At 72.7% G+C, this 55,179-nt stretch carries 41 protein-coding genes; 19 read left to right on the top strand and 22 right to left on the bottom strand.

The annotated features are described in order from the left end of the window. Nucleotides 1–65: 65 nt before the first annotated feature. Both ACFQ6N_RS29150 and ACFQ6N_RS29145 read right to left on the bottom strand, forming a co-directional pair. A complete protein-coding gene (locus tag ACFQ6N_RS29150; RefSeq protein ID WP_380655248.1) occupies nucleotides 66–287 on the bottom strand; it encodes a hypothetical protein in 222 nt (73 codons plus the stop codon). Nucleotides 288–652: 365 nt separating this feature from the next. Further along, nucleotides 653–847, bottom strand: coding sequence for a helix-turn-helix transcriptional regulator (locus tag ACFQ6N_RS29145; RefSeq protein ID WP_380655246.1), 195 nt, complete (start codon nucleotides 845–847; stop codon nucleotides 653–655). A 267-nt stretch (nucleotides 848–1,114) separates the two neighbouring features. Here ACFQ6N_RS29145 and ACFQ6N_RS29140 point away from each other — a divergent pair, with 267 nt between their 5' ends. The 4 genes from ACFQ6N_RS29140 (at nucleotide 1,115) to ACFQ6N_RS29125 (ending at nucleotide 6,302) form a co-directional block, all read left to right on the top strand. Beyond that, entirely contained in the window at nucleotides 1,115–1,732 is a 618-nt protein-coding gene (locus ACFQ6N_RS29140) for a helix-turn-helix domain-containing protein (protein ID WP_380655243.1), read from the top strand. A gap of 276 nt (nucleotides 1,733–2,008) precedes the next feature. Then, the gene (locus tag ACFQ6N_RS29135) at nucleotides 2,009–2,392 is read left to right on the top strand and encodes a hypothetical protein (protein WP_380655242.1); all 384 of its coding nucleotides are present in this window, start codon (nucleotides 2,009–2,011) and stop codon (nucleotides 2,390–2,392) included. 179 nt (nucleotides 2,393–2,571) lie between these two features. Continuing rightward, nucleotides 2,572–3,849, top strand: a complete 1,278-nt coding sequence (locus tag ACFQ6N_RS29130; protein WP_380655239.1) for a tyrosine-type recombinase/integrase — start codon at nucleotides 2,572–2,574, stop codon at nucleotides 3,847–3,849. Between the two features lie 611 nt (nucleotides 3,850–4,460). After that, nucleotides 4,461–6,302 (top strand): ricin-type beta-trefoil lectin domain protein, encoded by a 1,842-nt coding sequence (locus tag ACFQ6N_RS29125; RefSeq protein WP_380655237.1) that lies wholly within the window; start codon nucleotides 4,461–4,463, stop codon nucleotides 6,300–6,302. Nucleotides 6,303–6,367: 65 nt separating this feature from the next. Here the strand turns inward: ACFQ6N_RS29125 and ACFQ6N_RS29120 are convergent, their stop codons facing one another. From ACFQ6N_RS29120 to ACFQ6N_RS29110, 3 genes are all read right to left on the bottom strand, one after another. Beyond that, nucleotides 6,368–7,417 (bottom strand): terpene synthase family protein, encoded by a 1,050-nt coding sequence (locus ACFQ6N_RS29120; RefSeq protein ID WP_380655235.1) that lies wholly within the window; start codon nucleotides 7,415–7,417, stop codon nucleotides 6,368–6,370. 414 nt (nucleotides 7,418–7,831) lie between these two features. Next, nucleotides 7,832–8,929 (bottom strand): PP2C family protein-serine/threonine phosphatase, encoded by a 1,098-nt coding sequence (locus ACFQ6N_RS29115; RefSeq protein WP_380655232.1) that lies wholly within the window; start codon nucleotides 8,927–8,929, stop codon nucleotides 7,832–7,834. A 192-nt stretch (nucleotides 8,930–9,121) separates the two neighbouring features. Continuing rightward, nucleotides 9,122–10,363 carry a cytochrome P450 gene (locus ACFQ6N_RS29110; RefSeq protein ID WP_380655229.1) on the bottom strand — a complete coding sequence of 414 codons (1,242 nt, stop codon included), beginning with the start codon at nucleotides 10,361–10,363 and terminating at the stop codon, nucleotides 9,122–9,124. A 110-nt stretch (nucleotides 10,364–10,473) separates the two neighbouring features. On the opposite strand from ACFQ6N_RS29110, the gene ACFQ6N_RS29105 reads away from it, so the two are divergent. Continuing rightward, nucleotides 10,474–10,830, top strand: a complete 357-nt coding sequence (locus tag ACFQ6N_RS29105; protein WP_380655227.1) for an arsenate reductase family protein — start codon at nucleotides 10,474–10,476, stop codon at nucleotides 10,828–10,830. A gap of 92 nt (nucleotides 10,831–10,922) precedes the next feature. Here ACFQ6N_RS29105 and ACFQ6N_RS29100 read toward each other — a convergent pair whose 3' ends face one another. After that, nucleotides 10,923–11,393 (bottom strand): pyridoxamine 5'-phosphate oxidase family protein, encoded by a 471-nt coding sequence (locus tag ACFQ6N_RS29100; protein ID WP_380655224.1) that lies wholly within the window; start codon nucleotides 11,391–11,393, stop codon nucleotides 10,923–10,925. Between the two features lie 138 nt (nucleotides 11,394–11,531). Here ACFQ6N_RS29100 and ACFQ6N_RS29095 point away from each other — a divergent pair, with 138 nt between their 5' ends. Beyond that, the gene (locus tag ACFQ6N_RS29095) at nucleotides 11,532–12,092 is read left to right on the top strand and encodes a DUF1697 domain-containing protein (protein ID WP_380655221.1); all 561 of its coding nucleotides are present in this window, start codon (nucleotides 11,532–11,534) and stop codon (nucleotides 12,090–12,092) included. 216 nt (nucleotides 12,093–12,308) lie between these two features. Further along, a complete protein-coding gene (locus ACFQ6N_RS29090) occupies nucleotides 12,309–12,854 on the top strand; it encodes an FHA domain-containing protein (RefSeq protein ID WP_380655219.1) in 546 nt (181 codons plus the stop codon). Between the two features lie 86 nt (nucleotides 12,855–12,940). On the opposite strand, the gene ACFQ6N_RS29085 is transcribed toward ACFQ6N_RS29090, so the two are convergent. Next, on the bottom strand, nucleotides 12,941–13,903 hold the full coding sequence (locus ACFQ6N_RS29085; RefSeq protein ID WP_380655216.1) for a DUF1152 domain-containing protein: 963 nt from the start codon (nucleotides 13,901–13,903) through the stop codon (nucleotides 12,941–12,943). Nucleotides 13,904–14,017: 114 nt separating this feature from the next. Between ACFQ6N_RS29085 and ACFQ6N_RS29080 the strand changes: the two genes are divergently transcribed. Further along, the gene (locus ACFQ6N_RS29080) at nucleotides 14,018–14,611 is read left to right on the top strand and encodes a DUF6891 domain-containing protein (RefSeq protein WP_380655214.1); all 594 of its coding nucleotides are present in this window, start codon (nucleotides 14,018–14,020) and stop codon (nucleotides 14,609–14,611) included. 122 nt (nucleotides 14,612–14,733) lie between these two features. Here ACFQ6N_RS29080 and ACFQ6N_RS29075 read toward each other — a convergent pair whose 3' ends face one another. Together ACFQ6N_RS29075 and ACFQ6N_RS29070 are read right to left on the bottom strand one after the other, a co-directional pair. Further along, nucleotides 14,734–15,135, bottom strand: coding sequence for a hypothetical protein (locus ACFQ6N_RS29075; protein ID WP_380655211.1), 402 nt, complete (start codon nucleotides 15,133–15,135; stop codon nucleotides 14,734–14,736). 261 nt (nucleotides 15,136–15,396) lie between these two features. After that, entirely contained in the window at nucleotides 15,397–16,242 is an 846-nt protein-coding gene (locus ACFQ6N_RS29070; protein WP_380655209.1) for a hemerythrin domain-containing protein, read from the bottom strand. A 225-nt stretch (nucleotides 16,243–16,467) separates the two neighbouring features. Between ACFQ6N_RS29070 and ACFQ6N_RS29065 the strand changes: the two genes are divergently transcribed. Continuing rightward, the gene (locus ACFQ6N_RS29065; protein WP_380655206.1) at nucleotides 16,468–16,989 is read left to right on the top strand and encodes a SigE family RNA polymerase sigma factor; all 522 of its coding nucleotides are present in this window, start codon (nucleotides 16,468–16,470) and stop codon (nucleotides 16,987–16,989) included. 203 nt (nucleotides 16,990–17,192) lie between these two features. Then, nucleotides 17,193–18,152, top strand: a complete 960-nt coding sequence (locus tag ACFQ6N_RS29060) for a hypothetical protein (RefSeq protein ID WP_380655203.1) — start codon at nucleotides 17,193–17,195, stop codon at nucleotides 18,150–18,152. Between the two features lie 70 nt (nucleotides 18,153–18,222). On the opposite strand, the gene ACFQ6N_RS29055 is transcribed toward ACFQ6N_RS29060, so the two are convergent. After that, nucleotides 18,223–19,278, bottom strand: a complete 1,056-nt coding sequence (locus tag ACFQ6N_RS29055; protein WP_380655201.1) for an alpha/beta hydrolase — start codon at nucleotides 19,276–19,278, stop codon at nucleotides 18,223–18,225. 437 nt (nucleotides 19,279–19,715) lie between these two features. On the opposite strand from ACFQ6N_RS29055, the gene ACFQ6N_RS29050 reads away from it, so the two are divergent. Next, nucleotides 19,716–20,459: an SDR family oxidoreductase gene (locus ACFQ6N_RS29050; RefSeq protein WP_380655198.1), complete on the top strand. Its 744-nt coding sequence runs from the start codon at nucleotides 19,716–19,718 to the stop codon at nucleotides 20,457–20,459. A 124-nt stretch (nucleotides 20,460–20,583) separates the two neighbouring features. Here the strand turns inward: ACFQ6N_RS29050 and ACFQ6N_RS29045 are convergent, their stop codons facing one another. From ACFQ6N_RS29045 to pulA, 3 genes are all read right to left on the bottom strand, one after another. Next, nucleotides 20,584–22,332, bottom strand: a complete 1,749-nt coding sequence (locus ACFQ6N_RS29045; protein ID WP_380655195.1) for a carbohydrate-binding module family 20 domain-containing protein — start codon at nucleotides 22,330–22,332, stop codon at nucleotides 20,584–20,586. Nucleotides 22,333–22,687: 355 nt separating this feature from the next. After that, on the bottom strand, nucleotides 22,688–25,024 hold the full coding sequence (locus ACFQ6N_RS29040) for a M4 family metallopeptidase (protein ID WP_380655192.1): 2,337 nt from the start codon (nucleotides 25,022–25,024) through the stop codon (nucleotides 22,688–22,690). Between the two features lie 541 nt (nucleotides 25,025–25,565). Continuing rightward, nucleotides 25,566–31,082, bottom strand: a complete 5,517-nt coding sequence (gene pulA / locus ACFQ6N_RS29035) for a pullulanase-type alpha-1,6-glucosidase (RefSeq protein WP_380655189.1) — start codon at nucleotides 31,080–31,082, stop codon at nucleotides 25,566–25,568. 317 nt (nucleotides 31,083–31,399) lie between these two features. Here pulA and ACFQ6N_RS29030 point away from each other — a divergent pair, with 317 nt between their 5' ends. After that, a complete protein-coding gene (locus tag ACFQ6N_RS29030; protein ID WP_380655186.1) occupies nucleotides 31,400–32,368 on the top strand; it encodes a phosphatase PAP2 family protein in 969 nt (322 codons plus the stop codon). 109 nt (nucleotides 32,369–32,477) lie between these two features. Here the strand turns inward: ACFQ6N_RS29030 and ACFQ6N_RS29025 are convergent, their stop codons facing one another. Continuing rightward, on the bottom strand, nucleotides 32,478–35,501 hold the full coding sequence (locus tag ACFQ6N_RS29025) for a bifunctional [glutamine synthetase] adenylyltransferase/[glutamine synthetase]-adenylyl-L-tyrosine phosphorylase (protein WP_380655183.1): 3,024 nt from the start codon (nucleotides 35,499–35,501) through the stop codon (nucleotides 32,478–32,480). Nucleotides 35,502–35,692: 191 nt separating this feature from the next. On the opposite strand from ACFQ6N_RS29025, the gene ACFQ6N_RS29020 reads away from it, so the two are divergent. Beyond that, nucleotides 35,693–36,859, top strand: coding sequence for an acyltransferase family protein (locus ACFQ6N_RS29020; RefSeq protein ID WP_380655180.1), 1,167 nt, complete (start codon nucleotides 35,693–35,695; stop codon nucleotides 36,857–36,859). Here the strand turns inward: ACFQ6N_RS29020 and ACFQ6N_RS29015 are convergent. Together ACFQ6N_RS29015 and glnA are read right to left on the bottom strand one after the other, a co-directional pair. Then, nucleotides 36,826–38,049, bottom strand: coding sequence for a hypothetical protein (locus tag ACFQ6N_RS29015; RefSeq protein ID WP_380655177.1), 1,224 nt, complete (start codon nucleotides 38,047–38,049; stop codon nucleotides 36,826–36,828). The two genes, ACFQ6N_RS29020 and ACFQ6N_RS29015, sit on opposite strands and share 34 nt — an antisense overlap. Before the next feature lie 178 nt (nucleotides 38,050–38,227). Continuing rightward, nucleotides 38,228–39,589 carry a type I glutamate--ammonia ligase gene (glnA, locus tag ACFQ6N_RS29010; protein WP_380655174.1) on the bottom strand — a complete coding sequence of 454 codons (1,362 nt, stop codon included), beginning with the start codon at nucleotides 39,587–39,589 and terminating at the stop codon, nucleotides 38,228–38,230. A 186-nt stretch (nucleotides 39,590–39,775) separates the two neighbouring features. Here glnA and ACFQ6N_RS29005 point away from each other — a divergent pair, with 186 nt between their 5' ends. Further along, entirely contained in the window at nucleotides 39,776–41,530 is a 1,755-nt protein-coding gene (locus tag ACFQ6N_RS29005; protein ID WP_380655171.1) for an NAD+ synthase, read from the top strand. A gap of 58 nt (nucleotides 41,531–41,588) precedes the next feature. Here ACFQ6N_RS29005 and ACFQ6N_RS29000 read toward each other — a convergent pair whose 3' ends face one another. From ACFQ6N_RS29000 to ACFQ6N_RS28990, 3 genes are all read right to left on the bottom strand, one after another. Continuing rightward, complete coding sequence (locus tag ACFQ6N_RS29000; RefSeq protein ID WP_380655169.1) at nucleotides 41,589–42,641, bottom strand: endonuclease/exonuclease/phosphatase family protein; 1,053 nt, start codon at nucleotides 42,639–42,641, stop codon at nucleotides 41,589–41,591. A 255-nt stretch (nucleotides 42,642–42,896) separates the two neighbouring features. Next, on the bottom strand, nucleotides 42,897–43,550 hold the full coding sequence (locus ACFQ6N_RS28995) for a TetR/AcrR family transcriptional regulator (protein ID WP_380655166.1): 654 nt from the start codon (nucleotides 43,548–43,550) through the stop codon (nucleotides 42,897–42,899). 187 nt (nucleotides 43,551–43,737) lie between these two features. Then, complete coding sequence (locus ACFQ6N_RS28990; RefSeq protein ID WP_380655162.1) at nucleotides 43,738–45,336, bottom strand: MFS transporter; 1,599 nt, start codon at nucleotides 45,334–45,336, stop codon at nucleotides 43,738–43,740. Between the two features lie 287 nt (nucleotides 45,337–45,623). On the opposite strand from ACFQ6N_RS28990, the gene panB reads away from it, so the two are divergent. From panB to ACFQ6N_RS28975, 3 genes are all read left to right on the top strand, one after another. Next, the gene (panB, locus tag ACFQ6N_RS28985; protein WP_380655159.1) at nucleotides 45,624–46,493 is read left to right on the top strand and encodes a 3-methyl-2-oxobutanoate hydroxymethyltransferase; all 870 of its coding nucleotides are present in this window, start codon (nucleotides 45,624–45,626) and stop codon (nucleotides 46,491–46,493) included. A 166-nt stretch (nucleotides 46,494–46,659) separates the two neighbouring features. Then, entirely contained in the window at nucleotides 46,660–47,679 is a 1,020-nt protein-coding gene (locus ACFQ6N_RS28980) for an ATP-binding cassette domain-containing protein (protein WP_380655157.1), read from the top strand. After that, entirely contained in the window at nucleotides 47,676–48,491 is an 816-nt protein-coding gene (locus tag ACFQ6N_RS28975; protein WP_380655154.1) for an ABC transporter permease, read from the top strand. Before ACFQ6N_RS28980 ends, ACFQ6N_RS28975 begins: the two co-directional genes overlap by 4 nt. A gap of 134 nt (nucleotides 48,492–48,625) precedes the next feature. On the opposite strand, the gene ACFQ6N_RS28970 is transcribed toward ACFQ6N_RS28975, so the two are convergent. After that, a complete protein-coding gene (locus ACFQ6N_RS28970; protein WP_380655151.1) occupies nucleotides 48,626–52,021 on the bottom strand; it encodes an ATP-binding protein in 3,396 nt (1,131 codons plus the stop codon). A gap of 272 nt (nucleotides 52,022–52,293) precedes the next feature. Between ACFQ6N_RS28970 and ACFQ6N_RS28965 the strand changes: the two genes are divergently transcribed. Continuing rightward, nucleotides 52,294–53,109 (top strand): site-2 protease family protein, encoded by an 816-nt coding sequence (locus ACFQ6N_RS28965; protein WP_380655148.1) that lies wholly within the window; start codon nucleotides 52,294–52,296, stop codon nucleotides 53,107–53,109. 53 nt (nucleotides 53,110–53,162) lie between these two features. On the opposite strand, the gene ACFQ6N_RS28960 is transcribed toward ACFQ6N_RS28965, so the two are convergent. Further along, nucleotides 53,163–53,354, bottom strand: coding sequence for a hypothetical protein (locus tag ACFQ6N_RS28960; protein WP_380655145.1), 192 nt, complete (start codon nucleotides 53,352–53,354; stop codon nucleotides 53,163–53,165). Between the two features lie 279 nt (nucleotides 53,355–53,633). Further along, nucleotides 53,634–54,326 carry an NADPH-dependent F420 reductase gene (gene npdG / locus ACFQ6N_RS28955; protein WP_380655142.1) on the bottom strand — a complete coding sequence of 231 codons (693 nt, stop codon included), beginning with the start codon at nucleotides 54,324–54,326 and terminating at the stop codon, nucleotides 53,634–53,636. A gap of 47 nt (nucleotides 54,327–54,373) precedes the next feature. Here npdG and ACFQ6N_RS28950 point away from each other — a divergent pair, with 47 nt between their 5' ends. Beyond that, entirely contained in the window at nucleotides 54,374–54,979 is a 606-nt protein-coding gene (locus tag ACFQ6N_RS28950; protein WP_380655139.1) for a hypothetical protein, read from the top strand. Nucleotides 54,980–55,179: the final 200 nt, after the last annotated feature.

Genomic DNA, 55,179 nt, shown 5'->3' with positions numbered 1-55,179 from the left:
ACCGCCGCAGAACGAGAGCGGGGTGGCGCGGGGGGGGGGCCCCCCCCCCGGCCCTCTGCCTTTCGTCACTCCCTGGCCAGCGTCCCCCTGTCGGTGGTGGTCCACTCGGCGTGTTCATCCTGGCCGTCCGAGGGCGGCCACTGGACGTGAACACCTCCGGGGCGCACGTCGATGATCAATCCGCGCAGGTACTGGCCGGAGCCGTCCTTGGTCGTCGCCATCCAGTGCCGGCCTATCCAGGTGGTGGGAGGCTGCGCGGCGTAGCGGTCGTGGGTGATGTTGTTCATGGTGACTCCTGCGGTGCTAGGGGTGGCTTCGGCGCCGGTCTGTCGGGAGGAGCAGTTCCGGTCACGGTGGGCGGGGCGGGCTCGGGCATCCCGCTGGGCTGGCCAGCCCACAAGCGGACGGGCGGGCACGCCATCTCGTCATCGGGCGTCCCTGTTCCATCCGCAGCTGTCGCGCACCAGGCCCGCCGAGGCCCAGAGCCTGACGTCGGACGGCCGGTAGCGCCGCAGGCCGTCAGTGCTCTCGGTGTACCTGGGGCCGGTACCGATAGCGGCCAGGTCCCGCAGATGCGTGCTCGTGATCCCGAGGTACATCGCCGCGTCATCCACAGACCACCACGGGTGACGGCTCGTGCAGTGCTGTCGCTTCATCGCTGGCTCCCCGCGTCGGAGGAGCGGTCTTCCAGCCACCGCCGCACGTCGTGCGGGTCGTACCGCCTGCACCGCCCGACCTTGTAGCTCCGCGGTCCGGTGCCCTTCCAGTTCATCTGGTAGATCGTCTGCGTCGGCACACCCAGGAACTCCGCCAGCTCCGGCAAGGTCCACAACCTGTCCGCACTCATGAGTACTCACATCCATCTCGTTCGCCGTTTCGGCGATTGGCTTCGCCGTTTCGAACTGCTGGGATGAGCATCATCCGCCTGCGACCAAGTTGTCAATACGGCGATCTAATTCGCCTAATCGGCGAACGAGGGGCGATAGCTGCACTATGGCGGGGGCCTCGGATGCGCTGTGCGCCGTATCGGCGAGCGACCGCCTGTTGTGAGGCGTCGATTGCGCGATCGAGAGACGATGGGTAGAGTCGCCGATACGACGAGCAAGGAGGCCAGATGTCCAGCGACCCGGCTCTACCGGCGATGTCGGTGAGCGACGCGGCGGCACTCCGGTTGAAGGCGGCCCGGACAAGGCGCGGATGGACCACGAAGCAGCTGGCGAACGCCTGCCAAGAGGCCGGGGTCCCGAAGCTGACGGCCATCGTGCTGAACAACATCGAAACCGGCAGGCGAGACGCAGACGGTACCCGGAAGCGCGACCTGACGATCGACGAACTCGCGGCCCTGGCAGTGGTGTTGGATATTTCACCGGCACACCTGATGGGCCTGCCCGATGACGTCGAGCCGGGGACCGCCCTCCAGCTGACCCCACAACTCGCGGAGAGCGACCCCAAGTTGCTCCTGGAGTGGTTCTGTGGACAGAAGGCGCTGCCTGGAAGCGACTCGCGGCAGTTCTACTCCGCAGCCCTCCAGCGGATGCCGGCCAACGACGGCCAGCAGACGGTCGCGGACCTCACCCGCGCGGTACTCCAAGACCGGGCCGCCGCCCTGACCGAGGACTTCAACTCGGGGATGGCGGAGGCCCTGGCGAAGATCAACGCCGCGGTCGAGTCGGGCGCAAGCCCGGAGGAGATCGCCACCCTGCTCAAGCCGGGCCAACCCGGCTCACGGTAGGGCCCCACCACCTAGCGTCCGGCCATGCCGGACGCCGAATCCAAGCGAACCCGATTGCGTGCCCGACCGGCCGCACCCCTGCGGGCAGAGAAAGAGGCAGATTCATGACATGTACTCACCAGAGATCGGCAGAACAGCATGTACCCCTCTCGAATCGAGGACCGCGCTAGGCACGCGGACTACCAGCAGGCCGTCGCACGCGCTCGCGCGGCCCACCGCACTCCTCCGGCCCGGTACCGCGTCCGCTGGCGCGACGAAGCCGGCAGTCTCCGCAGCATGAGCCTGCCGACGCGATCACTCGCGACGGCCGCACAAGCTGACATCGCCCGCGGCTGGACACCGCTGACGCTCAACCGTCTGGTTGAGCTCTGGTCGGCCGTGCCCGCAATGCCCGCCAAGTCCGGCCCGCCGCGGTTCCCCAACCGCAGGCCGCTCGACCTGCACGCCCTGCCGCACCTCGGCGCCCGGCTCGCCGTGACGATCAGCCGATCAGACGTCGAGCGACTGGTGGCCGCACTTCGCGCCGAGGGCCGGTTGAGCACCGCCACGATCAACGGAATCCTCGCGACGCTCAAGCGTGCACTGGAGTTCGGAGTCCGGCGCGGCTTCCTCCCAAGCAATCCAGCACTCGGCATTCGCCCCCTCCCACGGCCGGCCTGATCTCTGTCACGGCGCCCCAGCCTCTGGCCGCCCCTCGTCTGCATCGCAACCACCAGCGCCACATGCGGACTACAGATAAACCATGCAACCCGAAGTGCGGCAGAATCCGCACATTCGAACGGGCAGAAAGAAGGAGTTATCACCATGGACCAAATCGCAATGAAGCACGGTGAAAACACATGTCTGAACCTTACGATCGCTGGCACAAGTCGCGCCCGGCCGCCGGGGAAAAGAAGTGCACGGCCCACAAAAAGGTAGCGTCGAGCAGCCACGGCCAAGGCAAGCGCTGGCTAGCTCGATGGCGGGACCACGATGGGAAGCAGCTCAGCGAGAGTTTCGACAAGTACGACGATGCCAAGCAGCATTTGGCAAAGATCGAGACGAGTGTCACTGAGGGCACCTACATCTCCAAAGATAAGGGCGCTACTCTCATCAAAAGCCTGGCGGAGCAGTGGCTGACAGACCTTGTCTTTCGGAACCCTCGAACCGAGCCGCAGTACATCGCTCGCGTGAATCGCTACATCATCGAACCGCTGGGGCATATAAAGATCAAGGACCTGATTCCTTCGCGCATCGTCTCGTGGATCAAGGGGATGCTTCGGACCATCGGAGAGACGTACGCCGGCCTGATTTTTAGCCATTTCAACTCCATCATCACGATGGCAGTTGACGACGGCCTGATCCTCAAGAATCCCTGTGCCTCACGCTCGGTCCAGCGTGTCAAGCCGAGGCGTCAGCGCAAGACACCAAAGGAACTTCCGGTGGACTGGGAAGACTCCGAAGGTATCAAGCAAAACCTTCCGGACCGATACAAGGTCACGGTCGACTGCGGCCGCGGCATCGGGATGCGGCAGGGCGAGATATTCGCGTTCAGCCCCGACGATGTCAACTGGCTCCACAAGGAGAAGGTCGTTCACATCCGTCGCCAGATTGCACATGACCGCGGCGTGATGGTATTTGCCCCTCCGAAGGGCGGCGGCGAGGACGACCCGAAGGACCGGATGGTTCCAATCGGAGACGATCTGGCGTTCCTTCTTTCCGAGCATATCCGCTTGTTCCCTCCGGTTGAGATCACACTCCCATGGATCGAAAAGAATGGTCCGCCGGTAACGGTGAAGCTGTTCTTCACGTCTCGCGAGCACAAGCCAATCAATAAGAACTACTACAACTGGCTCTGGAAAGCGGCCCTTGAGGAGATCGGGCTAATTCAGGCCCTGAATGACAAGCCGGTCGGCCGCGGCCGGCTGTGGGAAAAGTGCCGGGACAAGATGATGCACTCACTCAGGCACCTGTTCGCATCTGAGGCCCTGAACGAGGGAGTCGACATCTACACATTGGCCGATCTCCTTGGCCACGAAGACCCTGCCTTCACCCTCCGCAGGTACGTCCACCGGGTGGCGCGGTCGTTCAGCAAGGCTCGCGAGGCGATCGGTCGGCGCTACAAGCACGCCGCGTAGGATCGGTATCTGCGACAGCCTGGCGATCGTCGCGCCTTCCAGATCAGTGGCGCTGCGTAGCGGCGGGTGCGGGCGGCCGACACGATGCGCTCATCGTTTCTCAGCGTCTCTCGACACGGCTCATCCGTTGAAGCCACCGAGTGTGCACTGGTTGTGAAATGATCTTCCGCAGAACCCCTATTTTCGCAGGTCAGAGGCATGTTCGAGCTCTACTACGACCTCTAAAGGGCGTTCTGACTGACGGTCGGGCGTGATGCGCGGGCCGTCGGCGGCGCAGTCCGATCCGTGAGCCCGGCACCGTGGTGGTGTCGGGCTCGCGCGGTTTCCGGGGCGGGGTGGCGTTCGGATGGCGTCAGGCGGGTGGATCTTGCCGTATGGATTGTGTCAGGGGGCGCGGGGCGGGGAAATTCGGACGCCTACCATCCAACTTCGCCGAGAAGAAAGATGGTTCCGAATTGCCACCCCTTTCCCGTCTGAAACGTGCCCTGGCCTGCGGGGTCACCGCGCTCGCCATGGTCGCCGGGCCGGCCGTGCAGGCCGGGGCCGCGCCCGCGGCAGGCCCCGTGGACACGACCTGCGGAACCCCGGCTTCGCCGGGTGGCGGCAACTGCATGACCGCGTTGATCAATTCGGCCTTCGACATGATCAAGCTCATGCACAACGCCGCGAACCTCAACAAGCTGGACAACGCGGAGTTCACCCAGAACACGGCGACGAAGCTGAGTGCGAAGTTCCCGGGGTTCAACGTCATGGTGTTCAAGACCGTGGGCACCGACCTGTACGACACCGAGTGGTTCAGGAACGAGTACAAGGCCGACATGAAGGGGGTGCTGATCGACACCACCTACAAGCTCAACCACTTCCTGGACAAGGAGAAGAAGGAGCCGTCCGGCTACGACATGTTCCGGATCTGGGTGTTCCAGGGGGACTCGACCTTCCGCAACCGGGGTGACGGCGGCTACCTGAACTGGGCGTTCACCGGCAATGACGGCGACACCGTCAAGAAGGAGCCGTGGACCTGCCGTTCGGGCACCGCGCGGCCCTACAAGTGCGACGGCGACGTGCGCACCGTCCACTTCCCCGCGCGGTCCGGCTACGGCACCCGGACCGGCAGCCTGACCCCCGACTCCAGCGCCCCCGGCCACCACGCCTGCCTGGACGTCAGTGGCAACGGCACCGCGAACGGCACCCCCGTGCAGATGTGGGAATGCAACGGCGGTGACGCCCAGAAGTGGACCTACAACGGGTACAAGCTCCAGGCGGCCAACGGCAAGTGCCTCGACCTGGAGGCGAACAGGACCGCGAACGGGACCAAGCTCCAGGTGTGGGACTGCCTGGAGATCCCCGGTCAACGCTGGAACATGTCGCCCAGCGGCGGGTTCCGACACATGACGGACCAGGACGACCGGTCCAAGGACGTCTGCGTCGACGACTTCAGCGGCCGGACCGCCAACGGCAGCACGGTGGCCGCCTGGGCCTGCGGCTCCGAGGACCGGCGGGACGCGCCCAACCAGAACTGGGCCTGGGGCGGCACCCCGCCGACCACCACCCCGCCCACGCCCGGCGGGGGCGGCAACGGCGCCGAGGTGTACCTGAAGCTCGACAACGGCCTGGGCGCCGTCCCGGTCAACGGCTCCGCCGGCGCGTCCGTCGTCGCCGGGCTCCGGGGTGGCAACGAGTCCAAGTGGAAGATCGCCTCGGTGGGCGGCGGCCGCTACCGGATCACCAGCTCGTACGGGCTGGAACTCACCGAGAGCGGCGGCTACCTGGCCGAACTCCGGCCGTGGAGCGACTCCTCCGAGCAGAAGTGGGAACTCGTCGGGGTCGGCAACGGCAAGTACCGGATCCGGATCTCCGGCGACGACTGCCTCGCCCACGACGCCGACTTCAAGCAGCTCGGCGTGTGGACGTGCAAGCAGGACTGGCACCAGTCGTGGGTGCTGGAGTCCACGTCCGGCGGCGTGATCACGCCGACCGGCCCGACCACCCCGACGAAGCCGGACCCCAAGCCGAAGCCCGACCCGAAGCCGAAGCCGGACCCCAAGCCGGTCTCCGGCATCCCGACCGAGCGACCGCTGTTCCTGAAGCTCGCCAACGGGCTGGGCGCGTCGGCGCCCACCGAGACCGCGAGCTGGGGCGCGCCGATCGTGGGCGGGATCCTGGGGTACAAGGGGTCGACCTGGACGATCAAGCCGCTGGGCGACGACCGCTACCGGATCGTCAACGACCTCGGGTTCAACCTCACCGAGAACCCCGCGACCTACGTCGCCGAGCAGCAGGCCTGGGGCGACACCTCCAACCAGAAGTGGGAGTTCGTCAGCCTCGGCAACGGCAAGTACCGGATCCAGATCGGCGACGACGACTGCCTCACCCACGACTCCGACTTCAAGCAGCTCGGGGTGTGGAGCTGCGAGGGCGGCTGGAAGCAGGAGTGGTCCTTCCAACTCCTCTGACGGGCGGCTCTTGACGGCGCCCGGCCGGGCTCCGGACGCCGTGCGTCCGGAGCCCGGCGTCGTGTTCAGAGGACGTCCCGCTCCCCCGGTCGCGGTGTGAAGAGGCCCGGCCCGGTCGCACCGCTCGCCGCGGGCACCGGCCGGGTGTCCGGCGCGCTGTCCGGCTGGTAGCGCTCGGCGCGGGCGTGGTACTCGAAGTCGCCGCGCAGCAGGGACCGGTGGTGGTCGGCGTAGCGGTGCACGGCGGCGCGGACCGGTCGGGTGAGGCGGGCGGCGGCGAGTTGGGCGGGCAGCTGGCGCTCGGCGCTGACGGCCCGTTCGACGCACGCGGCCCGCAGGGCGTCGACCTGAGTGACGGCTTCCTGCACCGTCCCGCCCCGGTGGTGGCGCAGGACGAAGACGGCGTTGTGGTAGTAGCCGGCCGCGCCCTCCTTGCGGGCCGAGCAGATGTCGTTGTAGAGGGCGATGTGGTCGACCACCGCGTCGCGCAGGGCGACCAGCGCGGGCAGTTGGCGCACGTGGTCGGGCAGGTCGATGGCCGGCGGGAGCTCGAAGAGGTCGAGGAACATCCCCATGCCGATCGAGTGCCGGCGGTGGGTGAGGTAGTCCTCGGGGAGCGGCGTGTGGCCGGCGGCGCGTTGCACGGCCTCGCGCCAGTACGTCCACAGCCAGGCGGTGACGTCCGCGCGGAAGGCGCGGTGCCAGGCGGGCGACCGGCCCGCCCGGGTGCGCTGCCACAGGTCGGACAGGGCGAGCGCGGCCGGGCTGGTGGGGCGGCGGTCGCCGGCCAGGACGCCCGTCAGCTCGTCGATCGCCGCCCGGCTGCGGGCGAGGTCCTGGCCGCAGCCGTCGTCGTCGAAGGCGTCGTCGACGACGAACGCCCAGAACGTCCACTGGCAGCGCAGCGCGAGCGGACCCACGCCGGCGGTCGGGTCGGTCAGCGCGCACCACAGCTCCGACTGGGTGCGCCGCATCCGGCGGCGCACCTCCGGCGAGGAGCACAGGCCGAACTCCTCGGCCCAGGCCCACATCCGCGAGCCCGCCTCGTCCTGGAACGGGTTGCCGCCGGTCGACGGGAAGGGCATCCGGAAATCCGGAAGGGTGATCTGGTCCATGGCGCGCATGCTCCTGTCTGGTCGGGGCCGCACTACGACCGTGGAACCTTCCGACAGTTCGTTCGCACTGTCCAGTGGGCTCCGGTCCGTGCGCACGCCCTTCGGACCGGGGGCGGAGCGCCGCCGCGCGAGGGGCTCCGGTGCGCTGCCCGGCCGCCGGTCCGGTCGCGCCGCACGTCGGTTCGGCGAAGCCGCCGCTCCCCCGCGCACCGGCGCCGCCGACCGCCCCCGCTGGGGCGGATCCGGAACAGGACCGGCCGGACGGCTTCCGCCACCGCCGGGCCGCCGGCGTCGAGTCCTCCCCGAGGAGGCCTCGACCGGGACTGCCGCGCCGCGGTCGTCAGGCCCGGCGGGCGGGGGCCGCAACGGGCGGGTCCGCAGCGGGCGCGGCGGGCGTTACGGGCGCAGCAGGCGCTACAGGACGTCCGGGGTGAGGGCGAGGACGGCGAGGTCGTCGGCGAGCAGGCCCGCGTACCGGTGGACGTCCTGGGCCAGGAAGGAAACCAGCCGGTCCGGCTCGGTGGTGCCGAGGGCGGCGAGTCGCGGGGCGAGCGGGTAGAAGGCGCCGGTGGCGTCCCGGGCCTCGCTGACGCCGTCGGTGTAGAGCAGCACGGTGTGGCCCGGCGGCAGGGCGACGGCGGTCGGCTTGCCGCGCTCGTCGGCGGGCCCCAGGTGGCCGAGGCCCAGCGGCAGCTCGTCCGCGCAGGACACCGGGGAGATCGTGCCGCCGGTCAGCAGCAGCGGGGTGGTGTGGCCGCGGTTGACGATCTCCACGCAGTCGGAGCCCGGCCGGTACTGCACCAGGACCGCCGTGGCGAACAGCTCGTCGTCACCGCGCTCGGCGGCGTCGCGCAGGACCGCGCGGTCCAGCTGGTCGGCCAGCTCGACCAGGCCCGGGGTGTCGTACGCGGCCGCCCGGAACGCGCCCAGCACGTCCGCGACCGTGCGGACCGCGCCGAGGCCCTTGCCCCGGACGTCGCCGAGCAGCACCCGCACGCCGAACCGGGTGTCGCACACCTCGTACAGGTCGCCGCCGACCAGCACCTCGGCCTGCGCCGAGCGGTAGAGCCCGGCCACCCGCAGCCCGCCCGCCCGCTCCGGCACCGGCCGCAGCACGGTGCGCTGCAGGGTCTCGGCGACCGTACGGGCCTGGAGCAGGTTGCGGTCCTGCCGGGTGCGCTGCCAGGACAGGGCGGTGCCCATCACGCCGGAGAGCAGGGTGGCGATGTAGACCCAGACGTGGTGCTGCTCGTTGATGTGGCCCGCGCGCAGGGCCAGCAGGACCTGGAGCCCGAGCGAACCGCCGGTGGCGGTGGCGGTCAGCACCGGGCCGTAGCTGAACGCGGTCACCACGGGCAGCGCGGTCAGCAGGAACCCGGCGGCGACGGCGTCCGGGACGACGGCCTCGGCGATCAGGTCCAGCAGCAGCAGGACGACCGGGAGCCAGAGCACCCAGCGCGGCGCCCGGGGCGGCGGCACCGCGCGGCGCGGCGGGCGGGGCGCTGTGGGCACGGCGGGACCTCCTGGCTGGCGGCCGCCCTCGGGGGATCGGTCCGCAATGGCCGGTTTCGTCCCTCCATGCTCTCGTACGGGCGGCCCATCCACGAATGGCCGAACGTCCCGTTCGCGGGAGCCGGACCGGAGTCGGGCCTGGGCCTGGGCCGGAGCGGGAGCGCCCTGCCGGAGCGCCCCGGCCCGCCCGCGTCACCGCACGGTCACCGGCAGGGTCTGGAAGCCGCGCAGGATCAGCCGGTCCCGCCGGGTGGCCACCCCGCCGGGGGCGAGCCGGGGGAAGCGGTCGAGCAGCGCGGGCACCGCGACCTCGGCCTCCAGCCGGGCCAGCTGGGAGCCCAGGCAGAAGTGCTGGCCGCCGCCGAAGCTGAGCGGCTGGCTGTCGGTGCGGGCCGGGTCGAAGACCTCGGGGCGCTCGTACCGGGCCGGGTCGTGGTTGGCCGCGCCGATCAGCAGGGTCAGCGCGCTGCCGGGCGGGGTGGGCAGCCCCTCGACGGCCAGGCCCTCCTCCAGCGCGACCCGCCCGGTGGCCTGCACCGGGGAGTCGAAGCGCAGCACCTCGTCGGTGAAGCCGGCCGGGGTGACCGCGCCGCTGCGCAGCCCGGCGGCCGCCTCCGGGTGGCGGAACAGCAGGCCGAGACCGTTGCCGAGCAGGTTGGTGGTGGTCTCGAAGCCGGCCACCAGCAGCAGCACCAGGTTGGCCAGCAGCTCCTCGGCGGAGAGCCGCCCGCTGTCCTCGGCGGCGATCCGGGCGAGGTCGCTGACCAGGTCGTCCTGCGGGCGGGCCAGGCGCTCGGCGGCGAGCTCGGTGAAGTACCGCGACAGTTCGTCCGCGGCCCGGTCGGCGGCGGTCAGCTCGTCGAGCTCCCCGCTGATCTCCAGGACGACGGTCAGGTCGGAGGCGAGGTCCCGGAAGCGGTAGCGGTCCTGCTCGGGGACGCCGAGCAGCTCGCAGATCACCCCGACCGGCAGCCGGAAGGCGAAGGCGTCCATGAAGTCCACCGGCGAGCCGTCCGCGCCCTGCTCGGCCATCCCGTCCAGCAGCCGGGCCACCGCCTTCTCCACCGCCGGGCGCAGCGCGGCGACCCGGCGGGCGGTGAACACCGAGGCGATCAGCGAGCGGACCCGGGGCTGGTCGGGGGCGTTGCGCTGGAGGATCGAGCGGCCGAAGAGGGCCAGCGAGGAGTGCGCGAGGAAGTCCGGGGACAGGCCCGCCATCATGTCGGCGGTGGCGACGCCGAAGGCGGGCGTGCGCAGCACCCGGTTGACCGCGGCGTAGCCGCTCACCAGGTACATCCCGTCCCCGGCCGGAACCACCGGGCCGAGCTCCCGCGCCTTCGCGTACAGCGGGTACGGGTCGTTCTTGACCTCCGTCGTCATCAGCTGCTCGATGATCGCCGCGCCGTCCATCCGGTGCTCCCCTCCCGAGATCATGCTTCCTGGTGCGTGAACCGCCCGCGGGCACGCAGGAGTTCCCGGCCCGACGGCCGCCCGTCGCGGCCGGGGGCCGGGGCGGGCCCCGGGCGGTCGGTAGGCTGTGCGGCATGGAGATCTGGATCAACCCGCGCTGCGGCAAGTGCCGGACGGCCCTCGGCGAGCTGAACGCCGCGGGTGTCGTGCACACCGTGCGGCGCTACCTGGAGGAGCCGCCGACCGCGGACGAACTGGTACAGGTGCTGGAGCGCCTGGGCCTGGAGCCCTGGGACATCACCCGCATCGACGAGCAGGCCGCGAAGGACCTGGGAATGAAGGACTGGCCCCGGGAGGCGGGCGAGCGCGACCGCTGGATCGCGGCGATGGCCGAGCACCCCGTCCTGATCCAGCGCCCGATCATCACCACGGACGACGGCCAGGCCGTCGTGGCCCGTACGCCCGAGGCCCTCAAGTCCGTTCTGCCGTAGGGCACTCGGAAGCCTGGGCGCCCGGGATGCCCGAGTGCCAGCCGCACAGCCGCCCGGGCACTCGGCCGCCCGGGGCCGGTCAGTGGAGCCGGTCAGTGGAGCCGGATCGTCTCCACCGGCCGGCCCGGCCGCCAGTTGTGGACCAGCAGCTGATCGCCCTCCACGGCGGTGTGCACCACCTGGTCGAGGTCCAGCCGGAAGGCGTGGAACGGGGTGGGCGGCGCCTCCGGCAGATCGGCGGCGAACGCGGCGAGTTCGGCCTCGTCGGTGATCTCGACCGCCCGGCCGGCGACCTTGGAGTCCCCGCCGGCCATGGTCTCGTCCCCCGGGTGCGCGTGCAGGGCGAAGCGGGCGTCGCGCTGGAGGTCACGGGCCTTGACCGAGCCGTACATCGACCCGATCCACAGGTCGTCCCCGACGAACTCGACCTCCGTCCCGCTCACCCTCGGCGACCCGTCCTTGCGCAGCGTCGCCAGGACGTGGTGCTTCTCCGCCTCGAACCGGGCCCTTACCAGGGGCGCCAGGTCGGGAGCCTGCCGTTCGAAATCCTGCCAGGTAGCCATGGCGCCAGTCTGGCACCCGGCACCGACAGTCGCCGGTCCTCGGAGGCCGGTCGGCCCGGTGGCCAGGGCCGCCGTCACCGGCCACGGCCGCAGGCCGCCGCCCGGGCCGCTGTCACCCGCCGGTGCCAGACTGGCGGGGTGACCACCACGACCACGTACATCGCCTTCCTGCGGGCCGTCAACGTCGGCGGCCGCACGGTGAGGATGGAGCGGCTGCGGGCGCTCTTCACCGAACTGGGCCTGGCGGACGTCCGCTCGTACATCCAGAGCGGCAACGTCTTCTTCACCACGGAGGGGTCCGCCGCCGCGCCGGAACGCGCCGCGCTGACCGCCCGGATCGAGGAGCACCTGGAGCAGTCGCTCGGCTACCCGGTGCCGGTGATGCTGCGGACGGTGGACGAGGTGGCCGGCCTGCTCGCCGCCGAGCCGTTCCGCGGCGTCGAGGTGACACCGGACGTCCGGCTGCTCGTCGCGTTCCTCTCCGAGCCGCTGCCGCCCGAACTGGCCCGGCCGCACCGCTCGGCCAGGGGCGACGTCGAACTGATCGGCGCCGATCCGGGGGCCGCGTACCTGGTGATCCACCTCCGGGACGGCAAGTGGGTCACCAAGGACGTGTTCGGCAAGGCCTACCGGGGGTCGGTCACCTCCCGCTTCCTGCACACCACGGCGAAGATCCTGGCCGCCGCCCGCAAGCCCTGACCGGCCGCCCGCGCCGTCCGGGCGGCGCCCGGCCGCACGGCCCGAACGTGCCCGTCCGCAGGTCGCGCCGCCCGGCCCGGAGCCCCGTACGGCCTGCGGGAACGGCACGGAACCGCAGGCCCCGACGGGGCGTCTGGACTGCCGTGACGTACGAACCGTGGGCCCGCGCGCGCCGCTGTCTGGACAGCCCGAGCCGGCCGAGCCGACAATTCGGCCATGACGCCTCCTGAGCTCCCCACCGGCCTGGTCCGGCCCTCCGACGCCGAGCGGGACCAGGCGCTCGGCGTGCTCAAGGACGGCGCCGGCAGCGGACGGCTCTCGCACGAGACGTTCCTCGGCCGGATGGACATCGTCCTCCAGGCCACCAGCCGCGGCGAGTTGGACGCGGCGGTGGCGGGGCTGCCGACCGGCGGGCCGGTCGAACGGTTCGTGCTGCGCACGGTCGGCCGGGTCTCCGCCTTCGGCGACCGGCTGAGCCGGGCCTGGCGGACCGAGCGACTGCCCGGGCTGAGCCTGCCGCAGTCCGGTGCCGCGCTGCTGACGATCGGCCGGCTGCCCGGGTCGGGGCTGCGGCTGCACGACGCCTCGGTGTCCCGCAACCACGCCGAACTGCGGCACGAGCACGGCGGCTGGGTGCTGTACGACCTCGGCTCGACCAACGGCACGCACGTCAACGGGCGCCGGATCGCGGGCGGCGTCCGGGTCCGGCCGGGCGACCAGGTGCGCTTCGGGAACCTGGAGTTCCGGCTCGCCACCGGCTGAGGCGGCCGCCCCGGGCCCCGGACGGGGGGTGGCCGGACGGGGCAGCCGGACGGGGCAGCCGGCGCGGCCGGTGCCCCCGGTGACCGTCAGTGCGGGAACTGCCGGGGCATCCGCTGCCGGGGCAGCTCGTCCTGGAACTCCGCGATGACGGTGGCGATCTGGCGGGTCACCACGGTGCGCTCCAGCCGGTCCAGGTAGAGGTTCTCCGCCGCCAGCGCCTCGACCGTGACACCGAAGTAGATCGCCATCAGCGGATTGACGAAGAGTTCGCTGCCCTCCGTCCGCTCGGTGAACCGGACGTCGCCGAACTCGCCGCGCAGGGCCGCCGCCACCGAGCCGTTGACGATGCTGGGGTGCTCGGGGAACGCGGCCCGGGCGTGCTCGACGGCGTCCAGGTAGAGCACCGCCTCCCGGCTGCCGCGCGGGATGGAGAAGGCGCCGAGGTAGCCGCCGGCCCGGTCCAGCGCGGCGAGGTTCTCCAGCACCAGCGAGTGGTTGACGCCGTGGTGGGCGTCGATGCCGAAGCCCAGGCAGGCGACCAGCCGTTCGGGCACCTCCGTGAGGCCGGCCACCGCCGCCAGGCTGGCCATGTCCTCCTCGGGGGTGCCGAGTCCGGCCTCGTCGCCGCGCATCAGGATGTCGGTGCCGCCGTCCACCAGCAGGACGGCGTCGATGCCCAGTCGGTCGACGAGCGAGCGGTAGGCGTCGCGCAAGGGCCGCACGCCCACCGACGGGAAGGCCCAGACGGTGTCGGGCATCCCGTGCCGGTGCAGCCAGCGGGCCAGCGTGCGCTCCGGGAAGTAGCCCTCAGGGGCCGGGGTGTCGGGCCGGACCATGGCCACGTCGGGGTCCGCCCACACCTCCAGGGGCAGTCCGTAGAGGTGGGTGAAGGAGAGGTTGGCCAGGTGCACCTCCTTCCCCGCGGCCCGCAGGGCGAGGGCGATCGGGAGTCCGGCGTACACGTCGAAGCCACCACCGGCACCGGCTATCAGGATGCGCTCGGCGGCCAGCAGCCTGGTGATCAGCGGGGGTTGCAGCAGAGAGGTCACCGGCGGACGGTAGCAGGGGCCGCGGCGGCGACCTCTGCGGCCCGGGCCGGACGCGCCCGGCGGCCCCTGCGGCACCGGGCCCGGATTGTCAGTGGCCGGTGCGAGGATGCCCGCATGACCCAGGAGACGGCCCTCACCCCCGATGCGCTGCGCGAAGCCCAGGACCTGGCCCGCGAGTTGGTCCGGTGCGGCTTCCAGGAGCCGGACGAGATAGCCGAGTCCCTGGTCGAGGTCCTCGACGACCAGGGGCTCACCCAGGAGGAGGCGGAGCGGATCGTCGCCCCGCTGTGGAACGAGCGGCTGGCCGAGCAGGCGGGCTGGCCGGAGGTCACCGACGTGGACCGCCTGGCGGACGCCTTCGACGCGCTGGAGGATCAGGGCATCGTCGCGGCCATGGACTTCACCTGCTGCGCCGGCTGCGGGTACGCGGAGATCGGCGGCGAGGCCGAGGAGGACTCGTACGGTTTCGTCTTCTTCCACCAGCAGGACACCGAGGCGGCTGCCGCCGGGCGGGGGCTGATGCTGCGCTACGGCGCGTTCCGCTCCGACGACGAGTCGGCGGAGGTCTCGGCGCGCCGGACGACGGGGGTCGGGCGGTCCGTGGTGGCCGCGCTGGAGGCGGCCGGGCTCGCGGCGGAGTGGGACGGATCGCCGGGGACGGCGATCCGGGTCGCGCCGATGGAGTGGCTCAACCGCCTTCCGGAGTAGGCGTCGGCCGCGGGGGGAGGGGCGGCCGGAGCGGGCACCGAGGGGGAGCCGGGCGCGCCCGGGGAGAGCGGGGCACCGCGGAGAACCGGGTGGATCAGGGAGGAGTGGACGCCGGGGAAGGGTCAGTCCCGCTCGACGTGCACCTCGGCGAAGTGGTCGCCCTTGTCCGCCTTGCGGAGGGTGACCCGGACATTGCCGACGGTGGTCTCGGAGTCCTTGTCGACGGTCTTCTTGGTGTCGCCGATGGTCACCTCGGCCGAGCTGTCGGTGATGTGACCGATCGTCAGTTTCATCGGGTTGTCGCCGCCGAAGACCTTGACCGTCTTGGAGGCGTCCGCACCGTCGGTCTTGATACCGACGGTGCACTTGTGGTCGTCCAGGCAGAGCGCCACGCCGCCTTCACAGGCGGCCAGTCCGGCGCCGAGCGTCAGGACGGCGCCTGCGGCGAGGATCGCCGAGCCGAACCGGAAACGGGTCCGCAGGCTGGTGCGGTGGGTCTTGGCAGTGTTGCTCGCTGTGGTCATGTCCTCGACGGTAGCGGAGCGGACACACCCCGCCATCAACCGTCGGCGGGAGGCCTTCCCTGGTGCAGCCCGGACCGGCCGGGTGACCCAACCCCGAGAGCGGTGGGTCGAATCCCCTAGGGGATGACGGGAGTTGGCTGATCAGCCGGATGCCGGAACCCGGAGGCCGTCCGGCCTGCCGGACGCCCGGCGGGCCGCCCAGCATATGCCCCTGGCCCATGCCACGCGCGTAGATCGAAGGCCCGCGAAAAGACCCGGCGGTCAGTCGGCAACGATCCCCAGGATGCCGCCCAGGTCGACGCCCGAGCCGCCAGAGCCGCCCGGGGCTCCGCCCAGGTCGCCGCCCGAACCGTCCCCCGGCCCCCACAGCGGCGTGGTGCAGCGCTGGTAGGTCGCGTGCCAGTGCGGCCAGTTGCGGGCCACGTCGTCGTCGCACTCGGCCAGCAGCCGCTCCACCGCGGCCGGCTCCACGCCGTCCAACAGCCAGGCCAGCGCGTCCGCCGTGCCCGGGCCGTCCGCCACCCGCAGCAGGTCCAGCAGCTCGCCCAGGCCGCCGAGCCGGGAGCCCTCGGCGACCACCCGGTCCATCCGGGGCAGCAGCTGGCGCTCCTCGATCCGCAGGTGGGTCTCCAGACGGGCCGCCAGGTCCTCCATGGCGTACGCGACCGGCCAGGCGCTGCCGGTGTCCCGGCTGGCGATCCGGACCAGCGTGGTGACCCGGGTGAACGAGTGGTCGAGGTTGTGGTGGTCGGCCTCCAGCCAGTTCAGCAGCAGCCGCAGCTCGGGCGCGAAGCGGCGCACGATCGGCCACAGCCGGGTGTCCTGCTGCTCGTGGTGGCAGGTCAGCATCGCGGTCATGAAGGTCCAGTGCCGCAGCAGCGCCTCGCCCTTGTCGTCCTCGCCGGGCTGGAGCAGCCGCAGCGCGTTGGGCAGCCGGGCGAGGTCCCGGCGCAGCGCGGCGTGCACCAGGCGCAGCCCGGCGAACCGCACCGTGGCGGAGTCGTCGTCCGCGACCCGCCCGTACGGTTCGGCGTCCCGGGGGTCGGCGCCGGGCCGCCCCTGCGCGGGGACGGCGGTGGCGGGCGGGGGCAGCAAGTGGATGGGCATGGCACTCTCTTCACGGCGTGGGGCAGGACGGGTGGTGGCGGCCGGTGAGGACCACCCCAGCCAAGGTGCCCGTAGTCGATCAGGAGCGAATCAATGTCCGATTGACGCGCAGGTCACGGACGTTTATCGGCGCGGGACGCAACACTTCGCGGGGCCCGCCCCGTGTAACCGGTGGGAGCACGCACGACGCGCGCGCCGGGAAGTCCAGGGGAACAGCGAGGCCGCATGTCACCGGAGCAGGAGCAGTCCTTCGACGAGTTCGTCGCGGGCCGGTTCACCTCGCTGCGCCGCACCGGATACCTGCTCTGCGGCGACTGGCACCTCGCCGAGGACCTCGTGCAGACCACGCTGGTGAAGCTGTACGCGCACTGGCACCGGCTGCGGGACCCGGAGGCGGCGGCCGGCTACGCCCGGACGACGCTGGTCCGCAGCTACATCGACAACCGGCGGCTGCGCCGCTCGCACGAGGTGCCCGCGGCGGAGCTGCCGGAGGCACCGGGGACCGGAACGGCCGCCGCCGCCGCAGCCGATCCGGAGCGCCGGCTGGCGCTGCTGGCCGCGCTCGCCGAGGTCACCCCGGCCTACCGGGCGGCGCTGGTGCTGCGGTTCTGGGAGGACCAGACGATCGAGGCGACGGCGGCGGTCCTGCGGCAGAGCACCGGCACGGTGAAGTCCAACACCAGCCGGGGGCTGGCCCAGCTGCGGACGATCCTGGGCGACTCGCTGCTGGAGATCGCGGCGGGCTGAGCCGCCGGGACCCGGCCGGGACCGGAGGCGGACACTGGACGCGGCACCGGCCCCGGGCCCCGGGCACCGGTGGCGCGGACCGGTACCAGCGGCACGGACGGGCGCGGACGGGTACAGACGGGTACGGACGGCGGAGACGGACCGCGGACGCCGGGGCGGAGCAGGCCGCCCGGGACGAGCGAGAGACGAGAGGGAAGCGGGTTTTGAACCGGGACGATCCGGCGTTCGACGCCGACGACATGGATGCGCTGTTCCGCATGGTCCTGGACCAGCCGGAGCCGGCCGCTCCCCCGGCACTGCTGCCGGAGGTCCGCCGCTCGGGCGTCCGGCTGCGCCGCCGGAACCGCCTGCTGACGGCCGCCGCGACGGCGGCGGCGGTGGCCCTGCTGGCCACGGCGGGCTGGGCGGTCGGCGGGCGGAACTCGGCGGGCGGCCCGGCGCCGCTCCCCCCGGCGGCGACGGGCGTGACCGCGCGGCCGTCCACGCCGGCCGACCCCCCGTCCACGGCGGGGGGCCCGACCGGCACCCCGTCCCCCGTGACAGCCGGGACGGCCGGGGCGACGGGCGGCGGCAACGGCAACGGCAACGGCAACGGCAGTCTGGCCCTGCTCACCTTCCTGCGGAGCCACCCGCCCGAGGGGGTCCGACAGGTCTTCTCGACCGGGGCGACGAACGGCTTCCTGCTGACCACGGACTACGGCACCATCACGCTGAGCCGGCGCCTGGACGGCACGGCCGAACTGCGCGGCGGCACCGCCTCGCCCTGCGGGCCGCGTTCGAACGCCTGGGGCCTGATGAACCCGGAGGGCGAGGACTGCGCGGGCCGGACCCTCCCGGACGGCTCGGCGGTCTGGGTCATGCACCCGTTGTCGACCGCCCCGCTCGGCCGGGAGGCCGAGATCCGGATCGTCACCCCGGACGACCGGGTGTACGTCCTGTTCTTCGCCCGGGCCGAGACGGCCCCGAAGCCGACCGACCCCACCCTGCCGCTGCCGCAGCTGCTGGACCTCGCCGGGCAGCCGGGCTTCCTGGAGGCCGTCCGGGACGGCTGGAGCGACTCCGCCACCCACCCGACGACGACCGGCCGGCCGTCCCCGCCGCTCGGCGCCCCCCGGACGTCCCCGGCCACGCCCGGAACCCCCGGGACGTCCCCGGCCGCGTGACCGGACCACCCGGCGACCGGCCCGCCGTCCCCGGCCGCATGACCACCCGGACCGCCCGGGCCGCCCCTGCTCAGCCGGCCTCCGGCCCCGTCAGGTTCGCGGTCAGCCACTCCAGGGTGTCCGGGATCATCTTCTTGAAGTCCGAGGTCAGGTGCTTGCCGCCGGGCTGCTCGTAGTACTTGATCTCGACCGGCGCGACGGCCTTGGCCACCCAGTTCTTGACCACCTTGGTCTCGTACGGGTTGGCACCGCCCGCGGTGACCAGCATCTTCACGTCGGCCTTGCCCTGGGCGACCAGCACGTCGGGGTTGTTGGCCGCGCGCTCGGCGTCGTGGCCCTTCCACAGCAGGGAGTCCGGAATGAAGTAGCCGTCGATCGGCACCGCGGCCTTGTAGACCTCGGGGTGCTGGAGGGCGAGCTTGGCGCTGCAGAAGCCGCCGGTGGAGGCGCCCATCACGCCCCAGCCGTCGCGGCCCTGCACGGTGCGGAAGTTGGCGCGGACGAAGTCGGGGATGTCCTGGGCCATCCAGGTGCCCATCTTGGCCTGGCCCGGGATGTCGGAGCAGTCCAGCGCGTTCTTCTCGTCGCCGTTGAAGTTCTGCACCGGCATGATCATGATGAACGGGTGGGACTTGCCCTCCTTGACCAGCCGCTCGTTCTCCTCCTGGATCGGCAGCTGGTTGTCGGTCCAGGTGTTGTAGCCGTTGCTCTGGCCGCCCGCGAAGAGGGTGAGCACCGGGAAGCCGGTCTTGGCGTACTTGGGGTCGTTGTACTCGGGCGGCAGCCAGACCCAGACCTTGCCGGCGACACCGGACTTCGCGCCGGTCACGGTGGTCACGAAGATCGGCCCGGCGGAGGTGTCCCGGGCCTTGGCGAGGTTGGCGTTCGGGCCGGTCGGCATCAGCACCTTGCCGGTGCCGATGGAGGGCGTCGCGGTGCCCGGCGTGCCCGAGGCGCCGCCGTCGGCGGTCGGGGTGCCCGCGACACCGCCGGTCGCGGCCGAATCCCCCTTGGCGCTGTCCCCCTTCCCACCGCCGGAACTCCCGCAGGCCGCGAGCGAGGCGGCCAGGGCGAGTACGGCGGCGCCGGACAGGACGGCACGGGAACGGGACGACTGCCTAAGCACGGTGAGGACTCTCCGACCGATCTCGCGCCCGGTCCGTCTGACCGGACGGCGGCCCCCCGGTGGGGCCGGACAGACCCCGGGGCGCGGCGCAGATGCGACCCCCGGAGCGGCGGCGCGCCGTCCCTCGCGGAGGTGCGCCTTCCTGCGATCTTATGACGTGGGCCGGGGCGGCCCGGTTGCGCGGCGGCCACCGCAAATCCAATGTTTGTTCGCGATCAGGTAAAGCCCTTCACCGTGCCCGTCGGACGGCGGGGGCCGGTCGGCGGGGGGCCACAGCCGCGAGCGCGTCCGGGCGCCGGGTTTTGGGTGCTTTCGACCAGTGACGGCGGCCCGCGGATCCGCGACGATCTCCCCGGGGAGCGACCGGACACCCCCGCCGACACCCGCCGACAGCCGCCGACGCCCCCGCCGACAGCCGCGCCACCGAGGAGAGAGCCATGCCCCTGCAGATCGCCGTCGTCACCGGAGCCGGGAGCGGCGTCGGCCGGGCCGTGGCGGTCGAGCTGGCCGCGGCCGGCTGGCGACCGGTGCTGGCCGGCCGGCGGGCCGAGCCGCTGCACGAGACCGCCCGGCTCTGCGGCGGCCCGGCCGACGTGGTGCCGACCGATGTCACCGACCCGGCCGCCGTGGACGCCCTGTTCACCGCGGCAGCCGACCGCCACGGCCGGGTCGACCTGCTGTTCAACAACGCCGGCAGCTTCGGCCCGGCCGTCCCGGTGGAGGACCTGGAGGTCGACGCCTGGCGAGCCGTGGTCGACCTCAACCTGACCGGCGCCTTCCTCTGCGCCCGGGCGGCGTTCCGGCAGATGAAGGCCCAGGACCCGCGGGGCGGCCGGATCATCAACAACGGCTCGATCTCGGCGCACGTCCCGCGCCCGCACTCGATCGCCTACACGGCGACCAAGCACGCGGTCACCGGCCTGACCAAGTCGCTGTCGCTGGACGGCCGCCCGTACCGGATCGCCTGCGGCCAGATCGACATCGGCAACGCGGCGACCGACATGACGGCGGCGATGGGCTCGGGCGTCCGGCAGGCGGACGGCCGGATCGCCCCCGAGCCGACCATGGACGTGGCCGATGTCGCCCGCACCGTACGGCACATGGCCGCGCTGCCGCTGGAGGCCAACGTCCAGTTCGCCACCGTGATGGCGACCGCCATGCCGTACATCGGCCGCGGCTGACGCCCCCGGGGAGGGCCGTCGGGCCCGGGCCTGACGGTCCTCCCCCGCAGCCCTCCCCGGCAGCCCTCCCCTGCGGTCGCCCCCGACCGGTCCTCCCCGACCGGCCCTCCCCGGCGGCCCGCCGCTACGGGCGCCAGGTGTCGTTCAGGGTGACCACCCCGCCGGCGGGCACCGTCGCCGTCCGGTTGGCGCCGGACTCCCAGGTCACCGTGCCGTTGGCGTCCTTGCGGACGTACTTGTACTGGAAGGCCGTGCCGGCCGGCAGCGAGAGCGAGAGGGACCAGACCGGGTACCCGGCGGACGAGAGCGGCAGCGCCTTCGCCGGGTCCCAGCCGCCCAGCGCGGCGGCGTCGCCGACCACGGAGACGCTCTGCCCGTACACGGTGGTCGCGTTGACGTTGAACGAGGCGCCGGAGACGGCCGCGCCCGGCTGGACGTACAGCGCGACCGCGTCGCCCGCGCCGACCGTCGCGGTGAACTGCCCGTTGGCGCCGACCTGGTAGGTCGGGCCGGTGCAGCCGCCGCCCGGCTGCGGGTCGCCGTGCTGGACGTCGCAGTAGGTGCCGGCCGGCAGCCCGGTCTGGAAGGTCTGGGTGATCGCGCCGCTCTCGTGGTTGATCGCGACGTAGCCCTTGCCGCCGCGGCCGAAGGCGATCGCGTTGTTGCCGTTGGACCACCAGTTGGTCACCCCGGTGCCCGCGACCGCGTTGCGGAAGCCGACCATGTTGGCGACCTGCCGCCAGGCGTGGGTGCAGTTCCAGCCGTCCTGGTAGCAGGCGTTGACGGTGCCGCCGTTCGGCGGGCCGTCGTCCTTGTTGGTGAAGGCGTAGCCGGAGTAGACGTTCGGGGAGCCGTACGGCGAGGCCAGCAGGAAGACGTTGGCGAGCGTGTAGGTGTTGCCGTAGGTGTAGTTGAGGGTGGAGCCGTTGCGCTCGGTGTCCCAGTTGTCGATGAAGCCGCGCGCCTGGTTGCCGGGCAGGTAGCCCCAGGAGGCGCCCCAGCCGTTGAGGTTGGCGAGCTTGTCGGCGGTGAACATCCGCTTGAGGTCGGTGCCGACCCGGAACTCGTCCACATCGCCGTTGCCGGTGTACTCGGTGGGCTGGACCGGCTCGCCGGCGCCGTAGATGACCTCCTGGACCCAGTAGGCCTTGGGGTTGGCCGTTCTGGCCTTGATCGCGGCGAGGTCGGCGGCGGCGATGTGCTTGGCCGCGTCGATGCGGTAGCCGTCGACGCCGAGCGAGCCGAGGTCGTCCAGGTAGTGCGCGATGGTGGTCTGGACGTAGGCGCTGCCGGTGTCCAGGTCGGCGAGGTTCACCAGTTCGCAGTTCTGGACGTTCGCGCGGTTCTGGTAGTCGGTGATCGGCTGGCGGCAGGAGTGGAAGTCCTGGTCCTGGTAGGTGCCGGGGTAGGTGTACTTGGTGTACGCGGTGCCGCCGGTGCCGGTGCCGGAGCCGGCCGACATGTGGTTGACCACCGCGTCGGCGATCACCTTGACGCCGGCCGCGTGGCAGGTGTCGACCATGTTCTTGAAGGACGCGCGGTCGCCGAGCCGCCCCGCGATCCGGTAGCCGACCGGCTGGTAGGACGTCCACCACTGCGGGCCCTGGATGTGCTCCTGCGGCGGCGAGACCTCGACGAAGCCGTAGCCCTTCGGGCCGAGGGTCGAGGTGCAGGCCTGGGCGACGGAGTCGAAGCGCCACTCGAAGAGGGTGGTGGTGACGTCCTTGCCGTTGTTCGCGGGCGGGGAGGCCTGGGCGGCGGGGGCGCCGAAGGCGGTGCCGAGCGAGAGCGCCAGCGCCGCCGAGGCGGTGAGCGCGCCGGCGGTGCGGGCGGGCCGGCGGGCGGACCGCCGGGCGGGGGTGGTGGTGACCACGTCGTCTCCTGGGGGTGGCTGGGGTGGGGCAGCCGGAGGCTGGAGTCTGCAGGAAGTTTCTGTAACTTGCCGGAAACTTGCAGCGCCGAACCTAGGGTCACCGGGAGACACCGTCAAGGTCCTGGGCAGATACGTTTCTGCATCGCCGAGTACCGCACCACCGAGTACCGCGCCACGGCGCACCGCACCGCCGAGTACCGCACACCGCACCACCGCGCACTGCACCGCCGAGTGTCGTCCCCGCCCCCGGAACGGACACGGACCGGGACCGGACACGGCAAGGGCCCGGCAGCCGTAGCCGCCGGGCCCCTCACCTGTCCTGGTTCACCGGCCCCTCAGGGGAGCCGGTCCGGGATCAGCCGGTCTGGACGGAGGTGTCGTCGATCACGAAGCTCGTCTGGAGCGAGGAGTCCTCGGTCCCGGTGAACTTCACGGTGACCGTCTGGCCCGCGTAGGCCGAGAGGTCGAAGGTGCGCTGCTGGTAGCCGGCCGCGGCGTCCACGTTGGAGTAGGTCTTCAGCGTGGTGCCGTTCACCGACACGGCCAGCTTGTCGTACGCGGTGGTGCCGGTCTCGGCGGTGTCGATGTGCAGCCAGAAGCTCAGCGTCGCCTTGCAGCCCGCCGGGATGCTCACCGTCTGCGACAGCGAGTCGGTGTGGGTGCTGCCGTAGCCGTTCAGCCACGACTTCCAGGAGCCGCCGTGCGCGGCCTGGCCCGAGCTGTTGTCGACCACGCCGGAGCTCGCCGTCCACGGCGCCGCCGAACCGGTCTCGAAGCCCGGGTTGCCCAGGAGCTGGGCCGGGGTGCAGGTGCCGCCGCCACCGCCGGTGACGGTCCAGGTGAAGCTGGTCGAGCCGGTCTTGCCCGCCGCGTCCTTCACCGTGACGGTCACGTTCGAGGTGCCCGCCGCGGACGGGGTGCCGGTGATCGCGCCGGTGGAGGCGTTGATGACCAGCCCGGCCGGCAGGCCGGTGGCCGAGTAGGACAGCGGAGCGGTCCCGCCCGAGGCCTTGATGGCCAGGTTGACCGCGGTACCGACGGCGGTCGACTGGTTGCCCGGGCTGGTGACGGTGACGCCGCCCGGGTTGGGCAGCGAGCCGACGTTGACGCCGGCCCAGGCGGTGGCGACCTGGGTGTACTCGGCGCTGTTCGCGCCGTACAGGTCGGTGGCCGCGTTCAGGGTCGCGGTACGGGCGGCCGCGTAGTCGGTGGTGGAGGTCATGTACGCGGTCAGCGCCTTGTACCAGACCTGCGCCGCCTTGTCCCGGCCGATGCCGGCGACGGTGATGTTGTTGACCGTCGGGCTGTTGTAGCTGACGCCGTTGATCACCTTGGCGCCGCTGCCCTCGGCCAGCAGGTAGAAGAAGTGGTTGGCGACACCGGACGAGTAGTGCACGTCCAGGTTGCCGACGCCCGAGTACCAGGAGTCGGCCGAGGTGCCGTCCTTGCTCGGCTTGTCCATGTAGCGCAGCGGCGTGCCGTTGCCGTTGATGTCGATCAGTTCGCCGATGAGGTAGTCCGGCACGTCCTTGGGCAGGTTCGCGTAGAACTCGACCATCGTGCCCATGATGTCGGAGGTGGCCTCGTTGAGGCCGCCGGACTCGCCCGAGTAGTTCAGGTTGGCGGTGGCGGAGGTGACGCCGTGGGTCATCTCGTGGCCGGAGACGTCGAGTTCGGTGAGCGGGTGGGTGTTGCCCGAGCCGTCGCCGTAGGTCATGCAGAAGCAGCCGTCGTCCCAGAACGCGTTGACGTAGCCGGTGTCGTAGTGGACCCGGCTCATGGCGCCGACGCCGTCGTTCTTGATGCCGTTGCGGCCGAAGGTGTTCTTGTAGAAGTCCCAGGTGGCGGCGGCGCCGTACTGGGCGTCGACGGCGGCGGACTCGCGGTTGCTGGCGAGGCCGTTGCCCCAGGTGTCGCTGGACTTGGAGAACAGCGTGCCGTTGCCGGAGGTGCCGTTGCTCATGTCGGTGGTGTACTGGCCGCCGCGGGTGGCGTCCTTGAGCGAGTAGGTCGAGCCGCTCTGGGTGGTGGTCAGCGGCACCTGGCCGACGAACACGCCGTTGCCGGAGCCGCGCTTGATGCCGTCGGCCTTGCTGAGCACGGCACCGTTCGAGGCGTCGGTGACGACGTGCAGCTTGCTCGGGGTGCCGTCGGACTCGCGGCCGGAGACGACGGTCTCCCAGGCGAGCTTCGGGGTGCCGTCCGCGGCCCACACCACCAGGCGCGGGGCGGTGTCGACGGCGGCGCCCTCCTCGGCGGCGAGCGCGGCGGCCTGGGCCTTCGGCGCGGCCTGGGCCGGGGTGGTGTCGACGCCGGCGAGGACGGCCTCGCTGGCCTTGGTCACGCTCTTGTTGGCACCGCTCGCGTCCTGGTGGACGATCAGGTCGCCGCCGAGGACCGGGAGTCCGGCGTAGGTGCGCTCGTAGCGCAGGTGGCGACCGCCGTTGGCGTCCTGGACGACGTCCTTGGTGACCAGCTTCTCCTGGCCGCTCAGGCCGAGGGCCTGGGCCAGGGGGGCGGCCTGCTGGTTCGCCGAGGTGATCAGCGCGGCCCGGGCGGTCTGCTGGGCCGCGACGGCGGCCGGAGCGTCCGGGGTGGCCGCCTGGGCGAGGACCGGTATGCCGGTGACCAGCAGCGCGGTGGAGGCGGCCATGACAACCGCCGCCTTCCGAGCGTGAGCGTAACGGGACATGCGGACTCCTTTTCCGACCGGCGCCGGTTCGCGCCGGTGGAGAGAAACCTGGGCCGCGGGGTCGCGGCGCAGTGGGGGCCCCCGCCGGGTGCGACGGAGGTGCGGTAGCGGGTTGCGGTGCTAACCCGTTGCAGGGTCGGGACGCGCTGCACCTTGACTGGGACAGCTGCACCGGGAGGTGGGGTCCCCTCGTCTGCAGCCGGGGGAATCGTGGCAGCAAACCGGCCGCCAATGACAGATGCATGCCACGGATTGGCCGGTTCATTACCGAAACCGTATGCATGGCGGCCCGTCAGTTGTGCTACGCCATTGCAAACTCCTGAACACGGTTTTCATGCTCCGGACAAAGTTCGATCACTACCGGCGGTCACTGACCAGCACTCAGGTCCACCGCCCCTACCGCCGGGTAGGGCGCGGCGCCCGCCGGACACGGCACGTCACAGTTCCGGCCGTGCCACAAACGGATTCCGGCCAATCCCCGACCGAAACGGAACCGGGCCCCGCGCCGCCGGAACGGCGGTACGGGGCCCGGCACTTGCGGTCAGCCCTGGACGAACACCGCCACGGTGCGCCCCGGCACGGTGAAGGTGCCCGTCGCGGTGTCGAAGCCGGACCGCTTCACCACCCCGTCCGCCCCGGACGCCTGGACCGGGTGCAGCGCCTGGCCCGTCCCCTTCAGGGCGGCCACGGTCTGCGCCTGCGCGGTGGGCGTGGCGTTGAAGACCACGGTGACGCCCTTCTCCGCCCCCTTCAGCCCGGTGCCGTCCAGGTGCAGGGTGATCACCCCGGGCGTCTCGCCGGCGGTGCCGGAGAGCGGGTACGAGAGCCGCTGCTGGACGGCCGCCAGGGTGGGCAGCGAGAACAGCGGCGAGGACTGCTTGATCCGCAGGAACTCCTGGTACTGCGCCGAGGCCGCCCTGATGTCGGCCGCGCCGACGGTCAGCCGCGGGTCGGCCAGCAGGGCGCCGGCGGTCGGCCACATCGCCTTGTTGTCGGCCGCCAGCGGCAGGCCGCGGCCCCAGCCGTTGCCCCGCACCGCCCCGGTCGTCGGATCGGGCCAGTGGATCGCGTTGAACCAGTCGCCCGAGTCGTAGGAGTTGGAGTCGAGCGACTTGGAGCGCAGCAGGTCGCTGCCCGCCTGGGCGAAGCCCGCGCCCTGGGTGAGGGCGGTGAGCGAGAGCCCGAGCGCCTGCATCCGGGCCCGGTCGGCGGGCGCGGTTCCGGCCGGCAGCTTGTACGCGAGCGCGTCGAACAGGTCGGTGTTGTCGTGGGCGTCCACGTACTCCACCGCCTCGCCCGGCTTCGCCGCGTACCCGGTCGGGGCGCCGTTGTAGTCGACCTGCGCGCCGGTGACGGCCTTCCCGGAGCTGTCGGTGAAGGAGTAGCCCGCCAGGTTCCCGGTCAGTCCCACCTTCAGCTGGTCCATCCCGTGCAGCAGCCGGGCCTTCTGCTCCTCCGGGGTGCCGTTCGCGGGCGAGCCGTTCGGGTCGGTGTACAGGCCAGAGACGAAGCCCTGCTGCGGCGCGGAGTCCAGCATGAAGTTGCCGCCGCGGGCGGCGTCGCGCATCCGGTCGTCGAAGGTGGCGATGCCGGTGCCGGCCATGTTGGCCTGGGTGGCCTGGACGAACCGGGCGTCGTTGGCGACGGTGCCGAAGTTCCAGCCCTCGCCGTACAGGAAGACGTTCTTGCCGTCCACGCCGTCCGAGTCCGGCGTCATCTTCCGCAGCGCGGCCTGCACGTCCAGCATGGTGGACTTGGGGTCCAGGCCCATCAGGTCGAAGCGGAAGCCGTCCACCTGGTACTCGCGGGCCCACAGGGTCACCGAGTCGACCACCAGCCGGTTCATCATGGCGTGCTCCGGCGCGGTGTCGGAGCAGCAGCTGTCCGTCGTCACCTTGCCGTCGGCGTCCAGCCGCTGGTAGTAGCCGGGGACGACCTTGTCCAGCACGGAGTGCTCGGCCTGCCCGCTGGCCGCGGTGTGGTTGTAGACCACGTCGAGCACCACCCGCAGCCCGGCCGCGTGCATCGCCTGCACCATCTGCCGGAACTGCACGGTGCGGGCCGTGCCCGCCGGGTCGGTGGCGTACGAGCCCTCCGGCACGTTGTAGTGCAGCGGGTCGTAGCCCCAGTTGTACGCGTCGTCGGCGGCGACGGCCGCCACGCACTCCTGCTGCTTGGGGCTGTCCGCCGGAAGGGCCGCGAGGTCGCAGGCGGGCAGCTTCTGGTCGGCCCGGTTCTCCCGGATGGTGGCGATGTCGAAGGTCGGCAGCAGGTGGACGGTGGTGACCCCGGCCGCGGCCAGGTCCCGCAGGTGCCGCATGCCGGCCGACTGCGACTCGGTGAACGCCAGGTAGGTGCCGCGCTCGGCGGCCGGGACGGTGGGGTCCTCCACCGAGAAGTCCCGGACGTGCAGTTCCTGGATCTGCTGCCGCGCGGGCGGCACGGCCGCCGGGCGGGCGTGGTCGTCCCAGCCCTTCGGCTTGAGCTCCTTGGCGTCGAGGTCGGCGACCAGGCTGCGCCGGGAGTCGGTGGAGAGCGCCACCGAGTACGGGTCGGTGACGGTATTGACCACCACCTGCTGCACCGAGGGCGCCCAGACCTTCACCTGGTACAGGTAGTACTTGCCGTCCAACTCGCCCTTGTCCCGGACGACTTCCCAGACCCCGGTGTCGTCGTCCCGCTTCAGCGGCAGTGTCTTCGGGGTGCCCCCGGCGGCACTGTCGAAGACCTGGACGGACACCTCCTGCGCGGTCGGCGCCCACAGCGACAGCGCCACCTTGCCGTTGTAGTACGCCGGTCCGAAGTCGACCTTCCCGGTCCGCCCGGCGTACAGGTCGTCCAGCACGCCCGGGATCTGGACCCCGGTCGCGGCCGACACCGCGCCGTTGGGCAGGTGCTCGGTGAACAGCAGCTGCCCGCGCAGCGCCGCCGGGACCCGGGCGGTGTCCCGGGCGTCCACGGTGAAGGCCCGGTAGCCCGCCAGGTGCGGGAACCTGCCCTTCTGCGCGGCGGTGAGCCCGCCCTTGACCGGGGTGAGCCGCAGCCACTGGCCGGGCTTGGTCAGCACGCCCTTGTCGGCCCGGATGCCGCCCGCCGGGTCGTACACCAGCTGGGCGCTGGTGCCGCCGGCCAGGGCGTCGTCGCCCGCGCCGTAGCCCGCCGGGACGACGACGGTCCGCGCGTCGATCCACTGGGCCTTGGCGGTGCCGGGGTCCAGCTGGGAGGAGGCCGCCGGGTTCTGCGGCAGCAGGTACCCCTCGCGGCCGCCGAGGACCCAGACCTCCCGGCCGTCGAGCGCGAAGTCCAGGGACTGGTCGGCCGGCAGGTCCTTGTCGTTGCCCTTGTGCAGGATGTAGCTGAGGCTGGTCGCGCCGGGGGCCAGCGGCACCTCGAAGACGGCGCCGAAGGCGTCGCGGCGCACCGGCGTCAGCGGCTTGCCCCAGTCGGTGGGTGTGGCGGCGCCGGTCCAGTCGTGCAGGCCCCAGCCGTCGTAGTCGCCGTCGGCCCGGTTGTAGTGGATGACGGCGGTGTTCGCCGGCGGGGTGCCGACCGGTCCGGGGTTCGCGGTGCGCACCGCCGGGTCGCCCTGCTTCAGCCAGACCTCCCCGGTGCTGCCGGTGTCGAGGTGCCGGTCGGCGTCCACGTCCTTGACACCGTCGCGCTCCACGATGAAGCCGACGTCCGAGGCGCCCGGCTTGAGCCTGACGTAGGCGAAGGCGCCGTAGGCGTCCCGCCCGGTGAAGGGGTGCCCGGCCGGCCACGGGGTGGCCTCGCCGTCGGCGAGGTCGCCCCAGGCGTAGAGGTTCCAGCCGTCGTAGTCGCCGTCCGGCCGGTTGTAGTGGACGACGGCGTACGGGCGGGAGCCGGCGGTGGGCACCGGCTTGGGCGCGGGGGTGCCGGTGGTGAAGCTCGCGCCGGCGGAGCGCAGGTGGCCGCCGGCGTCCTGCACCACGGCCTTGTAGCGCACGACCGTGCCGGGGGCGACGGCGCCGAGGTCCTGGGTGACGGCGTACTTGCCGGTGTCCGAGGTGCCCAGCGTCTGCCAGGGCCCGTTGCCGATCTGGGCGGCGAAGCTCACCCGGCCGAAGCCGCCGTCCGTGGTGGCCCCGATGGTGACCAGGCCGGTGGAGCCGTCGGCGGGCGGCCGCACCGACAGCGGCGGCGCCGAGCCGGTGGCCGCGAGCCTGCCGCCCGCCTTGAGCACCACGGAGGACAGCGCCGGGACGGTCACCGACACCTTGCGGTCCGCGCCGCTGGTGAGGTGCTCCCCCGCGGCCGGGTGGATCCGGTCGAAGCCCATCCCGGCCGAGAAGGTGTCCAGCGTGACGGTCTTCGCCTCCGGGGCGTTGTTGACCGCCACCAGGTACTCGACCTGCTGCCCCGCGTCGATCCGGGAGAAGGCGTACACGCCCGGGCCGTCGGCGGCGTAGCGCTCGATCTGGGCGCCGTCGGCCAGGGCCGGGTTGGCGCGGCGCAGTTCGGCCAGTCCGGCGATGCCCCGGTAGAGCTCGCCGCCCTGTCCGTACCGGTCGGCCGGGCCGGAGGGCCCGCCGAGCACCCGGTCGGTGTTGTACGAGGGCGTCTTCGAGGCGAACAGGTCCTGCCGGGCGTCCTTGTCGCCGCCCGCGCCGGTGAAGCCCTGCTCGTCGCCGTAGTAGACGACGGGCTGGCCCCGGGTGAGGAACTGGAGCTCGCTGCCGAGCCGGTCCTTCTTCAGCAGGGTGGCGTCGTCGGCGCCGGGGTTGTCGGCGAGCAGGAAGGAGCCGAAGCGGCCCATGTCGTGGTTGCCGAGGAAGGTGGGCAGCTCGTAGGCGTCGGTGTCGGGGCCGGTGTAGCGGTAGTCCTGGCCGTAGACGTCGGCGAGGTTCCTCGCCGAGCCGCCCTGGGAGACGTAGGAGCGGGCCGCGCCCTGGAACGGGAAGTCGAGGGTGGCCTGGAGCCTGCCCTTGGTGACGTACGGGGAGGTGACCGCCGGGTCGCCGGAGTAGACCTCGCCGAACATGAAGAACTTCTTGTTGCCGTGCTTGGCGGCGAAGTCCTTGAGCGCGGGCGCCCACTGCTGCCAGAACGCCATGTCGACGTGCTTGACGGTGTCGATCCGGAAGCCGTCCACGCCGACGTCCTGGACCCACTGCTGGTAGACCTTCTCGAAGCCCTTCACCACCCGGGGGTTCTGGGTGTCGAGGTCGTCCAGGCCGTTGAAGTCGCCCTCGGTGGCGGACTCGCCGACGAAGGTCGAGTCGCCCCGGTTGTGGTAGAGCGAGGGGTCGTTGAGCCAGGACGGGGTCTTGGCGGTGGCGTCGCCGGGGTTGCGGAAGACCGGGGTGTAGGGGAAGGAGTCCTTGGTGATCCTCGGCCAGGGCGTCCCGCTGTCGGCGACGGCGGTCTCGTCCACCGGCCTGCCGTCCGCGTCGAGGGTCGGGTAGGCGCCGACGGAGCGGTAGCCGTGCTGCTGCTCGGCGGCGTCGATGACGTCGGCGGTGTGGTTGGTGATGACGTCGAAGAAGACCTTGATGCCCCGGGCGTGCGCCTTGGCTATCAGCTCCTTCAGCTGGTCGTTGGTGCCGAAGTGCGGGTCGACCTGGGTGAAGTCGGTGATCCAGTAGCCGTGGTAGCCCGCCGAGGCGTCCGCCCCGCTGCCCTGCACCGGCTTGTTCCTGAAGATCGGCGCCATCCAGATCGCGGTGGTGCCGAGGTCCTGGATGTAGTCGAGCCGCTGGATCAGTCCGGCCAGGTCGCCGCCGTGGTAGAAGCCCTTGTCGGCGGGGTCGAAGCCGTTGTCCAGGCGTCCGCCGGTGATGCCTCCGGTGTCGTTCGCCGGGTCGCCGTCGGCGAAGCGGTCGGGCAGGACGAAGTAGAACTGCTCGCGGGTGAGGTCGTGCCGGCCGGCGGTGGCCGCGAGCGCGGCGTCCGAGGGCGGGGGCGGCGGGGCGGCGGCGAGGGCCGCGGGGGCGCCGCCGAGGGTGGCGGCGGTCAGTGCGGCGGCCAGCAGGACGGCCGTGCGGCCTGGCCTGCGGGGGGATCTGCTCCGTCGGGGACGGAGCGGGGCATCGGCCACTGAGGGCTCCCTTAGGGGAAGGGGCGATCGATTTCCCAGGAAGCTAGCGGCCTGCAATATGTTTCAGCAAGATGCAGAAACCGTTTCGTGCCGGAAAAATCCAGGCCGGCGACCGTCCCCGACCACCCCGATTACTCCTCCGGAGCGACGGGCGTGACAATGGGACGTATGTCCGCCCCACCGGTTAGCACCAGAACCCCGAGCACCCCCTACCGCGGTGGGAGCCGGCGCGTAGCCCTCAAGGGGGACAGCCGGTGAAGAATCCACTTCCGGAGGATGAGCAGACGGCAACGAGCGGTCTGGCAGACTTCTCGTCCATGGGGGAACCGACCGAGATCCAGCAGAGCGGCGCCGGGCGCGCCGAGGCGGCAGACGGTGGCGGTTCCACAGCAGCGAAGGCCCTCCCGGGCCGCCTGCCCGATGGAGCCACCCGTACCGCCCAGTCCCGTACCGCAGCACTGCGCAATCGTTTCCGCGAGCAGCGGCGCTCACCGGCCCGGCCGCGGATCTGGTTCGAGCTGGCACTGATCGGGATCAGCTACTGGATCTACTCGATCATCCGCAACGCGGTCCCGGAACAGGCCGCGATAGCCCAGAAGCACGCGAGCTGGATCTGGGAGCTGGAGCAGCACCTCGGCATCGCCGTCGAGCGCTCGGTCAACCACGCGATGGACAGCGTCGGGTGGCTCATCACCGGGATGAACTACTACTACGCCACACTGCACTTCGTCATCACCATCGGCGTGCTGGTCTGGCTCTACCGCAGCCACCCCGGCCGTTACGCCGCCGCCCGCACGGTGCTGTTCGCCACCACGGCGATCGCCCTGGTCGGCTTCTACTTCTTCCCGCTGGCCCCGCCCCGGCTGATGACGGACGGCGGCTTCATCGACACCGTGAAGGTCCACGGCACCTGGGGCTCGATGGCCTCCGGCCCCGCCGCGCACGTCTCCAACCAGTACGCGGCGATGCCCTCGATGCACATCGGCTGGTCGATGTGGTGCGGCCTGGCGATCTTCTTCCTGGCCCGCCGGACCTGGGTCCGGGTGCTCGGCCTGCTCTACCCGGCCGCGACCCTGGTGGTCATCGTCTCCACCGCCAACCACTTCTGGATGGACGCCGTCGGCGGCGAGATCTGCCTGGCCGTGGGCTTCCTCACCGCCCGCTGGCTCTACCACGAGTGGGTCTACAAGCTCCCGCGGGTGCCCGCCCGGGAGACGGCGGCGGAAGCGCCGATCACCGTCCCCGAGCAGTGGAGCGAGCCCGCGGTCAGCAGCGCGCGCCGCTAGCGGCGGACGCCGGAGCGGACGCACGAGCGTCCGGCCGGACGAGCGGCCGGATGGCGGAGGGGCCCCGCGAGGGGCCCCTTTCGCATTCCCCGGCGGGCGCCCGGCGGGCTCACAGCCCGTAGAACAGCCGGTCCACCACCGCCCGGGCCCGCCGGGTCGTCCGCCGGTAGTCGTCCAGCAGTTCGCCGCTGTGCCCGGCCCCGTACCCGAGGTAGCGGGCCACCCCGGCCAGCTCCCGGGCCTCCCCCGGGAAGCTGTCCCCGGGCCGGCCGCGCACCAGCATCACCGCCGCCCGTACCCGGGAGGCCAGCACCCAGGCGGTGTCCAGCACCTCCGCGTCCTCCGGCTCCACCAGCCCGGCCCCGACCGCGGCGGCCAGCGCCGCCCTGGTCCGGGTGGTGCGCAGGGCCGGCAGCCCGTGCCCGTGCCGGAGCTGGAGCAGCTGCACCGTCCACTCCACGTCCGCCAGCCCGCCCCGGCCGATCTTGGTGTGGGTGGTCGGGTCGGCCCCGCGCGGCAGCCGCTCGGCCTCGATCCTGGCCTTGATCCGGCGGATCTCCACCAGGTCCCGCTCCGGCACCCCCTCGCCCGGGTAGCGCAGCGGGTCGATCAGCTGCCGGAACCGGGCGCCCAGCTCCTCGTCCCCGGCCACCGGTTCCGCCCGCAGCAGCGCCTGGCTCTCCCAGGCGTGCGACCAGCGCCGGTAGTACGCCGCGTACGAGGCGAGGGTGCGCACCAGCGGGCCGCTGCGCCCCTCCGGCCGCAGGTCCGCGTCGACCAGCAGCGGCGGCTCGGTCGAGGGCGCGGCCAGCTGGGTGCGCAGCTCGTGGCAGACCGCCTGGGCGGCCCGGGCGGCCTCCTCCTCCAGGGAGCCGAGCAGCGGCTCGTGGACGAAGAGCACGTCCGCGTCCGAGCCGTAGCCCAGCTCGTGGCCGCCGAAGCGGCCCATCGCGATCACCGAGATCCGGGTCGGCAGGTCCCCGTGCTCGGCCTCCCAGCCGGCCACGCAGGCGCGCAGCGCGCCCTGCAGGGTGGCGGCGTTGAGCGCGGTCAGCGCCTCCCCCGCGGTGTCGAGCGCCTCGGCGGGGTCCTCGCCGAGGCGGCCGAGGACGTCCGCGGCGGCCGTCCGGAACAGCTCCCGGCGGCGCACCGAGCGGGCGGCGGCGACGGCCGCCGTGGTGGACCCGGCCCGGCCGACGGCGGCCAGTATCTCCGACTGGAGCGCCGCCCGGCCGCGCGGCTCCGGTCCGTGCGGGTCGCCCAGCATGGCCACCGCCTCGGGGGCGCGCAGCAGCAGGTCCGGGGCGAGCCGGCCGGCCGACAGCACCCGGGCCAGCTGCTCGGCGGCGGCGCTCTCGTCCCGCAGCAGCCGCAGGTACCAGGGGGTGCGGCCGAGCGCGTCGGAGACCTGGCGGAAGTTGAGCAGTCCGGCGTCCGGGTCGGCCGAGTCGGCGAACCAGCCGAGCAGCACCGGCAGCAGGGTCCGCTGGATCGCCGCCTTGCGGCTCACCCCGGAGGCGAGGGCGCTGATGTGCCGCAGCGCGGCCGCCGGATCGGTGTAGCCGAGCGCCTCCAGCCGGGCCCGGGCCGCGTCCGGGGTCAGTCCGGCGGCGCCCGGCGGCAGTTCGGCGACGGCGTCGAGCAGCGGCCGGTAGAACAGCTTCTCGTGCAGCCGCCGGACCTCCACCGAGTGCCGCTTCCACTCGCGCCGCAGCGCGGCCACCGGGTCGGCGCGGGTGTCGTCGTTGATCAGCGCGGACAGTGAGCGGGCCAGTCGCCGCTGGTCGTCGGCGTCGGTGGGCATCAGGTGGGTGCGGCGCAGCCGGTACAGCTGGATCCGGTGCTCCAGCGAGCGCAGGAAGCGGTAGGCGGTGTCCAGCGAGGCGGCGTCGGCCCGGCCGACGTACCCGCCCCGGGAGAGGGCGGCCAGCGCCTCCAGGGTGTTGCCGCTGCGCAGCGCCGGGTCGGTGCGGCCGTGCACCAGCTGGAGCAGCTGGACGGAGAACTCGACGTCGCGCAGCCCGCCCGGGCCCAGTTTGAGCTGGCGGTCCAGTTCGGTGGCGGGGATGGAGTCGATCACCCGGCGCCGCATCTGCTGCACGTCGGTGACGAAGTTGTCCCGGGCGGCGGCCTGCCAGACCAGCGGGGCGAGCGTCTCGACGTACTCGGCGCCGAGGTCGGCGTCCCCGGCGACCGGGCGGGCCTTGAGCAGTGCCTGGAACTCCCAGGTCTTCGCCCAGCGCTGGTAGTAGGCGAGGTGGCTGGCCAGGGTGCGCACCAGCGGGCCGTTGCGGCCCTCGGGGCGCAGGTTGGCGTCCACCGGCCAGATGGTGCCCTCGCCGGTGGTGTCCGCGCAGAGCCGGGTGAGGGCGGCGGCCAGCCGGGTGGCGGCCTTGACGGCCTGCTGCTCGTCCGCGCCCTCGCGCGGCTCGGCGACGAAGATGACGTCCACGTCCGAGACGTAGTTGAGTTCGCGGCCGCCGCACTTGCCCATGCCGATCACCGCGAGCCGGCAGGCCGCGGCGGCCTCCGGATCCGCCTCGACGGCGAGGTCGAGGGCGGTCTGCAGGGTGGCGCCGGCCAGGTCGGCGAGTTCGGCGGCGGTCCGGGCGAGGTCGGTGGTGCCGGTCAGGTCGCGGGCGGCGATGGCGAGCAGGCAGCGGCGGTAGGCGACCCGCAGCGCGTCCGCCGGGCCGCTGTCGCTGCCGCGGACGCCTTCGGCGAGGGCGCGGCGGAAGTCCTCCGGGCCGGGGTGCATGTCGCGCAGCTCGAAGGTGACCAGGACGTGCCAGTCGTGCGGGTGCCGGGCCAGGTGGTCACCGAGCGCGGTGGAGACGCCGAGGACGCCGAGCAGCCGGTCGCGCAGCGGCTTGGAGGTGGTGAGGGTGTCCCGCAGGGTGTGCCGGTCGGTCTCGTCGGCGGCCTCCATCAGCCGGGCCAGGCCGAGCAGCGCCAGGTCGGGGTCGGCGGTCGCGCCGAGCGCGTCCAGCAGCAGGGGGTCGTCGGCCAGTCCGTACAGGCCGGGGCCCTCCAGGAGCCGCACCGCGCGGGCCGGGTCGTCGAACCCGCGCCGGACCAGCCGGTTCTCCGGCCTGCTGACCCGGCTCCCGGTCCGCTGCTCCTCCACCGCCATCGGCCCCTCCATCCGTCCGCCCGCCCGAAGGCCCGTCCCGGGACGGGCTCAAGGCGTGTCCGACAGACACGCCTTAGCAGGCTACGCGCCCCGGCGGCCCGCCGCCGGGTCCGTCCGTCGGCTGGGCGTGACCTCGCCCCCGTCGCGCTCGTTCACCCGGCGCAACCCCCTCCCCTCCCCCGGAGCGCCCGATGCCCAGCCGCCTGCCCTCGCTCACCGGGCTGCGCTTCTGGGCCGCCCTGCTGGTCGTGCTCTACCACCTGTCCCGCAAGGTCGGCGAGCTGCCGGTGCTCAGCCCGTTGGCCTGGTACGGCCGTTCGGGCGTGACCTTGTTCTTCGTGCTGTCCGGCTTCGTCCTGGCCTGGACGTACCGGTCCGGGCCCGTCCCGGCCGCCGTCTTCGCCCGCCGCCGCTTCGCCCGGATCTGGCCGCTGCACCTGCTGACCACCGTGCTCTCGCTGGGCGCGGACGCCGCGATCGGCGCGGCCGTGCCGGTCGTGGCCGCGCTCTGGTCGCTGGTGCTGGTGCACCCGTGGGCGCCGTCCACGGTGTACGGCGGCAACCCGGCGTCCTGGTCGCTGGGCGCCGAGGCCTGGTTCTACCTGCTGTTCCCGGTGCTGCTGCGGGTGCTGGCCCCGCGCCGCCGCGCCTGGCTGCCGCTGGCGGTGCTGTGCGCGCTGCTCGGACCGGCCCTGTGGGCGGCGGGCGCCCTGCTGCCGGCCGATCCGGTCCTGCGCAACTGGCTGCTGGGCTACCTCCCGCTGACCCGGACCCCGCAGTTCGTCCTCGGCGTGGTGGTCGGCCTGGCGGCCCGCGACGGCCTGCTCCCCCGGCTGCGGCTGGCCCCGGCGGCGGCGGCCGTGGTCCTCTGGCACCTGGCGCTGGTCCCCTGGCACGCCGCCGTCCCCGACGCCCTCTGGTACGGCCCGTACGACGCCTCCCAGTCGGTGCCCGCGCCGCTGTTCGCCGCCCTGCTGGTGGCCGCCGCCCAGCGCGACGCGGCGGGTACGGCGCCCCGGCTGCTGGCGGGCCGGACGGCCGTGCGGCTCGGCGAGTGGTCGTACGCCTGGTACCTGGTGCACGAGATCGGCATCCGCTGCCGGCTCGCCGTGCTCGGCCGGCCGGCCCCCGGCCTCGCCACGCTCGGGGTCTGGCTGCTGTCGGCCGGGGCGTCGCTGGCCGTCGCGGCCGTCCTCTACCGCCTGGTCGAGCGCCCCTGCGAGCGGCTGCTGCGCGGCGCACCGCGCGGCCGGGACGCGGCGGCGCCGCTGCCCTCCCCCGCGGTGCGGGTGGTGCGGCAGCGGCGCCCCGGTGCGACGGCGGATCAGCCCTCGGTGGAGCCGTCCAGGTTGACGTAGGCGTAGAAGACGCCGATGTCGTAGCCGTCCTTCTGGGTGTTGAAGATGGCGGTGACGTCGGTGTCGCCGTTGCGCAGGAACGGCGAGACGTCCCAGCGGTTGGAGTCGTAGCCGAAGTTGTTGCGGTTGTACGGGTTGCGGACGAACTGGTCGGCCGGGACCAGCTCCTCGATGGTGGAGTTGAACGCGTCGTTCGGGGCGTGGTTGGCGTCCTGGAACAGCGTCTGCGGGCCGTTGGTGGACTTGAAGGCGAGGGTGTCGCCGGTCCACTTGAGGTCGCCGTCGTAGACCACCCAGCCGATCTTGCCGCCGACCGGGCCGGTCTTCGGCGTGTTCAGCCCGGTGAGCTTGATCCTGCGCTCGGGGCTGTCCGGCAGCTCGACCTGGAAGCCGTCCCACAGGTGGATGTGCCGCATCGGCTTGCAGTCGTTCTCGTACGCGACCACGATCGTCCAGCCGCCCCAGCTGTGCGGCTTCACCACCGAGTCCATGTTGGCGACGGTGTAGGTGCCGTTGCCGGCGTTCTTGACCAGGTCGGTGATGTCGGCGGAGGCCTGGTAGCTGCTCTCGATGTCGGTGGTGATGTAGCCGATGGACGGCTGGTCGTTGGCGATGTTGCGGTACTGCGCCTCGCCCGGGACCTTCAGGTACACCTCGTCGATCTGGTTCTCCGGCAGCACGACGTCGCCGATGCCGCGGGTGCCGCCCCAGTACAGCCGGGCGTACTTGACGGTGGAGCCGTCGATCAGGCCGAGGTCGGCGGAGCTGGCGGAGTAGATCGGGTCACCGAGCGGGCCGATCGAGCCCGGGTCGATGTTGATGTACTTCATCTCGTACTTGTTGTTGATCGGCATGGTGCCGAGGCCCTTGCGGGCGTCCTCGCACGGCGGCTGCGTCGGGTCCAGCGGCGCCTTGGTCTCGTCACAGGTCATCAGCGAGTTGCTGATCCGGTTGATGGAGCCGTGGAAGTCGCCCTGGAAGCGGGTGGTGAACGGCAGCGGGTTCTCGGCGATGGTCTCGGCCCGCGGCCTCGCTTGCTGCGAGCCCGACCCGGAGCCGGAGCCCCGGGCATCGGCGAGTGTGGGGGCGACCAGCAACTGGCCTGCGACGGCGGCGAACGCGGCGCCCGCGACGACGGCCCGGCGGGCGAGCAGACGGGTGGCGGCGGCGCGGCTGACGGAGGAGGTCATGTGATCCTCTCAGGACGGAACGGACGAGCAGGCCCATCGGACCACAGCGCTCCGTCACAGGACCGTCACATACCGCCACTGGAGAAACGATCCTCCGCAGATCCACTCCATAGGAGGGCCCGCCGTCATCCTCTCGAACGACAACGGGCCCGGAGCGGTTTGAACGGCCGTCACCGGCTCACAGCACCTGGAGGTTCTTCCGCAGCTCGAAGGGGGTGACCTCGGAGCGGTACTCCTCCCACTCCTTGTGCTTGTTGCGCAGGAAGAAGTCGAACACGTGCTCGCCCAGGGTCTCGGCGACGAGCTCGCTGCGCTGCATCAGGTCGATGGCCTCGCCCAGGTTCTGCGGCATCGGCTGGATGCCGAGGGCGCGGCGCTCGGAGTCGGAGAGCGCCCACACGTCGTCGTCGGCACCGGGCGGGAGCTCGTAGCCCTCCTCGATGCCCTTCAGGCCGGCCGCGAGGGTGACGGCGTAGGCGAGGTAGGGGTTGCAGCCGGTGTCGAGGGAGCGGACCTCGATCCGGGTGGAGCCCTGCTTACCCGGCTTGTACATCGGCACCCGGATCAGCGCCGAGCGGTTGTTGTGGCCCCAGCAGATGTAGGACGGCGCCTCGCCGCCGGCCCCGGCGGTGCGCTGGGAGCCGCCCCAGATGCGCTTGTACGAGTTCACCCACTGGTTGGTGACGGCGGCGGTCTCGGCGGCGTGCTTCAGCAGGCCGGCGATGAACGATCTGCCGACCTTGGAGAGCTGGTACTCGGCGCCGGACTCGTGGAAGGCGTTGCGGTCGCCCTCGAACAGCGAGACGTGGGTGTGCATGCCGCTGCCGGGGTGCTCGGAGAAGGGCTTGGGCATGAAGCTCGCGTGCACGCCCTGCTCCAGCGCGACCTCCTTCATGACCAGACGGAAGGTCATGATGTTGTCGGCGGTGGACAGCGCGTCGGCGTAGCGCAGGTCGATCTCCTGCTGGCCGGGGGCGCCCTCGTGGTGCGAGAACTCGACGGAGATGCCCATCGACTCCAGCATGGTGATCGCCTGGCGGCGGAAGTCGTGGCCCACCCCGCGCGGGGTGTGGTCGAAGTACCCGGACTGGTCGGCGGGGATCGGCGCGGTGCCGTCGCCGGGCAGGTTCTTCAGCAGGAAGAACTCGATCTCGGGGTGGGTGTAGAAGGTGAAGCCCTGGGCGGAGGCCTTCTCCAGGGTCCGCTTGAGCACGAACCGGGGGTCGGCGTAGGACGGCGAGCCGTCCGGCATCAGGATGTCGCAGAACATCCGGGCGGTGCCGGGGGTCTCCGACCGCCACGGCAGGATCTGGAACGTGGTCGGGTCCGGCTTGGCGATCATGTCGGACTCGTAGACCCGGGCGAAGCCCTCGATCGCGGAGCCGTCGAACCCGATGCCCTCCTCGAAGGCCTGCTCCAGTTCGGCCGGCGCCACGGCGACCGACTTGAGGAACCCGAGCACGTCGGTGAACCACAGCCGGACGAACCGGATGTCACGCTCTTCGAGCGTCCGAAGCACGAACTGCTGCTGCTTGCCCATGGGGACAGTCTCACCTCTGCTCTTTACGCTCGTGTTACGCCCGGGAGGCCTCCGGAGGACACCTGCGGCGAATGCCCCCATCATGGCCGATCACCGGCCCGGACGGCAGTGCCGACCCCCGGGAAGGGCCGCCCCGACCGACCCCTCACGGGACATCGCGTCAGATAGACGATTACACTCGGGGGCATGCCCAATCTCCGTCTCGCCCTGAGCCAGATCGACCCCTGGGTCGGTGACCTCGCCCGCAACAGCGATGAGGTGGTGCGCTGGACCAAGCAGGCCGTCGAGGCCGGCGCGCAGCTGGTCGCCTTCCCCGAGATGGCCCTCACCGGGTACCCGGTCGAGGACCTCGCCCTGCGCGGCTCCTTCGTCGAGGCCTCCCGGGCCGCACTGGTGGAGCTGGCCGGCCGGCTGGCGGCCGACGGACTGGGCGAGGTGCCGGTGGTGGTCGGCTACCTCGGGCGTTCCGAGCACGCCTCGCCGCGCTTCAACCGCCCGGCCGGGTCCCCGCAGAACTGCGCCGCCGTGCTGCACCGGGGCGAGGTGGTGACGCGTTTCGCCAAGCACCACCTGCCCAACTACGGCGTGTTCGACGAGTTCCGCTGGTTCGTCCCGGGCGACCAGCTGCCGGTGCTGCGGGTCGGCGGGGTGGATGTCGCCCTGGCGATCTGCGAGGACATCTGGCAGGACGGCGGCCGGGTGACCGCGGCCCGCGAGGCCGAGGCCGGGCTGCTGCTGGTCATCAACGGCTCGCCGTACGAGCGGAACAAGGACGACCAGCGGCTGGACCTGGTCCGGCGCCGGGCGGCCGAGGCGGGCTGTGCCCTGGCGTACGTCAACATGGTCGGCGGCCAGGACGAGCTGGTCTTCGACGGCGACTCGATCGTGGTCGGCGCGGACGGCGAGGTCCTCGCCCGCTCCCCGCAGTTCGAGGAGCACCTGCTGGTGCTGGACCTCGACCTGCCGGCCGCCAGCAGCGACCACACCGACGGCCTGCTGCTGAGCGACGGGCTGCACCTGGTCCGCACCGAGCTGGACGGCGGGCCGCGGCCCGCGCCCGCCGGGGGGACGGCCGCCGGCGTCGCGCCGCGACTGTCCGACGAGGCCGAGATCTGGGCCGCCCTGGTCTCCGGCACCCGCGCGTACGTCGCCAAGAACGGCTTCCGGTCGGTGCTGATCGGCCTGTCCGGCGGCATCGACTCGGCGCTGGTGGCCTCGATCGCGGTGGACGCGATCGGCGCCGGGAACGTCCACTGCGTCTCGATGCCCAGCCGCTACTCCTCGGAGCACTCCAGGGACGACGCGGCCGAACTGGCCCGCCGCACCGGGCTGCACTTCCGGACCGTCTCCATCGCCCCGATGTTCGACGCCTACCTGGGCGCCACCGAGCTGACCGGCCTGGCCGAGGAGAACCTCCAGTCCCGGCTGCGCGGCACCCTGCTGATGGCGATCTCCAACCAGGAGGGGCACATCGTGCTCGCGCCCGGCAACAAGAGCGAGCTGGCGGTCGGCTACTCGACCCTGTACGGCGACTCGGTGGGCGCGTTCGGGCCGATCAAGGACGTCTACAAGTCGCTCGTCTTCCGGCTGGCCCGCTGGCGCAACGAGGAGGCCGAGCGGCGCGGCGAGGTGCCGCCGATCCCGGAGAACACCATCGTCAAGCCGCCGTCCGCCGAGCTGCGGCCGGACCAGAAGGACTCCGACTCGCTGCCGGACTACGACCTGCTGGACAGCGTGCTGGCGCGCTACATCGAGGGCGACGAGGGCCGCGACGCGATCGTGGCCGCCGGTTTCGACCCGGCCGTGGTGGACCGGGTGGTGCGGCTGGTCGACACCGCCGAGTACAAGCGGCGCCAGTACCCGCCGGGCCCCAAGGTCTCGGTCAAGAACTTCGGCCGGGACCGGCGCCTGCCCATCACCAACCGCTGGCGCCGGGGCTGACCCCGGAGCCCGAGGTCGGGCCCGCCGTCCGACCCGCTGTCCGACCCGCCGTCGGGCCCTAGCCGGAATACCGGTAGGCGGCGGCCACCGCGAGGTGGTCGCTGCCGTCCCGGGGCAGGGTGCGGGAGTCGACCGGTTCGAGCCCGCCCCGGCTCATGATCTGGTCGATCCGGGCCATCGGGAAGGCCGCCGGCCAGCTGAAACCGAAGCCGTTCCCGGCGGCGCCCTGGGCCGAGCGCATCTGCGAGGTCACCGGCGCCAGGCTGCGGTCGTTCATGGTGCCGTTGAGGTCGCCGAGCAGCAGCACCTTCTGGAGCGGCTCGGCCTGGATCGCGTCGCCGAGCGCCTGCGCGCTGGCGTCCCGCTGGTTGACGGTGAAGCCGCCCTCGGCCTTCAGCCGCACCGAGGGCAGGTGCGCGACATAGACCGCGACCGGGCCCTGCGGGGTGCCGACCTGGGCCCGGAACGCCCTGGTCCAGCCCATCTTGAGGTCCACCGGCTCGACCCCGCCGATCGGGTACTTCGACCAGAGCCCGACCGTGCCCTCCACCGTGTGGAACGGGTAGGCCCCGGCCAGCCCGGTCTCGAACGCGCGCAGCGACGAACCGGCCAGCTCCTGGAGGGCGACGATCTGGGCGCCGGAAGCGACCAGGCCGCGGACGGTACCCGGCACGTCGGTGTTACCGGCGGCGACGTTGTGGCTGACCACCGTCCAGTCGCCCTTGCCGCCGCTCTTGTCGGTCAGCAGGCCGCCGAACAGGTTGGCCCAGAGCACCGCGGGCACCAGCAGGGCGAGCAGCGCGGTGGCGGAGCGGCGCAGCAGCGCGGGCACCAGCAGCACCGGGACGGCCAGGCCCAGCCAGGGCAGGAAGGTCTCCAGCAGGCTGCCGAGGTTGCCGACGCTGTTGGGCACCTCGGCGTGGAAGGCGAACAGCGCGGCGGTGAGCCCGGCCAGGACGGCGAGCAGCAGGCCGCGCCGCCAGGTGGTGGCGCCACGGGCGTCCCGGCCCCAGTTCCGCAGGCCCAGGAAGCCGCCGGGACGGGCCGCGGGGGCCGAGTCGTCGGCGCCTCCCGGGGCCGCGGTCCGCTCGGTCCTGTCCGCCTGCGCCATTCCGTGGCTCCCGTTCGCTCGTGCCGTCCGCCGATCCGGGGCCCGCCCGTGGGGACGGTGCGGGTCCGGCCCGGTGCCGGTTCGATCGGATACCCGGCTCAGCCTATGCCGGGACAGACGTCGGGCCCCCGGAGCGGGTTCCGGCGTGGCCCGGTTTGGTGAGTTAGGCCACGTCCGATCGGTCCGGCGGCGGCCCGGGCGCCGTGGCCGGCCCGGTACGGCGCGGCGCCGTGGCCGGTGCGGTGGGCGGTGCGGTCAGCGCGGGCCGAGGCCGTCGAGCAGCGAGTCGACCATCTTGCGGGCCAGGTCCGGGTCCTCCAGGTCGGAGTCGTCCCACAGGATGCTGCGGTAGAGGATCGGGCCCATCAGCAGGTCGCCGAGCAGGTCCAGGTCGAGGTCGGAGCGGAGCACCCCCTCGTCCATGGCGCGCCGGATCAGGCGCAGCCCGGCCTCGCGGCGCGGCTTGACCACCCGCTCGCGGTAGGCGTTGTGCAGCTCGGGCAGGCTGTGCATCTCGCCCAGGGCGGCCTTGAGGACCCAGCGGGTGCGCTTGGCGAGCCCGCGCCGGCGCATGTAGTCGATCATCTCGACCAGGTCGGCCCGCGCGCCGAGGCCGGTCGGCTCGGGCATCGGGACCTCCAGCTTGCCGACCACGTCGACCAGCAGGGCCTCCTTGTTGGGCCAGCGCCGGTAGATGGTGGCCTTGCCGACGCCGGCGGCGGTCGCGATGCCCTCGATGGTGAGCTCGGACATGGTGGTGCCGCCCGCCATCAGGTCCTCCACCGCGGTGAAGATGGCCTGTTCGGCGGCCTCGCTGCGGGGTCGGCCGCGGCGTGCGGCGGCGCCGGACCGGCCGGTGTCGGCGGCGTGGTCCTGCCCGGTGTCGGCGGTCCGGGTGTCCGTCCTCATCCCCGCTGTTCTCCCTCGCTGTGCCCGGGCGCGGGCGCGGTCCGTGTCGTCGGTGGTCCGGGCGGCGGGTGGGAGCCCGCCGCCGGGCCGAGGCCCTGCCGCCCGGGTGCACCGGGTGGCAGGGCCATTGTCGCTCAGGGGCCCGAGGCGCCGGGCGGCCGACCGGGCCGGCCGGTGCGTGCGGCGGTCAGGCGTCGGCGGCCGCGGTCGCGCGGGTCGCGTCCGGCTGCGCGGGGGCCGGGCCGGCGGGGGCGGCCGAGCGGCGCGGCAGCAGGAACCAGGCGACCAGCGCGCCGACCAGCGAGATGCCCACCGAGAGCCCGGCGACCACGTGCATGGCGTGGATGAAGGAGTCGTTCGCCGGGGTGACCAGGGCCTGGCCGCCCGGGATCCGGTCGGCGATGGCCAGGGTGGCCTCCAGCGACTCGCCGGCCTTGTCGCGCAGGTTCTCGGGCAGCTGGTTCAGCGTGTCGGACATCCCGTCGCGGTAGACGGTGGAGAGCACCGCGCCGAGCACGGCGACGCCGAGCGAGCCGCCGACCTGGCGGAAGGTGTTGTTGACGGCCGATCCGGCGCCGGCCTTCTCGCGGGGCAGCGAGCCCATGATCGCGACGGTGACCGGCGGCATGACGTGCGCCATGCCGGCGCCCATCACCAGGCCGAGCACGATCAGCACCCAGATCGGGGTGGTGGCGGTCAGCACGGCGTAGCCGACGAAGCCGAGCGCGACCAGCACCATGCCGCCGGCCGCGGTGGCGGCGACGCCGATGCGGTCGACGACCAGCCGGGCCCTCGGCGCGCACAGCAGCTGGGCGACGGCCAGCGGCAGCATCAGCAGACCGGCCTGCAGCGCGCTGTAGCCGCGCACGCTCTGGATGTAGAAGACGCCGAAGAAGGAGACGCCCATCAGCGCGAAGAAGATCACGCCGACGACCACCACGGAGGCGCTGAACACCTTGTTGCGGAACCAGGTGACGTCCAGCGCGGGGAACGGGGTGCGGCGCTCGAACCAGACGAAGGCGGCCAGCGCGACCACGCCCACCAGGGTGGGCACCCAGGCCCCGGCGGCGGTGAAGTCGGCCAGCTCGCCGCCCTTGATGATGCCGTAGATCAGCGCGACCAGGCCGATGATCGACAGCAGCACGCCGACCGGGTCCAGCTTGCCCGGGCTGGGGTCCTTGGACTCCGGCACCAGGACCGCCATCGCTATCACCGCGACGACCACGATCGGGACGTTGATCAGGAAGACCGAGCCCCACCAGAAGTGCTCGATCAGCAGGCCGCCGGTGATCGGGCCGATGGCGATGGCCAGGCCGACCGCGCCGGCCCAGATGCCGATCGCCTTGGGCTGCTCCTCGCGCTCGAAGACGTTCATGATGATCGCCAGCGTGGCGGGCATCGCGAGGGCGGCACCGACGCCCATCAGGGCACGGAAGCCGATGAGTTCGCCGGGCGAGCCGGCCATCGCCGACAGCAGCGAGGCGATGCCGAAGACCACCATGCCGGCCATCAGCGCGAGCTTGCGGCCGAACCGGTCGCCGAGCAGGCCCGCGGTGAAGAGCAGCCCGGCGAACACCAGGGTGTAGGAGTTGATCGACCACTCCAGGTCGCTCTGGGTGGCGCCGATGCCGACCGGAGCGGGGGTCGCGATGGTCTTCATCGCGACGTTGAGGATCGAGTTGTCGAGCACGACGACGAGCAGGGCGAGCACCAGGGTGCAGAGGATCGCCCAGCGCCGGCGGTGGATGGCTTCCGGCACGCGGGGTGGCGCGGCTGCGGTGGTCATTGGTCTTCCCGTCCGTGTTGGCGTGGCACTGGCGGGCAATTCCGAGCCGCAAACGTCTCGTAAGCCCCGCACCAGAGTAGCGGTGAATACGATACGAGACGACTCCGTTTCGTAAACGGGAGGCAAAGACCGCGGCCTCCGGCGCGACCTCCGGGCACGGGTGTGTCACGGATCGCACCGGGACGAACGCACGCCTCTTTGCGCGCGCCCCGGGGCGTGCAAGCATGGAGGTGATCCGGGGACGCCGCACGGCGCCACGAGACGACAACCCTTCAGGAGTCCGTTCGATGAACGCTTCTTCGCCTTCGCCTGCCCAGAACCAGGCGTCGACCGCCACCCTCTACGGTGGGGTCACCAACCGCCGCATCACCGTCCGCGACCTCGCCGCAGCCAAGCAGCGCAGCGAGAAGTGGTCGATGCTCACCGCCTACGACGCCCTGACCGCGGGCGTGTTCGACGAGGCCGGCATCCCGGTGCTGCTGGTCGGCGACTCGGCGGGCAACTGCCACCTCGGCTACGAGACCACCGTCCCGGTGACCATGGATCAGATGGTGATGCTCTCCGCCGCCGTCGTCCGCGGCACCAAGCGGTCCATGATCGTCGCCGACCTGCCGTTCGGCTCGTACCAGGAGTCCCCCGCGCAGGCCATGCACAACGCGGCCCGGCTGATGAAGGAGGCCGGGGTCGGCGCGGTCAAGCTGGAGGGCGGGGAGCGCAGCGCCCGCTCGATCGAGCTGCTGGTCGAGGCCGGCATCCCGGTGATGGCCCACATCGGCCTCACCCCGCAGTCCGTGCACGCCTTCGGCGGCTACCCGGTCCAGGGCCGCGGCGACGAGGCGGCGCACCAGCTGCTGCGCGACGCCAAGGCCGTCCAGCAGTCGGGCGCCTTCTCGGTGGTGCTGGAAGCGGTACCGGCCGAGCTGGCCGCCCAGGTCACCGAGCAGCTGTCGATCCCGACCGTCGGCATCGGCGGCGGTCCCGACACCGACGCCCAGGTGCTGGTCTGGACCGACATGGCCGGCATGACGGCCGGCCGGGTGCCCAAGTTCGTCAAGCAGTACGCCGACCTGCGGACCGTCCTGGGCGACGCCGCCCGGGCCTTCGCCGAGGACGTCCGCGGCGGCGCCTTCCCGGCGGAGGAGCACACCTTCCACTGACGCCGCGCGGCCCGCTCCGACCGGCCCCGCTCCGACCTGCCGGAGCGGGGCCGCCGTCGTCCCGCGGGCCGCGCTGACAGCACCGCGACAGCGCCGTGACAGCACGCCGCCCGGGCCGCCGCCCGGCTGACAGGGGGCTGACAGCCCGGGCGGACAACCTGGGGTCATGACACGAATCCCCACCGCCCGGAACGACCGGGACACCAGCGCGGGCAACGCAGTCGAGGTCCGCGGCATCGTCAAGCACTACGGCGCCACCAAGGCGCTCGACGGGGTCGACCTCACCGTCAGGGAGGGCACCGTCCTCGGGGTGCTCGGCCCCAACGGCGCGGGCAAGACCACCCTGGTCCGGGTCCTCTCCACGCTGATCAAGCCGGACGCCGGCACCGCGTTCGTCGGCGGCTACGACGTCCTGCGCCAGCCCAGGCAGCTGCGCCGCACCATCGGCCTCACCGGCCAGTACGCCTCGGTCGACGAACTGCTCTCCGGGTACGAGAACCTCTACCTGATCGGCCGGCTGCTCGACCTCTCCCGCCGCGAGGCCAAGGCCCGCGCGACCGAGCTGCTGGAGCGCTTCTCCCTCACCGAGGCCGCCAAGCGGACCGCCAAGACCTACTCCGGCGGCATGCGCCGCCGCCTCGACCTGGCCGCCAGCATGATCGGCCGCCCCCGGGTGCTCTACCTGGACGAGCCCACCACCGGCCTGGACCCGCGGACCCGCAACGAGGTCTGGGACGAGGTGCAGCGGATGGTCGCCGAGGGCAGCACCGTGCTGCTCACCACCCAGTACATGGAGGAGGCGGAGCAGCTCGCGAGCGAGCTGACCGTCATCGACCGCGGCAGGGTGATCGCCAACGGCCTGGTCGAGGACCTCAAGGCCAAGGTCGGCGGCCGGACCCTGCAGATCCGCCCGGCCGACCCGGCCGAGCTGCCCCTGATGGCCCGCAGCCTGCACGACAACGGGCTCACCACCGCCACCTACTCCGCCGACACCGGTCTGCTCGCGGTCCCGATCGTCGGCGACGAGCAGCTGACCGCCGTGATCGGCGTGCTCGGCGGCCGCGGCTTCGCGATCGCCGGCATCGACACCAAGGTGCCCAGCCTCGACGAGGTCTTCCTCTCCATCACCGGCAAGCCCGCCGCCGCGGACGCCGCCCCCAGCCCCGCCAAGGAGCCCGTCGCATGACCACCGCCACGCTCTCCCCCGCCGCCCCGGTGCAGGACACCCGGATCGGCCCGGCGGGCGCCCTGCGCCACGTCGGCGCGCTGACCCGGCGCAACCTGATGCGGATCAAGGCCGACCCGGAGTCGATGTTCGACGCCGTGCTGATGCCGATCGTCTTCACCGTCCTGTTCGTCTACGTCTTCGGCGGAGCGATGGCCGGCGACCAGGACACCTACAAGCAGTACCTGATCCCCGGCCTGCTCGGACAGACCGGCCTCACCCTCGCGATGGCCGTCGGCACCGGCCTCAACAGCGACTTCCAGACCGGGGTGATGGACCGGTTCCGGACCCTGCCGATCGGCCGGGCCTCCGTACTGCTCTCCAAGATCGTCGCCGAGACCCTCCGGGGGCTGCTCTCCTTCGCGATCCTGATCGGCTTCGCGATGTGCATCGGCTTCGAGGTGAAGACCGGGCCGCTGGAGGTGCTGGCCACGATCGGCCTGGCCCTGGTGTTCGGCATGTCGATCGTCTGGATCTCGATGCTGCTGGGCATGGCGCTGCGCAGCGCCCAGGCCGTCCAGGGCGTGTCCATGCTGGTCCTGATGCCGATGCAGTTCGGCAGCTCGATCTTCGCCAGGACCGACACCATGCCGGGCTGGCTCCAGACCTTCACCAAGGTCAACCCGCTGTCCGCGCTGGCCGACGCCTCCCGCGCCCTGCTGAACGGCGAGGGGGCGCTGGCCCACCCGGTGACGATCGTGCTGGTCTGGTCCGCCACCGTCACCGCCGTCTTCGCCCCGCTCGCGGTGGCCCGCTTCCGCAAGCGGACCTGACCCGGACCCCCGCCGGACCTCCCCCGGGGCGGACCGGCGGACAGGGGGACGGCCCGGCCGCCCGGGACAGGCGCCGGCCGTCGTACGGGCCCGGTGGGCCGGTGACCAGGGACGGGCACCGGCCGGCCGGGCCCTCAGCGCTCGCCGAGCAGCTCCGTGATCAGCTCGTGGACCCCCTCCGGGGCCATCGCGAGACCGCGGGCGTGGGCCTCCTCGAACGCGGCCTCGCCGAGCAGCCCCCGCAGCAGGTCGGCCGAACGGGCGCGCTCCAGGCGGTCCAGGTAGCCGCCCTTCGGACCGTGCAGGCTGAGGTGCGCGCCGATCAGCAGCGCCGCCGACCGGGCCTTGTCCAGGTCCCCGTCCCGCTCGGCGATGGCGCCCAGCACCGCCGTCACCGCGGGCACCACCATGACCGTCATGTGCTCGGCGAAGCCGTTCGCCACCGTGACCGCCCGCAGCCGCCGACGGCCCTCGCGCAGCATGGCGAGGCCCGCCTCCGGATCTCCGGCCCGGGCGGTGATCCAGCCCCGGGCGCTCAGCAGCAGGCCCTCCATGATGCCCAGCCCGAAGCCGGTCGTCTTGACCGTGTCGAGCGCGTCCAGCTCGGCCAGGGCCGCCTCGTACTCGCCGCGGTGGGTCCGGATGCCGCAGAGCGTCAGGTGGCCGAACATCAGGGCGCCGGTGGTGGACTGGTCGGCGCTCGGGGACTCGATGGAGGCGAGCGCCTCCCGGACGATCCGCTCGCCGTGGTCCATGTCCTGCTCCAGCAGGACGGTCCCCAGCTGCACCCGCAGGATCGGCACCTCCTGCGGCGCCCCCAGCTCCTCCGCCAGCTCGATCGCCCGGGTGTACGCGGCCGCGGCGGCCTCCCAGTCGCCCCGGTTGGCCAGGCTCTCGCCGTGCGCGGACAGCGCCTGGGAGACCCCCCACAGGTCGCCGGCCCGCTCGAACAGCTCCAGCGAGCGCTCGCCGTCCAGCAGGCCCTGCTCCGCGCCGCTCGGCCAGTCGTTCATCATCCGGGCCCTGACCTGGAGGATGAAGGCGAGGTCGCCCGGCCCGCCGTGCTCCTCGCAGCCGCGGACCGCGTCGTCCAGCAGGTCCTTCATCAGCTCCAGCCGGCCGGCCAGGAAGGCGCCGAACACCCGCATCAGCGCCGGGAACCGGTAGGACTGCGGCAGCTCCGGGCCGTAGACCTCCAGCAGCCGCTGGGCCGCCGCGACCACCCCCCGGTCCTCGTGCACGTCCACGTTGCCCTCGAACATCCCGATCAGCCGGTGGATCGCCAGCAGCCGGCGGGCCTCCTCCACCACGCCCTCGGGCATCGGCACGCCGTACGCCAGCACGCCGTGCTCCAGCGGCACCGGCGGCGGGACGTCCGGGCCCAGCGGGTCCGGGCCCAGGGCGGCGACCGCGTGGTACCAGCCGCGGGCCTCCATGCTGTAGCTGCGCAGCGACCAGTACCAGCTCATGCCGATCGAGAGGACCAGCGCCTGCTGCTCGTCGCCCAGGTCGACGGCCCGGCGCAGCGCCGCCCGGATGTTGTCCTGCTCGCGCTCCAGCACCGCCAGCCAGTGCAGCTGCCGGGGGCCGTGGACGTTCTGGTCCGCCTCGGCGACCAGGGCGCGGAAGTGCGCCAGGTGCCGGGCCCCGGTGGCGGCGCGCTCGGCGGCGGACCCGGCGAGGCGCTCGGTCGCGTACTCGTGGATGGTCTCCAGCATCCGGTAGCGCGGCAGGCTGGCCCCGTCCAGGTCGGCGACCAGCAGGGACTTGTCGACCAGCGACAGCAGCAGGTCGGCGACCTCCCCGGGGGCGACGTCGGTGCCGTCGGCGCAGACCGCCTCGGCGTCCTCCAGCTGCCAGCCGCCGGAGAACACCGAGAGCCGGCGCAGCACCGCCCGCTCCCGCTTGCCCAGCAGGTCCCAGCTCCAGTCGACCACCGCGCGCAGGGTCTGCTGGCGCGGCAGCAGGGTGCGGCTGCCCGCGGTGAGCAGGGCGAAGCGGCCGTCCAGCCGGTCGGCTATCTGGCGTGCCGTCATCACCCGCAGCCGGGCGGCGGCCAGTTCGATGGCCAGCGGCAGCCCGTCCAGGCGGCGGCAGATCTCGGCGCAGGCCTCCGGGTCGCCCTGCGGGTCGAAGCCGGGGCGGGCGGTGGCGGCGCGCTCGGCGAACAGCCGCAGCGCGACCGGGTCGGGCAGCGGCTCGACCGGCAGCACCGTCTCGCCGGGCACGCCGAGCGGCTCGCGGCTGGTGGCGAGCACGGTCAGCCCCGGGCACTCGGCGAGCAGCACGTCGGCGAGGTCGGCGGCGGCCTGGACCAGGTGCTCGCAGTTGTCCAGGACGAGCAGCATCCGGCGGTGGCCGCAGTGCTCGACCAGCCGGCGCACCGGGTCCTCGACCCGTTTGTCGATCACCTCGGCGACGATGCCGGTGGTGTGCAGGACGATGTCGCGCAGGCCGAGCGCGGAGACCACCGCGGCGGGCACCGCCTCCGGGCTCTCCAGCGGGGCGAGTTCGGCCACCCAGACGCCGTCCGGCCAGGTCCCGGCGGACTGCTCGGCCCGGCCCGCCTCGACCGAGAGGCTGGTCTTGCCGGAACCACCGGGGCCGATCAGGGTCACCAGCCGACGGTCCGTCACCAGTTCGCGCAGCGCGGCGAGATCGGCCTCCCGGCCGACGAAGCTGGTCAGCCGTCCGCGCAGATTGCCGCCCGCGCGCGGGAGCTGGGGGGCGGGCGCGGCCCGGACCGGCTCCGCCGGCGGGGCGTCATCCGCCGCCGGGGCCGCCGGGGCTGCCGGGGCTGCCGGGGCTGCCGGGGCTGCCGGGGCGAGCAACTCGCCGTAGAGGGACTGGAGTCGGCGGCCGGGGTCGACGCCGAGCTCGTCGGCCAGGGCGCGCCTGGTCCGCTCGTAGTGGCGCAGCGCCTCGGCCGTCCGTCCGCTCTCGTGCAGCGCCCGGAGCATCAGCAGCTGGAGCGGCTCGTCCAGCGGCTGCCGTTCGCACAGCTCGGTGAGCTCGGCGAGCAGCTCGGCGGCCCGGCCGAGCCCGAGGTCGGCGGTGATCCGGTGGCGGCGGGCCTCCTCGCGCTGGGTCTCCAGCCGGGCGGCCGGGCCGGTGCGGTCCGGCAGGTCGGCGAGGGCGGGGCCGCGCCACAGCGCCAGGGCGGCGCGCAGCCGCTCGGCGGCCAGCGCGTGGTCCCCGGCGTCCAGGGCGCGGCGGCCCTCGGTGCTCAGCCGCTGGAAGTCGGCGAGGTCGGTGCCCGGGCCGGTCAGCCAGTACCCGGCCGGGCCGGAGCCGACCTCGTCCCGGCCGATGGTGCGGCGCAGCCGGCCGACCAGGGTCTGCAGCGCGGCGGAGGAGTCCTGCGGCGGCTCGGCGTCCCACACCTCGTCCACCAGCAGGTCGGCCGGCACCGGGCGGCCCTGCCGCAGGGCCAGCGCGGCGAGCAGGGCCCGCAACCGGGCGCCGCCGAGCAGCACCGGAGTTCCGTCGTCGTGGTGGGCCGTGGTCGTCCCGAGGATTCCGTAGTGCACCGGTCCATTCTGGTCGATCGGCGGGGGTCCGGCCGCACAATTGTGCGCGGGCGCCGCGCGGTCGCCGTGCGGTCGCCGTGCGGGCGACGGCCCGTGCGGCCCCCCGGCCGATCCGACGTGCGACGGAGCCGCGCGCGCCGGACGAAGGCGCGCCGGAACGCGGCCGGAAGTTCGGACGTTCACCCGGAGCGGCTTGTCCGGCCCCCGGACCGCCCGGCATGATCGACCCCGACCCGCGTCCCCTCGACCTCTGCCCACGGAGCACCCCCACCATGACCTTCGCCGCCACGCCGCGCCCCCGCAGCGAGGACCGCCGGATCAGCCCGGTGTTCTGGGTGCTCCTCGCCATACTCGGCACCTCCTCCTGGGCCGTGTACGCCGACTACGGGAACAGCGCGTTCGGGGTCTTCCTGTTCGTGGTCTCGGGCTGGATGGTCTCGCTCTGCCTGCACGAGTACGCCCACGCGCGCACCGCGCTGCACGGCGGCGACATCACCGTCGGCGCCAAGGGCTACCTCACGCTCAACCCGCTGAAGTACACCAACGTGCTGCTCAGCTTCGTGCTGCCGATCGTCTTCGTGATCCTCGGCGGCATCGGCCTGCCCGGCGGCTCGGTCTGGATCGAGCGGCACCGGATCCAGGGCCGGCTCAAGCACAGCCTGGTCTCGGCGGCCGGCCCGCTGGTCAACCTGCTGATCGCGGCGGTGCTGCTGATCCCGGTCGGCGCGGGGTGGCTGCACGGCAGCGACGGGGTGTACGTCTGGGCCTACGGCGTCGTCCCGTACAAGCCGATCGAGTGCGCGATGGCCTTCCTCGGCCTGCTCCAGCTCAGCGCCGCACTGCTGAACCTGCTCCCGGTGCCCGGCTTCGACGGCTACGGGATCGTCGAGCCGTGGCTGTCCGCCAAGACCAAGCGCGCGGTCGAGCCGTTCGCGCCGTACGGGATGCTGGCGGTGTTCGCGCTGCTGTGGCAGCCCCAGGTCAACCAGGTCTTCTTCGACGCGCTGCACGGGATGATGGAGCTGTTCGGGGTGGACGGCCGGGTCGCCGGCCTGGGCTACTCGCTGTTCCGCTTCTGGAACAACTAGCCGGTCCGGGGCCGTTCGCCGGGAGCCGTTCCCCGGGGCCGTCGGGGCCGGACCTACTCGGCCGCGGCGGCTGCGGCGGCCTCGGCCAGCTTCTCCCGGCGGCGGTTCAGCCACACCACGTTGCTCGCCACACCGGCCAGCGGCAGCCAGATCAGCCCCAGCCAGAGGCCCTGGGTCAGCGAGAACACGGCGGCCGCCAGCGCGAGGACGACGACGATCAGGGCGAGCAGGGACGTGCGGGGCATGGCGGAGGGCTCCTAGCGGCGGGTGCGGCCGGCCGGGGTGCGGCCGGCACCCATTGTCGCCGACCTCACCTCCGGAACGGGTCCAGGCCCTCTCTTTCGGGTCTGTCGGATCAGCGCGCGGCGTTGGGCGCCCGGCTGGGCGTGCCGGCGGATCGCCCTCGTACTGGGTCGTACTTGGACGATTCGCCGGTGCGTCCAGGCGGGATGCCCGGCGTCGCGCGCCCGTCAGGATCCGGAAGAGAGGGCCTGGGGGTGAGGTCGACACGACGCGGCTGCGGATCACACGTCGGTGATCCGCAGGCCCGCGTGGGCCTTGTAGCGGCGGTTGACCGAGATCAGGTTGGCCACCAGCGACTCGACCTGGTGGGCGTTGCGCAGCCGGCCCGCGAAGATGCCGCGCATGCCGGGGATCCGGGCGGCCAGGGCCCGTACGACGTCGGTGGCGGCCCGCTCGTCGCCCAGGACCATGACGTCGGTGTCGATCGACTCCACCGACTCGTCCTGCAGCAGCACCGCCGAGAGGTGGTGGAAGGCGGCGGTGACCCGGGAGTCCGGGAGCAGCGCGGCGGCCTGCTGGGCGGCGCTGCCCTCCTCCGGCTTCAGCGCGTACGCGCCCTGCTTGTCGAAGCCGAGCGGGTTGACGCAGTCGACGACGATCTTGCCGGCGAGTTCCTCGCGCAGCGCGGTGAGGGTGGCGGCGTGGCCGTCCCACGGCACCGCGATGATCACCACGTCGCTCTCCCGGGCGACGGCGGCGTTGTCGGCGCCGCGCACGCCGAGGCCGAGTTCGGCGGCCGAGGCCTCGGCCCGGGCGGCGTCGCGGGAGCCGATGATCACCTGCTGGCCGGCCTTGGCCAGCCGCAGGGCCAGGCCCCGCCCCTGGTCGCCGGTGCCGCCGAGGACACCGACCACCAGCTGCGAGACGTCCGGCAGTTCATGGGCCGGGTTTGTCGCTGATTCGAGGGAAGTCATGGGCCGATCCTGTCAAACCCCGGGCCCGGCGCGACATCCTGGCCCGCATGGACGCGGTGAGAGTTTCGGCACTCCGGGAGCGGCTGGCGGGCACCGGCTGGCTGGAGGCGGTCGGCGGCTTCGGCGGTTCGCTGCGGCGCTCGGTGGAACGGCGCGGTGCGGGCGGGCTGCTGCTGGTCGGCACCGAGGCGTACGAGCCCTGGCACCTGGCGGCCCACCTGGACGACGAGGCGGCCTGGTCGGCCGTGCCCCGGCTGGCGCCGACCCTGCTGCGGCACCGCCCGCCGGCCGGTGCCCCGGCCCACCTGGCGCACGGCCTGCGCCGGCTCGCCGGGGCCGGGCGCGGCGCCACCGTCCTGGTGGTGGCCCCCGGCGCGGCCGGTGCCCCGCTGCTGGAGCGGGTGCGGGACGCCCGGCGGCAGGGCGCGACCGTGCTGGCGCTGGACGGCGCCGCCGACGCCGGGGCCGGCGACCTCGGCGCGCTCGCGCACGAGCGGCTGGCCGTCGGCACCGCCGCCGAGGAGCCGTTCGACCTCGCCCAGCACCTGGTCAGCGCGGCCGCCGGGGAGCCGGCCGGCCGGCGCTCCGCCCTGGGCCGGCTCGCCGACCTCGCCGGGCGGCTGACCTCGGCGCCCTCGATCAGCCGCTGGTGAACCGCGCCCGGGCGCGGTGGACCGTCCCGCACCACCACCACGCACCCCGGGGCCGGTCGAAAACCCTTTGCGGCAGTGGCAGCGGCCGTCCCAGGATGAGGGTTCGTCAAGTTCTCGGCCCTGATGGACCGAGCTTGTCACTCGATCCTGGGGCTTTGATTGCAAGTCCTGTCCGTGGCTGGCTGCCGCGTCAGTCCTGC

The sequence above is a fragment of the Kitasatospora sp. NPDC056446 genome (assembly GCF_042796115.1).
Taxonomy (GTDB): domain Bacteria; phylum Actinomycetota; class Actinomycetes; order Streptomycetales; family Streptomycetaceae; genus Kitasatospora.
This window is presented reverse-complemented; position numbering and strand designations above follow the sequence as displayed.

Excerpts from the sequence above, each read along its gene's own strand:
- ACFQ6N_RS29150 (WP_380655248.1), bottom strand. The coding sequence starts at position 287 with ATGAACAACATCACCCACGACCGCTACGCCGCGCAGCCTCCCACCACC.
- ACFQ6N_RS29145 (WP_380655246.1), bottom strand. The coding sequence starts at position 847 with ATGAGTGCGGACAGGTTGTGGACCTTGCCGGAGCTGGCGGAGTTCCTG.
- ACFQ6N_RS29140 (WP_380655243.1), top strand. The coding sequence starts at position 1,115 with ATGTCCAGCGACCCGGCTCTACCGGCGATGTCGGTGAGCGACGCGGCG.
- ACFQ6N_RS29135 (WP_380655242.1), top strand. The coding sequence starts at position 2,009 with ATGAGCCTGCCGACGCGATCACTCGCGACGGCCGCACAAGCTGACATC.
- ACFQ6N_RS29130 (WP_380655239.1), top strand. The coding sequence starts at position 2,572 with ATGTCTGAACCTTACGATCGCTGGCACAAGTCGCGCCCGGCCGCCGGG.
- ACFQ6N_RS29125 (WP_380655237.1), top strand. The coding sequence starts at position 4,461 with ATGACCGCGTTGATCAATTCGGCCTTCGACATGATCAAGCTCATGCAC.
- ACFQ6N_RS29120 (WP_380655235.1), bottom strand. The coding sequence starts at position 7,417 with ATGGACCAGATCACCCTTCCGGATTTCCGGATGCCCTTCCCGTCGACC.
- ACFQ6N_RS29110 (WP_380655229.1), bottom strand. The coding sequence starts at position 10,363 with ATGATCTCGGGAGGGGAGCACCGGATGGACGGCGCGGCGATCATCGAG.
- ACFQ6N_RS29105 (WP_380655227.1), top strand. The coding sequence starts at position 10,474 with ATGGAGATCTGGATCAACCCGCGCTGCGGCAAGTGCCGGACGGCCCTC.
- ACFQ6N_RS29100 (WP_380655224.1), bottom strand. The coding sequence starts at position 11,393 with ATGGCTACCTGGCAGGATTTCGAACGGCAGGCTCCCGACCTGGCGCCC.
- ACFQ6N_RS29090 (WP_380655219.1), top strand. The coding sequence starts at position 12,309 with ATGACGCCTCCTGAGCTCCCCACCGGCCTGGTCCGGCCCTCCGACGCC.
- ACFQ6N_RS29080 (WP_380655214.1), top strand. The coding sequence starts at position 14,018 with ATGACCCAGGAGACGGCCCTCACCCCCGATGCGCTGCGCGAAGCCCAG.
- ACFQ6N_RS29075 (WP_380655211.1), bottom strand. The coding sequence starts at position 15,135 with ATGACCACAGCGAGCAACACTGCCAAGACCCACCGCACCAGCCTGCGG.
- ACFQ6N_RS29070 (WP_380655209.1), bottom strand. The coding sequence starts at position 16,242 with ATGCCCATCCACTTGCTGCCCCCGCCCGCCACCGCCGTCCCCGCGCAG.
- ACFQ6N_RS29065 (WP_380655206.1), top strand. The coding sequence starts at position 16,468 with ATGTCACCGGAGCAGGAGCAGTCCTTCGACGAGTTCGTCGCGGGCCGG.
- ACFQ6N_RS29050 (WP_380655198.1), top strand. The coding sequence starts at position 19,716 with ATGCCCCTGCAGATCGCCGTCGTCACCGGAGCCGGGAGCGGCGTCGGC.
- ACFQ6N_RS29040 (WP_380655192.1), bottom strand. The coding sequence starts at position 25,024 with ATGTCCCGTTACGCTCACGCTCGGAAGGCGGCGGTTGTCATGGCCGCC.
- ACFQ6N_RS29030 (WP_380655186.1), top strand. The coding sequence starts at position 31,400 with ATGGGGGAACCGACCGAGATCCAGCAGAGCGGCGCCGGGCGCGCCGAG.
- ACFQ6N_RS29025 (WP_380655183.1), bottom strand. The coding sequence starts at position 35,501 with ATGGCGGTGGAGGAGCAGCGGACCGGGAGCCGGGTCAGCAGGCCGGAG.
- ACFQ6N_RS29020 (WP_380655180.1), top strand. The coding sequence starts at position 35,693 with ATGCCCAGCCGCCTGCCCTCGCTCACCGGGCTGCGCTTCTGGGCCGCC.
- ACFQ6N_RS29015 (WP_380655177.1), bottom strand. The coding sequence starts at position 38,049 with ATGACCTCCTCCGTCAGCCGCGCCGCCGCCACCCGTCTGCTCGCCCGC.
- glnA (WP_380655174.1), bottom strand. The coding sequence starts at position 39,589 with ATGGGCAAGCAGCAGCAGTTCGTGCTTCGGACGCTCGAAGAGCGTGAC.
- ACFQ6N_RS29005 (WP_380655171.1), top strand. The coding sequence starts at position 39,776 with ATGCCCAATCTCCGTCTCGCCCTGAGCCAGATCGACCCCTGGGTCGGT.
- ACFQ6N_RS29000 (WP_380655169.1), bottom strand. The coding sequence starts at position 42,641 with ATGGCGCAGGCGGACAGGACCGAGCGGACCGCGGCCCCGGGAGGCGCC.
- ACFQ6N_RS28995 (WP_380655166.1), bottom strand. The coding sequence starts at position 43,550 with ATGAGGACGGACACCCGGACCGCCGACACCGGGCAGGACCACGCCGCC.
- ACFQ6N_RS28990 (WP_380655162.1), bottom strand. The coding sequence starts at position 45,336 with ATGACCACCGCAGCCGCGCCACCCCGCGTGCCGGAAGCCATCCACCGC.
- panB (WP_380655159.1), top strand. The coding sequence starts at position 45,624 with ATGAACGCTTCTTCGCCTTCGCCTGCCCAGAACCAGGCGTCGACCGCC.
- ACFQ6N_RS28980 (WP_380655157.1), top strand. The coding sequence starts at position 46,660 with ATGACACGAATCCCCACCGCCCGGAACGACCGGGACACCAGCGCGGGC.
- ACFQ6N_RS28975 (WP_380655154.1), top strand. The coding sequence starts at position 47,676 with ATGACCACCGCCACGCTCTCCCCCGCCGCCCCGGTGCAGGACACCCGG.
- ACFQ6N_RS28965 (WP_380655148.1), top strand. The coding sequence starts at position 52,294 with ATGACCTTCGCCGCCACGCCGCGCCCCCGCAGCGAGGACCGCCGGATC.
- ACFQ6N_RS28960 (WP_380655145.1), bottom strand. The coding sequence starts at position 53,354 with ATGCCCCGCACGTCCCTGCTCGCCCTGATCGTCGTCGTCCTCGCGCTG.
- npdG (WP_380655142.1), bottom strand. The coding sequence starts at position 54,326 with ATGACTTCCCTCGAATCAGCGACAAACCCGGCCCATGAACTGCCGGAC.
- ACFQ6N_RS28950 (WP_380655139.1), top strand. The coding sequence starts at position 54,374 with ATGGACGCGGTGAGAGTTTCGGCACTCCGGGAGCGGCTGGCGGGCACC.